Consider the following 42,475-nt stretch of genomic DNA (forward strand, 5'->3'; position numbering starts at 1 on the left):
AGAGCGACATCGTCGTCGGCGTCGACGGCTCTGCGGGCAGTGCGGCGGCCCTGCGCTGGGCGCTGTCCGAAGCACACACCAGCGGCCGCCGGGTCGTCGCGCTGAGAGCCTGGACCTTTGACCCGACCTCCGACCTGGAGTCCGCGGCGACGCAGTCACCGCAGGACATCGAAGCTCGATACCGCCGGCAGCTGGAGCAGTCCGTGGCCGATGCGCTCGCCGGCGCCGAGCCCGTGCCCGTGCACGCGGAAACCGTCGACGGCGCCCCCGGCCCGGCCCTCGTGCGGACGTCTCAGAACGCCGCGATGCTCGTCGTCGGCAGCCACGGCCACGGCCGGTTGCTGCGGCTGCTCGTCGGCTCCGTTTCCGCGTATTGCCTGAAGGAGTCGCACTGTCCGGTCGTCGTCGTGCCGGTCCGCACGGCAGAGGAGTGCGGCCCGGTACCCGAGGCGGACGGGGTCGGGACGTACCAGCCCGGCCCGCTGTTGTGAGGAGCGGATGATGACCGGACGGCACGAAGTGGGCGCTGTGATGACGACGGACGTGGTGAGCGTTCCGCTCGGCGCGCCCTTCAAAGCGGTGGCAGCGCTGCTCGAGCAACGTGGAGTCGGAGGTGCTCCCGTCGTGGACGAGCGCGGACACGTGGCTGGTGTCGTCTCCCGCGGTGACCTGCTCGAGCGCGAAGTCGAGCACCGGGGTTTCGGTCCGCGGGCGCGGCGGGCCCGGCGCAAGGCCGAAGGGGTGTTCGCCGCCGACCTGATGACCAGCCCGGCCATCACGATCGGTCCGGACGAAGACGTGGTACGGGCGGCGCGACTGATGGAATCCTGTGGCGTTCACCGGATCCCGGTGGTGGACGCCGGCGGTGCGCTCGTCGGGATCGTGTCACGAGCCGATCTGGTGCGGGTCTTCCTTCGGCCGGACAAGGATATCCGTGACGAGGTTCGCGACGAAGTGCTCACGAAGGAGATGTGCGTCGACCCGCGGTCTTTGAGCATCGCGGTGCACGACGGGATCGTCTCGATCCGCGGCACGGTCGAGCGCTACGGCATGATCGGGCTCATCGAATCGCTGGTCCGCCGCGTCGACGGGGTCGTCGAGGTGCGCGCCCAGCTGACGGCCCAATTCGACGACCGACGCATCCGCCCGGAAGAGCCGGCCTCCGGTGGTCGGTTCGGCCGGCGGTCGCTGCGCCGGCCCTGACTGTGTGACAGCGAATCGGCCACCGTCCTTTCCGGATGCTGGCCGATTCGCTGTGCAGCACGGGTCACTGACGGAACAGCGCCACCTTCAGCGCCTCGCTGTCTTGAGGGTGCGCGAACACGTCGTAGGCTTCGTCCATCTCCGGCAGGCCGAACCGGTGGGTGACGAACCGGCTGGTGTCCAGCCTGCCGGCGGCCAGCATGCGCAGCAGCATCGGGGTGCTCCAGGTGTCGACGAGCCCGGTGGTGATGGTGACGTCGCGAATCCACAGCTGTTCGAGGTGGAGCGTGGCGGGTTTGCCGTGCACGCCGATGTTCGCCACGTGCCCGCCCGGACGGACGAGTTCGGTGCACAGTTCGAACGCCTCCGGGACACCGACCGCTTCGACGACCACGTCGGCGCCGCGCCCGCGGCTCGCCTCCTGCACCGCCTCGGCGGCCTCCTCGGGCCCCACCGCCAGGTCGGCGCCGAAATCCTTCGCGGCGCCGAGCCGGGTGGGTTCCTTGTCCACCACGACGGTCGCGGAAGGGCTGTAGAGCCGCGCAGTGGTGATGGCGGCCAGCCCGATGGGCCCGGCTCCGACGATGACCACGACGTCGCCGGGGCTCATCTGCCCATTGCGGACACCCACCTCGTAGGACGTGGGCAGGATGTCAGCGAGCATCAGCGCGGGCTCGTCGCTGACCGACGGTGGTAGCCGGTAGGTGGACGTGTCGGCGAACGGGATTCGCGCGAGTTCCGCCTGGAGGCCGTCGACGAGGTGCCCGAGGATCCAGCCGCCCCCGCCGAGGCACTGGCCGTAGGCGCCGCGCCGGCAGTATTCGCAGCGGCCGCAGGCGCTGATGCACGAAACGAGCACGCGGTCGCCGGGCCGCACCGTGCTGACGGAGCCACCGGTGCGCAGGACGGTGCCCACGGCCTCGTGGCCGAGGACGCGCCCGCGCTCCACCTCCGGCACGTCGCCGTTGAGGATGTGCAGGTCGGTGCCGCAGATCGTGACCGCGTCGATCCGCACCACGGCGTCGGTGGGGTCGGTGATCTCCGGATCGGGGTGGTCGGTCCAGGATCGGCGGCCCGGACCGTCGTAAACGAGTGCTTTCACGGTTTCCTCCTGCTCGGTCGCTTGCGGACGTTCAACGCAGCCATGCCCGGTCGCCGGTGAACGCGGCCCAGCGGCGGGCCAAGCCCCAGGTGTCGCCGGCGAGCGTGGCGGCGAGCACGACGAGGACGAGCGCGTAGATGACGTGGTAATCGATGAGCGGGTGGGTCGAGTGTGTCGCCTCGCCGGCGCTGGTGAACCGTGCGGGTGGCCATTCGCTGGCCCACATGAGCAGCAGTAGGACCGCGCCGGAGATCGCAGTGATCCGCAGGGCCACACCGGTCACGAGGGCGAGGCCGATGCCGAGCAGTCCGGCCATGAACAGTCAGTCGGCCCACCAAGTGCCGGCCCAAGCGTGGAACGTCGAGGCGAGCGGCCCCAGTTCGACGTTGCTCAAGAAGTCCTGAGTCGGCGAGCCTCCGCGGATCCAGGCGCCCGCGGCGGTCGTGGCGTAGCCCAGGCCGAGCAGCTTGTCGGCGAATGCCCACAGGAACACCAGTCCCATGGCGATCCGCAGCAAGGCGAGAGCGCGGCCGCCGACGGCCCGGCGCGGGTGGCGTGGCGCGGGCCGCTCAAGCTCGCGCCGTGCGGGAACCTGTGCGTCGGGAAGCTTTTCGTGCTCGGGATTGAAAGACATGATCCCTCCGTTCGTGGTCGGCCCCGAGTGCCGGGACGCGGCGGTGGATCACTCTGGAGCCGAAGGTCCTCGCTCCACAGGCCCTTGGCAGCCGGGTCGCAACCGGCCCCACCGGAAGTACGCGAGCGGCCCGGCGAAGTTGACGGCGATCACCGCCGCCCACACGGCTTTAGGGCCGCGGACCTGCCCCGCCGGCCGGTGCGTGAGGTCCCACCACGCCGTCGCGGCCAGAGACACCTGGACCGCGGCGGCGCCGGCCACGACCCGCCGCTCGGCGGGGGACAGGTCTGCCCAACTGCGGCGGGTGGCGCGGTCAGCGCCGGGCGAGTTCACGGCCCACCAGCTCGACGAGTTCCACGGTCCGGCACGCGTAGCCCCATTCGTTGTCGTACCAGCCGAACACCTTCGCGGTGTGGCCGTCGGTCTTGGTGAGGCTCGCGTCGAAGACGCACGAGGCCGCGTCGCCGATGATGTCGCGGGAGACCAGCGGTGCTTCGGTGTAGCGGACGATGCCCTTGAGATGCCCCTCCGCGGCCTGTTTGTAAGCGTGGTTGACTGCGTCGGGCGTGACGTCCTGGTCGAGCTCGACGGTGAGGTCGGTCAGGGACCCGTCCTCGACGGGTACACGGATGGCCACACCGTCGAGGCGCCCGGCGAGCGCGGGGATGACGTCGCCGATCGCCCGAGCGGCACCGGTGCTCGTCGGGATCAGGTTGACGGCGGCCGATCGCGCCCGCCGCAGGTCCTTGTGCGGGCGGTCGAGCAGCGCCTGGTCGCCGGTGTAGCTGTGGATCGTCGTCAAGAACCCGCGCCGGACACCGAATGCTTCGTGCAGCACCCGGATCATGGGCGCGAGGCAATTGGTCGTGCACGAGGCGTTGGAGATCACGTGGTGCGCGTTCGGCTCGTAGGTGCCTTCGTTGACGCCGAGCACGATTGTCGCGTCGACGCCCTTGCCCGGCGCGGAGACGATCACCTTCCGAGCGCCCGCAGTGAGGTGTCCGGCAGCCGCTTCGCGGGTGCGGAAACGGCCGGTTGCTTCGAGGACGACGTCCACGCCGAACTCTCTCCACGGCAGGTTCGCCGGTTCGGGTTCGGAGGTCACTTGCAGTACTTGGTCGCCTGCTTCGATCGCCGAATCGATCACCTGCACCGGAGCGTGCAGCGGACCGTAGGTGGAATCGTGGGCGAGCAGGTGCGCGAGGGTGTCCGCGGTGGTGATGTCGTTGACCGCCACCACCTCTACCGCGCTGTCCGGCTGTTCGAGGAGGCGACGCACAACGTCGCGCCCGATCCGGCCGAACCCGTTGATGCCGACTCGCACGGTCATGGGGACTCCTTCACTGCGATGGCGTGTCCGTTTACCGTGCGCCGCCGACGGGCAGCCGGACGAGGGACGTTGGCGGGTGCCTGCGAGGACCTTCGTCCCGGGCGCGGTCGACCTCGACCGGCACCTCCTCGTCGGTCTGCTCGAATCCTTGTCGCCTGAAGCGGTGGCTGGTGGACCCGTTTTGGCACCGGGCTCGTGCGGAAGGCGGACTTGGAACGATGGGGTGGCGAGGGGTCTGCAGGTGCCGAGCACGAACGGGTGGACGGCCGCAGCGATCGTGCGGCGCTTGGTGCCCGTCCTCGTTCCCGGGTCAGCGCCCGAGCGTCTCGCGTCGGCGTTCGTATTCGTCCTGGCCGATCTCCCCGCGGGCGAAACGCTCGCGCAGGATGCCCAGGGCGCGGTCGCTGTCCGAGGTCGGCTTCGGCGTCCTCCGGAGCAGGACGGCTGTGACAACTCCGGCGGCGGTCAGCACGGCGAGGAGCACGAGGACCGCGACCAAGGGGCCGACCCAGCCTCCGGCTGTCCCGTAGTGCCAGTAGGCATGGTGTTCACCTTGATCCGGTCAGTGCCACTGGTCCTTGGTTTCGTCCCGCAGGTCGGCAGTGTCGAGTGCCGCCAGCACCTCTTCGAGGTCGCGACGCGGTGTCGCCGGCAGTGGGTCCGCGTTGGCGGGGGCCCAGCCGAGGCGCAGGACCATCTGTGGGAAGGTGCCCGACGCGACCTTCGCTTCCACCGTGCGCCGGACGTCCGGCAGCTCGAGGGGTTCGGTCAACGGGCAGGTGGCGAGGCCGAAGCGGGTCGCCGTCAGCAACGCCGCGCTGGTGGCTTCGCCTGCCCGCAGCCGCGACATCCGGTCGTCGGACGCGGTGCTCAGCACCAGCAGCACGGTGTCGTCCTTGTCGCTGGTGGCGCCGGGCGCCTCAGGCAGCTCAGGGTCGGAGAACATCCGAGCCGGGAGCGTTCCGGGGCTCGTGTCCACAGCTGGAGCGTTCCGCGAGGGGACACCGTCCGGTGCCGCGCGGCGGCCGCTCCAGGCAGCCAGCTCGACGCGGTAGGCGGGATCGTCGCGGTGCCGCCGGGATGCTTCCTCGATGGCGGTGGCGAGGTAGTACCGCTCCGCCGCTTCGGCCACGAGCAGAACCACGCCCTCGTCGGCCACCGCGTCGGCGATCGATTCGAGGTAACCACGGGGGACCTCCCACGAGCTGTATCGGCGGCGGTCGGTCCGGCGGCGCGGGATGGCCGCGGCGAGTGCGACCTCATCGGCTGTGGGTTCGCGCCGGTGGAACTCGATCGCGGCGAGGTGGCCGGGCTGCGAAGGGTCGGGCAGGCGGTGCACGTCGGTGTGCCAGCCGAGCGCTGCGAAAGCGATGCGCGCGTGGTGCAACGACGCGCCGCAACCGATGAGGAGATCACGCCCATCCGGGTCGGTCTCGGGCAGTTGCCGGGACGGGTCGGCGTAGAGGTGGAGCGTGCGGTCGCCGACGGCCCAGCGCCACGGCTGGGAGTTGTGGACCGAGGGCGCGCGGATCGCCATGGCCACTGCGATGTGGACGGTGAAGTCATCAGGGAGTCCGTGTTCCATGGCCGCCTGCCTGCTCGTGTCGTGAGGTCGTCAGCTCGACCGTGTCAGCCGCCCGCTGTGCCGTGGAGAGTCGGAGTTCCCCGGGCCGAGGGACCTTCGCCGTGCCCGGCGAGCACGGCAAGCGCGAGGGCGACGGATTCCTCCTGGCTGCCGGCCGTGTCGACGGCGAAAGACCCGGGCCACGCGTCACAATCGGTCGCCATCGCCACGGCGATTTCCGGGCCGGCGTCGGAATACGACCCCATGCGGGTGGCGAGGCGATGTTCACGGAGCGCATCCGGCGCAGTGCACCTCAACGCGACCAGACGGCTACTCGTGCTCGCGGCTACAGCGGCGACCTTCGCTCGTTGGTCCGCTGAGGTCCACGAGGCGTCGACGACCACGGTCTCGCCGAGGCCGAGGAGTTCGGCGGACCGCCGGACGAGTTCGTCGTAAGTTCGGTCCGTCCACTCCGGCGTGTAGATCCCGTGCAGGTATCCCGAGGGAACGTGCTCGCCTGGGCCGATGCCGGCGAGCTCCTTGCGCACGCGGTCGCTCTGCAACAAGCTCGCCCCGAGCGCATCGGCAAGCCCACCGGCCACAGTGGACTTGCCCACGCCGGGCAGGCCACCAACGAGAATGACCCGCACTTCGCCCGCCTGGAGATGGCGCCGTGTCTGCTCCGCATACTCGCGGGCGAGCTCGGCGGCGGTCGGGTCGCCCTGCGCGTGGCGGAGACAGGCGACCTTGGCGCGGACGAATGCGCGGTAGGCCAGGTAGTGGTGGCGCAGAGCCGCAGGAGCGGGGTCCCCGGAGAACTCCGCATACCTCCTCAGCAGTTCGGCCGCGAGCTCCGGCGCATCGAGTCGGTCGAGATCCATCGCGAGGAACGCGACGTCGTCAAGCCCGTCCACGTGCCGAAGATGGTCGTCGAACTCGAGGCAGTCGAGCACGCGCGGGCCATCGTCCAGGCAGAAGACGTCGTCGGCGATGAGGTCGCCGTGTCCGTCGACTATGCGGCCTTCAGCGATTCGCTGCACGAACAGCTGTTCTCGCCCGGCCATGAACTCCTCCACGAGGAGTTCGATCTCGGTGGCGACGGCGGTGTTCAGCACGACTCCGTGGAACGGCCGCACCTGGGCGAAACTTTCCCGCCAGCGCGCCAGGACGGCGTCTCGGGTGCCATCCGCTTGGATCAGCAGGCTCCGCTCCGCCGCGGCGTGGAAGACGGCGAGCTCCCGGGCCAGCGCGCGGACCACCGGCACGAGCGGCTCACCTCGGCGGACGAGCGTGGAGAGCCGGCGCTCGTCGGGCATGCGACGCATCACGACGAGGTGGTCGTGGCCATCCGGTCCGCTGAGCTCCGCGACACCGAGGTAGACGTCGGGCGAGAGCCGCCGGTTCAGTTCGACCTCCCGACGGCACACGCGTTCGCGCGCCGCCGGAGTAGTGAAGTCGAGGAACCCGAGATCGACGGGCTTCTTGAGCTTGTACGCGCGGTCACCCACCAGGAAGACCACGCCGCTGTGCGTTTCCCGCACCGCTGCCCACGGTTTCGTCTCGGCCATGCGGTCCAGCTTCGCGACGGCGAGGGCGGCGACGGCAGGGCGTTAGGTCACCGTCGACGTGCCTTTGGTCCCCATGGCCGGAAGTCCCGGAGCACCGATGACTTCCGGCCGCATCCCACTGTGCGTCGTATCGGGCACGCTGGGTCGGATGAAGCTTGCGGCGGTGTTGCCGGGGGTTACGCAGCTGCGCCGCTATCGGCGAACCTGGCTGCGCGGCGACGTCGTCGCGGGAGTCACAGTGGCGGCTTACCTCGTGCCGCAGGTGATGGCCTACGCCGAGGTGGCCGGTCTGCCGCCGGTGGCCGGCCTGTGGGCTTCGATCGGCCCGCTCGCCGTGTACGCCTTGCTGGGTTCGTCGAGCCGGCTGTCGGTCGGGCCGGAGTCGACGACGGCGCTGATGACGGCGGCCGTCCTGGCGCCGTTCGCAACCGGCGACCCCGGCCACTACGCGACGTTGGCGGCGGTGCTCGCGGTACTCGTCGGCGGGTTGTGCCTCGTGGCCGCGCTCGCGCGGCTCGGGGTGCTCGCCGAACTGCTGTCGAAGCCGGTTCTCACCGGCTACATGGTGGGCATCGCGGTGCTCATGGTCGTCGGCCAGCTCAGCAACGTCACCGGGGTTCCCGTGGATCGCGATGGTTTCGCAGGCGAGCTCTCGTCGTTCTTCAGCGAGCTCGGGCAGGTGCACTGGCCGACCGTCGGACTCGCGGCGGCGGTGTTGTTCGTGCTGCTCGTCCTCCGACGGGTCGCGCCGTGGCTGCCGGGGCCGTTGGTGGCGATCGCCGGAGCCACGGCGGTCGTCGCGTTTGCGGGGTTGCCGGGCATCGAGGTGGTGGGGGCGTTGCCCGCCGGCCTGCCGCCCGCGTTGTCAGGGTTCTCACTGGCGGAGGTCGGGCAGCTGGTCCTCCCGGCTCTCGGCATCACCATCGTCGCGTTCTCGGACAACGTGCTCACCGCGCGCGCCTTCGCGGCCGGCCGAGGCGAAGAGATCGACTCGAACCAGGAACTGCGCGCTCTCGCCGCCGTCAACGTGTCCTCCGGATTGCTGCACGGCTTCCCGGTCAGCAGCAGCGGCAGCCGCACTGCCCTCGGCTCGGCCGCAGGCAGCAGGACACAGCTGTACTCCTTGGTCGCCCTGGGCACGGTGGTGCTCATCGTGCTCTTCGCGCGACCATTGCTGGCCCAGTTCCCGACAGCGGCGTTGGGTGCGCTGGTGATCTTCGCGGCCACCTACCTCGTCGACATCGGGGAGCTGCGCAGGTTCGCGCGATTCCGCCGCAGCGAGCTGCTGCTGGCCCTGCTGACCACGGCGGGGGTGCTCGCGCTCGGTGTGATCTACGGTGTGCTGGCCGCGGTGGGATTGTCCGTCCTGGACCTGCTGCGGCGGATAGCCCGGCCGCACGACGGGATTCTCGGCATGGTGCCCGGGTTGGCCGGGATGCACGATGTCGACGACTATCCGGAGGCCGCGATGGAGCCCGGTCTCGTCGTCTACCGCTATGACGCGCCGTTGTGCTTCGCCAACGCGGAGGACTTCCGCCGACGGGCGCTCGCCGCGGCGTCGGGCGAGATGTCAGGTCCGGTGAGGTGGTTCGTGCTGAACGCCGAGGCGAACGTCGAACTCGACGTCACCGCGGCTGATGCACTCGACCAGCTGCGCGAGGAGCTCACCCGCCGTGGTGTCGTGTTCGCCCTCGCAAGGGTCAAACAGGACCTGCGTGACGATCTCGAAGCCGCCGGACTTGTCGAGAGGGTGGGCGAGGAGCGGATTTTCCCGACCCTGCCGACCGCGGTGGGCGGCTACCGCGACTGGCTAACCGCGCAGGGCTGACGATAGTCCCGGTGTCCCGGGACGAACGGCTGCATCGGCGGGGGACAGGTCAGATCTATGGTCGTGCTCCGCCTCCCGGACTTGGAGGAAACACCATGACCGCACCCGCAAACGCGCCCATCGTCGTCGCCATCGACGGCTCGGAGACCACGACCGCCGCGGCCGTGTGGGCGGTCGGGGAAGCCCTGCGGCGCCACGCTCCGCTGCTCGTGTTCACCGCGTATGGGCTGGAAGACGCGTCATTCGGTGGCAAGGCCTACCCGCCGTCGGACTGGCTGGCAGTCAAGCAGGCCGAAGCGGAAGGATGGCTGCGCCGGACACGCGAGACACTCGACGCCGCCGTGCCTGGGCTTCGGATTTCGACCGAAGCGACCGACAGGGGCCCCGTGCCCGCCCTGCTCGACGCGTCCGAGCGCGCGCGGATCCTCGTCGTCGGTGAACCGACCGGCCCGCTGCTCGGCCTTGTCAGCGGTTCTCCTGCCGTCGATCTGGCTGCGAAAGCGCACTGTCCGGTTGCCGTCGTGCGCGGCCATGAAACCATCGACGGCCCAGTGGTCGTCGGCGTCGACGGCAGCGCGCTCAGCGACGCGGCGATCGGCTGGGCCTTCGAGGAAGCCTCGCTGCGCAACACCCGCCTCGTCGCTCTCCACACCTGGTATGACAGTGACCTCTCCCAGACCCGCTTCGGCAGCGTCATGTTGCCGGACGAGAACCACCAGGAGACCGGCCGGCGCCTGCTCGTTCAGCGCCTCACCGGCTGGCAGGAGAAGTACCCGGACGTCCCCGTCGAACGCCTTGTCGAGCAGGACAAGCCGCGCCACCGGTTACTCGCGTTGAGCAGCGACGCGCAACTCGTCGTGGTGGGCAGCCGCGGCCGGGGTGGCTTCACCGGCTTGGTGCTCGGGTCGACCAGCCAGGCCTTGCTGCATCACGCGCAGTGCCCGGTGATGGTTGTCCGTTCAGAACGCTGACCGTTCACGCGGCAGGTACGACTGGCGGGCGCCGGTTCCGGGCCGGCGCCCCGATCACGGCGAGCAGGGCCAGAACCACCCGGGCGACGAGGACACCGAATGGCTGCACTCGCGCCTGGTGCACATCAGCCGACCCTTCGGCACCCGAGGCCGTCACGTGTCACGTCCTGCTCGGCGGCCGGTGGAACGCCCCGGCGGGACGAGACGTCGTGATGGACGGTCGCGGCGGCGCTTGTCCCGGCGCGTCGCGGTGATAGTGAAAACGACCCAGCCGGCGGCCGTCAGCCCCAGCCAGGTGATGCTCCGGTAGAGGACAACCGCGACCGCGGCCGCGGGAGCCGTGATCCCACCGGCGGCCAACGCCGCGAGCAAGCCGGTCTCCGCGGGGCCGGCGCCCGCCGGTGTGAGCTGAACGCCGATGCTCGCCTGAACGGCAAGGTAGCCGACGCCGACCGCGGACCAAGGCACCACCGCGTCCGCGCTCGCCGCGACGCACGCCGTGAGTGCCAGGTAATCCAGCACCCAGCTGGCCAGCGTCCATGCGATCAAACCGGGCCATGCACGCCCCGCAGGACGGAACCGGGCGACGCGGCCCAACACTGAGTCGAGCGGGCTCGGCTCATCCCGGACCCAGTGCTGATTCCGGATCACAGGCAGGTGCCGTCCCAGCACTACGAGTCGGTGCGCGATCCAGTGCAGCGCGGCAGGCTGGCGTAGCAGCTTCCAGGTCACCAGGCTGATCGCCGCGAGCAACACCGAGACGGCGAGCGCAGCCGGCCAGACGAGAAGGCCCACGCCGAACAGCAAGGCAGGGGCGAGCACGACGAGCACCATCGCAGACAGCAGCGCGGCGACCGCGGTGGACCACAACGACACCGCCGTGTCGACGCCCCGCCCCCGCAGCGCGGCCACCATGTATGCGACGCCGGCGGTCGCTCCCGCCGAGGGCAGCGTCTGAGCCATCGCATTGCCGACGAAGTTCACTGCCTGCACCGTGCTTCCACGCACATGCACACCGGCGCAGCGAAGGAGCCGACGATGCAGCTCACCGTATGTGACCAGCGACGCCACGGCCAGGACGATCGCGACCGCCACCCACGACCAACGCAGCGCGGTGAACCGAGCGCCGAGATTGTCGACGCTCGCCAAGGTCGGTGCCAGCCGCCAGACCGCGACGCCGACACCCGCGACGGCCAAGAGCACGTCGAGGGCGATCCGTCCGTTGACGCGGCCACGACCACGACGCCCGTGCGCCTTTCCCCGATCGCCGGTCACGATGGCCACACCCGCTATCAGCGCAGACCGGCGGTGAGGAACCCGGCCGGGCCGGCGGCCCCCTGGCCCGACGGAGTGGCGCCACTCGACATTGGCCCCGTGCGTGCCTCGGCAATCCGCCGATCGGTCGTTGTCTCGCAGGATTCACCCAGGTCGGTCTTGCCGGCCGGTTGCTCCGGTGCGGGCCTGCCGACGTTCCGTCTGTCCCGGCCGAACCCGTCGAACCTCAACTGCGTTGCCACGTCGACTCCTTCTCCGCAAGACTCCGAACGTTTCACTCGGCGAGGTCCTCGACCTAGGGACCAAGTTCTCCCATGAGCGAGAAGTACTGCCTTCTCTTCGGCCAAGGCACGTTCTCAGCGACGCCCGGTCGCGCCGCGGCACCCGAAGATGGTCGAATTCGCCGGTGCACGGCTGTTTCGCTCAATTCCGCACCGATCCCGTGGCGCGGCGTCTTTGCCATCTGGACATCGCTCCGGACCCACGTTCCATACTCGGCCGGAGGCGTCATGGGAGGAAGTCGCCTCGACCGGGCACCAGAGCAGGCTTGCCGCGGAGACTGCCCGCAGTCTCTTGGCTGATTCCCTGTCGGTCAGGTTTCCGTGCTGCTGCCGCGAGCCACCAGGATGTGGGCTTCTTCGTACCGGTGGGTGCGGTGTGGAGGGTGAAGTTGTAGGAGGGGTCTGCCAGCTCTGCTCGCAACACGGCGAGCACTGCCCGCAGGCAGTACGCCAGCGCATCGACGACCGCGCGCGGTGCTCTCGAGAAGTCCGCTTGCTGCCCCCGGGGCGCGAACTACACCTCGAAGTCCGCCGCGGATGCGAACGGGCTGAAGGCGACCACCTGCTCGTCGGCGAAGACGATCCGGCTGCCTGCGTTGAGCTCGACGGTCAGGACGTCCTCCGCCAGTCTGCGGCGTCGCATGGTGTGGTGTGGGCAGGCGATGTCGAGCTCGCGGCGGGTGGCGGCCGACAATACCGGAAGCCCGGCAACCTGGGAGCGGCCTTCGCCGTCGGCCAGCCGCCATGTCTCCGCCGGGGTGTCCTCACCCGCGCCGGGGCAGAACGGGCACACCTCTCGGCCGCGCCGCCGTGCTGGCGAGACAGCCGTTCGTGCGCCAGCACCGACCACGCCTGCGGCTCCGAGTTCCAGCGCAGTTCGCGCCGTGCCGGCGTCGGATCGTCATGTCCGTCCTTTCCGGACCGACGCGAGAAACTCGTCCGGCAGGCCTGGGAGCAGAACCGGTGGAGGAGGTCCCCCTGGCGCACCGTCCGGGACTCGTCGCCGGGCATGGTGGACAGAGGGACTGCCCAGTGGCCGCGCAGCGGCGCGGCGGGCCGGTACACCAGGGTCAGCTGGCGGGTGGCGCGCGTCGCGTGGTCTCGCCGCACCGCGGCACGTGAGCCGCACGGCGGCGCCGAGCTCTTCGACCACGACGTCCAGTGGACAGTCGCATGATCGGGTCGATGGTCACGGCGTCCTCGCGTTCGTCGCATCTCTGCTTTCGCTTACACAGCGGGTGTGACGAAGGCACCACGTACTCGGCCGGCGGTACCACCCGGCCGGCCGATGGGCCGATTTCCCACTCCATGGGGGACTTCGGGCCTCAGCCGGTGGCCGGGTGCGGGCGCACGATCAGCACCGGGCAGGCTGCGTAGTGCAGTAGCGCCTGGCCGGTCGAGCCGAGCAGCAGGCCGGGGAAGCCGCCACGGCCACGGCTTCCGACCACGACGAGCTGGGCGTCCTGGCTCCGGGTCAGAAGCTCGTGTCGGGGACGGCCGGACGCCAGGACCTGGTCTACGTGGACGTTGGGGTACCGGCGGGACGAAGCCGCCAGGTACTCGTCGAGCGGTGGCGCTTCGCCCGCCTCGCTCCCGGTCAGATCTCCGTCATGGGTCGCATGGAACACGACGAGGGGTGCCTTGAGGGTACTGGCCTCGGCGAAAGCGGCCTCGGCCACTGCGGCGGACGCGGGACCGCCGTCGATCCCAGTGAGCACAGGGCGGGCGGCGTCGGGCTCGTCCCAGCTCTCGCCCTGGACGACCGCGACGGGGCAGGGAGCGTGGGAAGCTAATGCGCTGGAGACGGATCCGGTGAGCAGAGCTGCGAAGCGGCCGTGGAAGGACCCGCCGACAGCCACACAGGACGCCGATCCGGCCAGGTCGAGCAGAGCCGGCGCCGCGCGGTCGGGGTCGAGCCGCTCGCGAATGTCGAGCGCACCGGCGGCGTTCGCCAGCTCCTGCGCCGCCCGCAGGTGGTGGCGGCCGCGCCGGCGGAGCGTCTCCTTCATCTCGTCCGGCAGCGGGACGATCCCGCCTGCCGTCACATCGGGAAACGCTGTGGCGTGGACCAGTTCGAGGGGAAGCTGATGGCGGACCGCAGCACGGGCGGCCCAGCGCACGGCGTGGAAGGCCTCCGCCGAGCCGTCCACTCCGACCACGATCGGCGCAAGGCTGGAAGCAGGCTGATTCATCTCGCTCACGCTACGAAACGGCCGTGGTGGGCGCCGTGGCCGGAAGTCCCAGTGATGCGGGACTTCCGGCCGTTCCTGGTGGCGTCCTGGGCTCGGCGTTCAGCGCCGCCAGGACCGCGGACCCGTCAACCGTCTCCTCGTCCTGCAGCCGCGCGGCCAGGCGCTCGAGCGCTCCACGATGCGCTGTGAGGAGTGCGACGGCCCGAGCTTCGGCTTCGCGCACCAGCCGCGCGATCTCTTGGCCCAACACCCGCTGTGTCTCCTCGGAGTACGGCCTCCCGAGCAGCTCGGCTCGGCCGTCGGAACCCATCGCGGCGCCGCCGCGGCCGTAGCCGATCGGGACGAGCGCCGGCGACAGCCCGAATTCGGTGACCATCTTGGCGGCCACGACGGTCGCACCGGAGAGGTCGTTCGCGGCGCCGGTCGAGGCCTGGCCGAGCACTACGAGCTCGGTGGCGCGGCCGCCCAGTCGGACGGCGAGCAGATCGGCCACGTAGTCCTCGGAGTAAAGGTGCCGCCGCTTCCGGCAGTTGCTCGGTTGCGCCGAGTGCCATTCCCGCCGGCAGGATCGTCACCTTCGCAAGTGGGTCGGCATGCTCGCACAGCGCCGCGACAAGTGCGTGCCCGGACTCGTGCACGGCCACGGAGCGGCGTTCTTCGGGCAGCAGGGCGTTCGAGGTGTCGCGCCGGCCGAGCAGGACCCGGCCCCGCGCGGCCGACAGGGTCGGCCGCGGTGAGTACAGTCCGGCCGTCGCGGACGGCGTTGATAGCCGCCTCGTTGACCAAATTGGCGAGGTCGGCCCCGGAGAAGCCCGGTGTGCCCCGGGCGACCACGCCCAGTTCGACGTCCGGGCCGAGGTGCTTGCCGCCGATGTGCACCGCGAGGATCGCGGCGCGTTCGGACTGGTTGGGCAGCGGCACAGTGACCTGCCGGTCGAACCGTCCCGGGCGCAGCAGCGCCGGGTCGAGCGTCTCCGGCCGATTCGTCGTCGCGAGCAGGACGATGCCTCTGTTCTCGCCGAATCCGTCCATCTCCGACAGCAGCTGGTTGAGGGTCTGTTCGCGTTCCTCGTGGCCGTCCAGCACCCCGCCGGCACCACGCTTGCTGCCCACCGCGTCGATCTCGTCGATGAAGATGATCGACGGGGGCGCGAGTGCGGGCTTCCTCGAAGAGGTCACGCACCCGGGAAGCACCGACACCGACGAACATCTCCACGAACGCAGAGCCGTAATGGACAGGAACGGCACGCTCGCCTCGCCCGCGACCGCCCGGGCGATCAGCGTCTTGCCGGTGCCGGGCGGGCCCAACATGATCACCCCGCGTGGGTCCTTGGCGCCGGCCGCTGCGTAGCGGGACGGATCGCGCAGGAAATCGACGACTTCGCTGATCTCCTGCTTCACGCCTTCGTAGCCGGCGACGTCAGCGAACCGGGTGGTCGGCCGCTGTGCCTCGATGATCTTGGCCTTCGAGCGCCCGAGCCCGCCGATACCGCCGAGCCCGCCCGTGCCGCCGCCCAGCGAGCGCTGAGCCCGACGGCCGGCCCACAAAGAAACCCGAAGAAGAGCAGGAACGGCAGGAAACCCTGCAGGGTGCTGAAGAACGCGGTACCGCCGCTCTTCACACCGGTGATGGCGACATTCTTGTCGCGCAGCTTGACCTCCAGGCGCGTATCGCCGAGCGCGGTGGGCAGCTGGCTGCTGAAGCCGGTGCCGGTGCGCAAGGTGCCGGTGACCGCGCCGTCGCCCTCGATCTTGATCTCGCGGACCTGATCGGCATCCACCTTTGACAGCAGCTCGGTGTAGGCGAGTGCCGGTGGAGGCGGCGACCACAGTCCGATTCCCGCGATCAACACCAGGGTGGCCACGGCGGCGATCACCAGGAGCCAGCCGAGCGGCCCGGCCCGGCCGTTGCCGGGGTCGGGTGCCGGAGCAGGGGTCGGTGGCGGGCCGGAGCGCGCGGTCCGGGACCTCGCTCAGTCCGCCTTTCGGCCACGTCGCTGCTGCGTGTACGACGGCCCTCGGATCACCGAGGCGACCAACAAGATGCCGAAGACAAAGCCGAAGTCGTAGAGGCGCCGCTTTTGTACACCTCGGACAGGTTGTCCAACCGCGACATCACGAAGGCGTTCGGGCAGACGAGCCCGAACCAGAAGCCGGGACTGAGTGCGCCCTCGGACATCGGGTTCGCCGCCGCCGCGCACGACGTCAGCAGCAGCGCGAGGAGCAGCAGGCAGCCTGTGGCCGTGGTCCCGCGGCGCACCGGGCTTGGATGCGTGGTCCCCCGGCCACTGTCCCGAGCGGGTGCGCCGGGGCAGAAGAGCCGAACGTCCCGGGTCCGCGGGACGTGCGGAAGTCGTGGCGTGTGCGCAGTCCCGGTCATCCTGGGGCCGGCAACACGTGCCGTGGGAGAGGAGGACCGGCGATGAAGGCGAAGATGTGGGGTTGGCGGGTGACCTCGCCCGGTCCGATCGCGAGCGGGCCGATGGCGTGGGCACGGTTGCCCATGCCCGTCCCGGATGCCGACGAGCTACTGGTCCGGGTTCGCGTGTGCGGGGTCTGCCGCACCGACCTCCACGTGGCCGAAGGCGACCTGCCGGTGCACCGTGCGGGTGTGACGCCGGGTCACGAGGTCGTCGGCGAAGTCGTGGCGTCCGGCCCCGGCGAGGTAGGCGGGTTCTGGCCCGGTGACCGGGTGGGGGTCGCGTGGCTGCGGGGCACCTGTGGCACCTGCCGCTTCTGCCGATCGGGCAGGGAGAACCTCTGCGCCTCGTCGATCTACACCGGCTGGGACTCCGATGGTGGGTACGCCAAGTACACCCTGGTGCCCGCAGCTTTCGCGCACCACCTGCCGGCGGGGTACGCCGACGCGGAGCTCGCGCCGCTGCTGTGCGCTGGGGTGATCGGTTACCGGGCGCTGCTGCGCGCAGAGGTGCCCGCGGGAGGCCGGCTGGGCATCTACGGCTTCGGCGGGAGCGCGCACCTGGCGGCGCAGGTCGCCATGGTCCGCGGGGCGACGGTGCATGTGCTGACTCGCAGTCCGAACGCCCGGACGCTGGCGCTGGAACTGGGTGCCGCGTCGGCGGGCGACGCCGCCGAGGCACCGCCGGAGCCGCTGGACTCGGCGATCCTGTTCGCGCCTGCCGGTGAGCTGGTGCCGGTTGCGCTCGCGGCACTCGACCGGGGCGGCACGCTCGCGATCGCCGGAATCCACCTGTCGGACATCCCGGTGCTGGACTACCAGCGGCACCTGTTCCAGGAACGGCAGCTGCGGAGTGTCACCGCGAACACGCGCGCCGACGCGCGTGAGTTCCTGGTTTTCGCCGCCGAGCACCGGCTGCGGGTCAGCACCACGTCCACGCGCTGTCCGACGCCGAGCAGGCGTTGGCGGATCTCGCGGCGGACCGAGTCACCGGTGCCGCGGTCCTGCACGCGGGCTGACCGAGTCAGCGCCCGCACCCCTGCTCGCACGTGGCCCGCGGCGGCCCCCGGAGGGCGGCCGTCAGGGCGAAGAAGGCGCCCAGCACACCCGATTCCCTCGACAGCCGCGGTGAGCCGGAGGCCCAGCGCCACGCTTCCGAACGCGCAGCCGGCCGGGAGCGGGTTCTGGCTCGCCGGTATCCGGCCGCCGATTATGCACGCGGTCAGGCCTAGCACGAGGACTGCCGGCATCCGTCGCTGCTGATGCCCGACGTCGTCCGATCGGCGAGGTGGCCGGCGAGAGCCCGACCACGGCCGACACCGACAGTGTGGCGAGCGTGTCTCTTTCGCCGTACCTCCGGTCACTCCGGCGTAGGAGTGGCGGGACAGGCAAGGGTGGTAAATCACGAGCGCAGCACCGGGAACCCGCTGATCGTCGCTGCGGTTGACGGTACGGCGACGGCCGTCGCCGCGTGGTGGGCGCCGAGGCGGCGCACCTGGATACGTCACTGCATGTGCTCACGGTCTACGGCATCGACTAGACCTTCCTGGAAGGCAAGGTCTACCCGCCCACCGACTGGCTGGCCGTCAAGGAGGCCGCGGCCGGTGAACTGCCGCGGCGCGAATCAGCCGGCGTGAGGCGGGTGCGGTCGGCCGGTCCGCGCCTTCCCCTGGGCGCGGAGTCGGCTCAGTGAGGGCGCAGCTGCGCCGGAACGGCAGTCCTGCGCCGTAGACCTCACCGAACGGACGGGCCACCTCGCTGAACGGGCGTGGTGGTGTGGCGGGCAGCGGCGCCGCCGGGGCGCGGCCGATCCGGATGCCCAGCTGCGGCACCCGGTCGGCGAGGATGCTTTCCCGGACCCGCCGTGCGCGCGGAACCGAGCTCGCAGAATTCGGTGAACACACAGGTAGCCCGGCCGAGCCGGGTGGCCGCGAGCAGGACGGCACTCGCCGCTTCGCCAGCGCGAAGGTGCGCCGTGTGGTCGTCGGCATCGGTGGTGAGCACGGTCAGTGCCGCGTTGTCGGCGCGGTCCCGGGAGCGAGTCCGGGGGCGGCGAAGCGGCGGTTGCCGATGGCCGTCGCGTCCGGGGCGGTGTTGCGGGAAAGAACACCGTCCGTCCGGTAGCGGTGGCCGCTCCAGGCGGCCAGCTCTGAGAGATATGTCGGGGCCGACGGGAGCAATTCGTGCGCCCGCGCCGCGGCCACGACGAGAGCACTGCGGGCGTCGGTCTCGAGCACCGCGCCGGAACCGGCCACGACGTTGGCGAGCCGGGCGAGCTCGTCACCGGTCGGTGGCGTGGTGAATGGGCGCCGGTCGGAGCGGCGGCTCGCGATCGCCGAGGCGAGCGCGATGTCCTCGTCGGACGGTTCGCGTCGGCGCAGCTCGACGAAGGCGAGCAAGTCCGGGTCGGTGCCCGGTGGCAGCCGGGTCACCTCCGCCTTCCAGCCGAGCGCCGCCGCGGCGACGCGCAGGTGGTGGAGGGCACAGCCGCAGCTCACGAGGAGGTCGCGCCCGGTCGGGTCCGCTCGCGTCAGCCGGCGGCTGGGATCTGCGCGCAGTTCGATCGTGTGACCGCTGAACCGCCACGCCCACGACTGGGTGTTGTGCACCGACGGCGCACGCACCGAGAGGGCGATCGCCGCCTTCAGTGTGCTCAGGTCGGGCTCGTCATCGTTCATGACTGGCCTCCTTGGCCCGGGCTCGTACGGGTCATGCTGCCGACCGGCCGGGGTAGCTGCCCAGAGGCGAAGTTCCGCGCCCGCGAGGCATTCCGCCTCCAGCAGCTCCTGGGTGAGGTCTGACAGTGCCCGGCCCACTGCGAGGTAGCCGGCGATGTGGGCGAGCCCGAGGCCCTCGAGCGTGCGGTGGGCCAGGCCGACCCCGGCGAACTCGTGGCCGTCGGCCGTTCGCAGGACGGCTTCGGCGCGGGTGCGGCAGGTGCTCGAGTTCGACCTCGAGGGCCCACCGCTCAGGCTTGTCGGTCATGTCGACTCCGTTCCAGCCCGACCCTCCCAGACCGCCTCCGGAGCGGACAGAGCCCCAAGTCCTCGTCGCGCGATGGTGACCTTCGTCCTTCGCACTCGGGCAATCCGACAGCGTCGCGAAGAGGGCCGCCCGGGGTTCGCTGAGGGGGCGACACCAGTTCGCGACGTAAGGAGTGAGCATGACTGCACTACCCGGGTCCCGTCTGGCCCTGCCGAACATCGCCGCCTGGCTGGACAACCCCTGGCCGTTCGCCGAGCACAACCCCGTGCGGATCGAGGACTCCACTGAGAACGGTCGATACACCGTGCGCGCAGAGCTGCCGGGTTTCGACCCGGAGAAGCACATCTCGGTGACAGCGCACGAGGGGCTGCTCACGATCACCGCGGAGCGCGAGGCCAGGGAGACCGCCGAAGGCCGGAGCGAGTTCTATTACGGCAAGTTCAGCCGCACGATGACCCTGCCGCCCGGCGCTGAAGCCACGAAGGTGAACGCGAAGTACACCAACGGGATCCTCGAGATCACGATGCCGGTGACCGAGCAGCCTCACGAGAAGCAGATCAAGATCCACGTCGACAAGGCCTGAGCGCCGCTCGCGGTGAGCGCGGCCGTCGGCTGTGCCCACCCCAGCGGGGTGGAGGAGTGTCATGAGAACGGACCTGCCTGTGCGGGCTCTGCTGGCTGACGGGGAAGTCGGTCTCGTGCGCGCTCTGCGCCCTGCGGACACCGCGGCTGTGCTTGACTTGCACAACCGGCTCGGCGAGAGAGACCGTTATTTTCGGTTCTTCGGTCCGTTGCCATCCACAATGGACCGGCTGGCCGCACGGATCGCGGAAGAGCCCGCCGCCGGCCACGCCGCGGTGGGCTGTTTCTTGCGGGAAGCTCTCGTGGGCGTCGCCAATTACGAGAAGCTCGGCGACACCAGGGATGCCGAGGTCGCCCTGGTGGTCGATGGCACCCGGCAAACCCACGGAGTTGCCACACTGCTGCTCGAGCACCTTGCGGTGGCTGCCCGCGCGGCCGGTCTGACCCGGTTCGTCGCCGAGGTACTGGCGGAGAACTCCCAGGTGATCCAGGTTTTCTCGGACCTCGGATTTCCGTACAAGGTGACTCGCGACGGTCCCGAATGGGCGGTGACGCTCTGGCTCGACGCCGAGGACCACTATCCGGAGGCGATCGCGCACCGCGACGAGGTCGCGGAGGCAGCGAGCCTCGCGCACCTGTTCCGCCCCGCTTCCATCGCGGTCATCGGCGTGGGCCGGCGGGCAGACTCGGTCGGGCGCGCGGTGCTGGCGAACCTGCTTGGCCGCGGCTACCCCGGCTTGGTCGAGGTGGTCCACCCTCACGCGACGGAGATCCTCGGGGCGCCGTGTACTCCCACGGTCGCGGCACTGAGGCAAACCCCTGAGCTGGTCGTGATCTGCCTGCCCGCCGAGGCCGCCGCGGTCGCGCTTGAGCAATGCGGAGAACGCGGTGTATCTGCTGCGGTGATGATCTCGGCCGGGCTGACCGGCACCTCCGCCGGCACCCGGGTACGCGAGGCGCTTCGGCGGTACGGCATGCGCCTGGTTGGCCCGAACTGCCTCGGAGTGTTGTCCACTGATCCGTCGTTCCCGGTGGACACCACGTTCCTCGCCCGGTCGCCGTTGCCAGGCGACGTCGGGGTCGTGACGCAGTCGGGCGGCGTCGGTATCGCGCTGGCTGAAGCACTGACCGGGCTGGGCCTGGGGCTGTCGAGCCTGGTGTCCACCGGAGACAAATACGACGTCAGCAGCAACGACTTGCTGCTGTGGTGGGCCACCGACCGGCGCACGAAAGTCGTCGTGCTGTACGTGGAGTCCTTCGGAAACCCGCGCAAGTTCGCTCGACTCGCTGCCCGGCTGGCGAGGACCCGCCCGGTGCTGGCGGTCCGCGCTGGTAGCGGCGGGACCGCGCAGCGCGCCGCCGCGTCGCACACGGCGGCCGCGGCGACTCCCGCGGTGACCCGCGACGCACTTTACGAACAGGCCGGGATCATCGCGGTCGACACGGTCGCCGAACTGACCGACGTGATTGCGGCGGTGTCCTGGCAGCCGCCGCCGGCCGGGCGCCGAGTGGCCGTGCTGAGCAACGCCGGTGGCGGCGGTGTCCTCGCCGCCGACGCGTGCGAGCGGAAGGGTCTTACGATGGCGGCCCTGTCCGCGGAGACCGGACAGCGGCTGCGCGCACTGCTGCCCGCCGAGGCGGCGGTCCGCAACCCCGTGGACACCACCGCTGCCGTGCCCGCCGGGCTTTTCGCGGAGGCGTTGAAGATCGTGCTCGACGACGACGGCGTTGACGCCGCCATCGTGGTCACCGTGCGGACCGCGGTCAGTGACCCGGCGACGTCACTGGCCGGCGTGGTCGGCCGCGGGGCCAAGACGGTGTTCGCCGTCCGGCCCGGCCAGCGGGCCAGGGTCGCGCCGCTCGTTGCCGGCGGACCGGGTGTGACTGCTTCCTACGACGATCCGGCCACCGCGGCCTCTGTTCTCGCGAAGCTGGCGGGCTACGAACAATGGCTGCGCCGGCCGGACAACGACGTTCCAGACTTGCCGGAGGTAGATGTCGCGGCGGTGCGGGCTTTCGCCGTAGCGCGTGTCGCGCAGGGGGAACGGTGGCTCGGCCCGGCCGCGGCCGTGGAGCTGCTGCGCCTCGCGGGCATACCACTGGTGACCACCCGCTACGCCCGGGACGAGACCGAGGCCGTGCGGATCGCAGGCCAACTTGCCGGCCCGCTGGCGGTCAAGGCCGACGCCGAAGCGCTGCTGCACAAGTCCGCCGGCGGCGGAGTCCTGCTCGACGTGTACGGGCCCGAAGGCGCCCGCGACGCCTACCGGCTGCTCTTTGCCAGGTTCGGCGACTCGCTCAAGGGCGTCGCGATCCAGCCGATGGTCGACCGGGGACGCGAGCTGCTCGTCGGTGTGCAGTCCGATTCGGTGTTCGGGCCACTGGTGGTGTTCGGCCTTGGCGGTGTCGACGCCGACCTGGTGGCGGATCGCGCTGCGCGGCTAGCCCCGCTTACCGGGGCAGACGCCGATCTGCTGCTCGACGCGCTGCGGTCCTCGGAGGCCCTGTGGGCGTCAGGGATCGACCGCACCGCGGTCCGCGAGTTGCTGCTGAAGGTCGGCCGACTGGCGACGGTCGTGCCCGAGCTCGCCGAACTGGACCTGAATCCGGTGGGGGTGCACAAAAGCGGCTGCGTGGCGATCGACGCCCGGGTGCGCCTGGAACTCCGGAACCCCGCCGACCCCTACCTGCGCCGCTTGCCCGGCTGACCGAGTTCGAGGAGACGATCGTGCGAGTCCTGACCGTGAACCCCGGTTCGTCGAGCCTGAAGGCTGCGATGGTCCACGAAGGCGTGACGGTCGGCTGGGCGGCGTGGCAGATCGCCGACCCCGGGGCCGTACCGGACGCCATCCACCGCTGGCCCGTGCCGGACGCGGTCGCCGTGCGGTTCGTCCACGGCGGAGCACAGAAGACACCCGCGGTGATCACGGAATCGCTACTGGCCAACCTCGAACGGCTGGTGCCGCTGGCGCCGGCCCACCAGGAGCTGTCGCTGGCGGTCACGCGCCAAGTGCGGGACCTGTTGCCGAGCGTGCCTGTCGTCGCGTGTTTCGACACCGCGTTCCACGCCGTGCTGCCGGACGCCGCGGCGCACTATCCGCTGCCACGGGAGTGGACCCGGCAGAACCGGCTGCGCCGCTACGGATTCCACGGCCTGTCGTGTCGGTACGTAGTGCGCCGGACCGCGGAGCTGCTCGGCCGTCCGGAATCCGAGCTCCGGCTGGTGTGCGCCCACGTCGGCGCCGGTGTCTCCGTCACGGCGATCCGTGGCGGGTCCAGTGTGGACACTTCGATGGGATTCACCCCGCTCGAAGGAGCCGCGATGGCGACACGCTCGGGTTCGATCGACCCGGGCCTGCTCCTGCACGTGATGAAGACCGCGCCGATGAGCCCGGACGAGATGGAGGACGCGCTCTACCACCGGTCCGGGCTCGCGGGTATGAGCGGAACCACCGGCGATCTGGGCGCGGTGCTCACGGCCGCAGCGGACGGCGATGCCGATGCCCTGCTGGCGGTATCCGTCTACACGCATCGGCTTCGCCGGGAGATCGGTGCCGCCGCGACGAGCCTGGACCGGCTGGACGCCCTCGCTTTCACCGGCGGAGTGGCCGAATACCAGCCCGAGATCATCAGCGCCGTGGCCGAAGGCCTCGGCGTGCTGGGGCTGCGCCTCGCCCCTCACGAACGCACCGACGCGGACCGCGTGATCAGCGCGCCGGACTCGGCGGCGGCGGTCCTCGTCGTCCGCACCCGCGAGGAACTCGAACTGGCCCGCGGCGCAGAGGCCGTGCTGGCGCAACCGGCAGTGAGGTGAACGTGCACGTACTGCTGAGGGAAGCGAAGTTCGGCGACGGCGATCCGCTCTACCAGCCGTTGCGTGACTCGTCGTGCCCACTCGACGACGTGACCGACCCACCGGTCTTGACAGTGGGCGTCCGCGACGGCGGTGACGGGGTCACAGCCCGGGAATTCGGCGTGGTGTGCGCAGTGCGGGCGCGGGTGCCGGTGGTGCTCGTGGCACCCGCGCCCGGAGCGCCCGCGTCAACACCGGCGGGGTTGGCGAACCGGGTGACGATCGCCGACGTCCGGACCCTGCTCGGCGCATGCCGGGCGGCGGTGTTCCACGCGTGCCCCACGGGCGGTCGTGTGTCGGCATGAATGGCACGATCTTCACTTGGGATCACTCCGCCCGCGCGATCCTCGTGGATGCCCTCTCCTGGCTGGAGGGTGGCGGATTCGTCGTCGAAACGCGGCCGCACGACCTCGTGATCGCCCTGCCGGGCCCGGTCCGGGACAGCCATCATCGGGCCGAGACCTTCGCCCAGTGCGGTGCTGCGCTGTGTACGGCCTGGATCGTGCTGCGGGTTCTGGGCATCGAGCCGATGGTGTCGTTCCCGCATGACGCGGATCGCCCCGACATCGTCGCGGTACTGGGAACGGCGGGTGGCGCGCTGTCCACGACTCGGGACTGGACTCGCTACCTTGCGCTGTGCAGGGTCCGGACTTGTCCGCCGGGCACCACTACGACACCGGTGTCTCCTCGAGCGCTCGCTGAGCTCGCGGCACGGATCTGCTGGCCGCGCGCGACCGTTCTTCCCGCACGGCCGGAGTGGGGGTTGGCGCTGCGGCAGCTCGGCTTCGGGACCTTCGGACTGTCCGCACTGCTTGTGCTCACCGAAGAGGACACCTGGGACGACCAGGTACTGGCTGGTGCTGCCGTCCACGACCTGCGGATCGAGGCGAGCACGTCGGGGATCGCCTCGGACGTGGTCACTCCGGTCACGCTTCGGCCGGGGATGCGGGCTCGGCTCCCGGCCGCACTGGATCTGCCCGGTGTCCCGCAGGCAGTCGTGCGCGTCGGCTCCGCCACCCCCGCCGAAGGAGCACCATGACCAGTCATCTGCGGGTGGCGACGACCGTGCCCGACGACGACATCGACCCGCGCGAACCACTCGGGCTCCTGCTGCGCGACCTCCGGTCCTTCCCGGGTGGGATCACCTCACGCGAGGCGGCGCGCCGGCTCGAGGTGAACGGGCCGAACGCATTGCCGCACCGAGGGGGCAGGCGCTGGCCACTCGCCTTACTGCGGCAGCTCGTTCACCCGCTCGCCCTGCTGCTCTGGGTGGCCGCGGCCCTCGCGTGGTTCGCGGGCACTACGAACCTGGCCGTTGCCATCGTGGGTGTGATCCTCTTGAACGGCCTGCTCGCGTTCTTCCAGGAGCAGCACGCGGAACGCGCCGTCGAGGCGCTGGGGGAGTACCTGCCGGAACGCGCGGAGGTGCTCAGGGACGGAGTTGCCGGGCGCGTCCCGTCCGTCGAACTGGTGCGCGGCGACGTGGTCCTGCTCGCCGAGGGCGATCGAGTGCCCGCTGATGCGCGGCTCGTCGACGGGTCTATCGACGTGGACGCGTCGATGCTCACGGGCGAGTCGGTTCCGGTCACCCGGACAGCCGACGCGTTCGACGACGCCACGCGGTCTCTCGACTCGCCGGTGCTCGTTTTCAGTGGCACGGTATGCGTGGCCGGAGCCGCGCGGGTGGTCGTGCACGCGACCGGTCGGCACACCGAGATCGGCCGGATCGCGTCGTTGTCCGCGCGGGTGGGGCACGAGGAGAGTCCGCTGGAGCGGCAGGTGCGGCGGGTCGCGTGGCTGATCGCCGGTGTGGCCGTCGTCGTGGGTGTCGGGTTCTTGCCCCTCGGCGTGATGGCGGGGCTTTCGTGGTCGGCCGCGTTCGTGTTCGCCATCGGCCTCCTGGTGGCCAACGTGCCGGAGGGCCTGCTGCCGACGATCACGCTCGCGCTGGCGGTGGGGGTCCGGTCGATGGCCAGGGCGGGAGCGCTCGTGAAACGCCTGTCAGCGGTCGAGACACTCGGTTCGACCACCGTGATCTGCACCGACAAGACCGGGACTCTGACGCAGAACATGATGCACGTGGAGGACGTGCGCGGGCCGGGTGGATCCGGGTGCAAGTCTCCTGAAGTGCCTGCCCGGGTGCTCGCGCGGTGCAGCACGGCCGACGTCGCCACGGGGTCGGGCGACCCGACTGAGCTCGCGCTGCTCCGGTTCGCCGCGGAGCAGGAGGTCGATGTGGCGGCGCCTGCCCGGGATTCCGCCCGGCGAGCGTTGTACGCGTTCGACCCCCGACTGAAGCGAATGTCCACAGTGGATGCGATCGACGACGTTCTTGTAGTGGGCACGAAGGGCGCGCCCGAGCAGGTCATGCCGCTGTGCACGACGGAATTGAGCGAGTCCGGCACCGAGGTGGTGTTGACGGAGGAGCGAAGGAGCGAGGTCGCCGAACTCGTGGAGAGTCTGGCACGGCGGGCGCTTCGGGTACTCGCGGTGGCGCGCCGAGAGGTGCCGGCACTGCCCGCCACCCGCGCCGAAGCCGAGAGCGGTCTGTGCTTGCTCGCGCTGGTCGGCCTGGCCGATCCGCCGCGCCCGGAGGTCGCCGCCGCGGTGGCGGACTGCCACTCGGCGGGTATCACGGTGCACGTCGTGACCGGGGACAACGGGGTGACCGCCGCCGAGATCGCCCGGCGCGTCGGCATCGACGCCCGACGGGTGATCGACGGCAGCGAACTGGCGGGGATGCCGGAGCCGCAACTCGACGAAGCGCTCGTGGGCCACGGCGCGGTCGTGTTCTCCCGCGCGACCCCGGAGGACAAGCTGCGCATCGCCGACGCCCTGCGCGACTGCGGCGAGGTGGTCGCCATGACAGGAGATGGAGTCAACGACGCCCCTGCCCTGAGACGGGCCGATATCGGGGTCGCGATGGGCCTGAGCGGTACTGACGTGGCCAAAGAGGCCGCGACCGTGGTGCTGACCGACGACAACTTCGCAACCATCGTCGCCGGCGTGCGCGAGGGCCGGCGGGTGTTCGACAATGTCCGGAAGTTCGTGCTGTACATCTTCGCGCATGCGGTGCCGGAGGTACTGCCGTTCCTGCTCTTCGCGATCTCGGGCGGCGCCATCCCGCTGCCCTTGACCGTGCTGCAGATCCTGGCGATCGACCTGGGCACGGAGACGTTGCCCGCCTTGGCCCTGGGTCGTGAACCCGCCGAGCCGGGACTGATGGCCCGGCCACCCCGCCGCCGCCGCGAAGGCGTCGTCACCGGGCGAATGCTCTTGCGCGCGTGGGGGATCATGGGCCTGCTGTCGGGCGTCCTGGTGCTCGCGGCGTACTTCGCGGTGCTACTGGCCGCGGACTGGCACCCGGGCGCCGACGTGACGGCGGGCTCTGCCCTGCACCATGCCTACCTGCAGGCCACGACGGCGAGCTTCGCGGCGATCGTCTTCTGCCAGATCGGGACGGCGTTCGCGTCGCGCACCGAGCACGCATCGTTGCGCGCCGTCGGCCTGACCACGAACCGTCTGCTGTTGGGCGGCATCGTGTTCGAGGTGCTGTTCGCCGCAGCGCTGATCTACGTGCCCTGGCTGCAGGACGTCTTCGGCACGGCAGCGCTGCCCGCTTGGGTGTACCTGGTTCTCCTCCCGATGCCGATCCTGGTGTGGGGAGCTGACGAGCTGTTCCGCTGGGCCACTCGTAATCGTCCGAGGCCGACGAGGGCGCGGGAATCGATTCGGTAATGATCGTCACATGCCGATCTTCGCCGGCGACTTCCCGGTATCCGGCGAATGCTTCAGGAGAGACGATGTGGTTGGTTTTCGCGGACGACTCAGAGCAACTGAATCCGACCCGCGCCGAACTCGGACACCTGATCGGAATCGGGGCGGTCTTGTTTCCCGAAGCGACGGTCGCGACCTATGCCGAACGAGTGAAGGCGGCGCGGGAAGACCTCGGCGTTCGCCGCGAGCGGAGGTCGAATGGCGCCCGAAAAACGGAAGCTGGTTCAAGACCGAAGCGGGCAAACAAGCTCGCCCGGAGCTACGGAAGCGAATGATCGCCGCCGCGAGCGAAGCGGAAGTCATGACCAGCATCGTTGTGTGGGCTCGTGGCCGCGTCGGGTCGGATACGAACGACGTGCGTGGAACAATCCTCGGATTCCCCTACGACAATCTTTCCAACTTCTTGAAGGCTCAAGAACCGGCGGCTCGTCGGTACCCGCTCACGATGACGCCCAGCTCGCTTTCGGCAACTTGTTCGGCAGAGTGGGCTTGGGATTACTGCGAGCCAGCCGTCTCTGCCGTAATGCCAGTAAGGCATGGTGTCCTCCGCTCCGGGCCGGGTCAGCACCACGGGTAGCCGGCGCGGTCCGGCAAGTCGGTGGCGTCGAGCGGTGTCAGCACGTCGTCGAGGTCGCGGCGCGGGGTCGCGGGCAGCGGGTCGGCGTTGACCGGCGCCCAGCCGATGCGCAGCACCATCTGGGGAAAGGTGCCACCGGAGACTTTTTCCTCGACGATGCGCCGGACGTCGCGGATCTCCAGTGGTTCGGTCAGCGGGCAGCTGGCGAGGCCGAAGCTTGTCGCGGCCAGCAGCACGGCGCTCGTCGCCTCGCCGGCACGCAGCCGCGACATGCGGTCGTCGGACGCGGTGCTCAGGACGAGCAGCACCGTCTCGGCGTCCTCGCCGCTGGCCGGTGCCTCGGCGAGTTCGGGATCGGCGAAGAGGCGCGACGGGAGTGTGCCTGGGGTTTCGTCGGGCGGTGGTGTGCTGCGCGAGGGGACACCGTTGGGCGCGGCGTGGCGTCCGCTCCACGCCGCGAGCTCCGTCCGGTAGGCAGGGTCGTTGAGATGCTGCCTCGAGGCCTTCTGGATTGCGACGGCCAGGTAGTAACGCTCGGCGTCTTCGGCGGTGCGCAGGACGACGCCTTCCTCGGCCGCTGCGGCGGAGAGTGTTTCGAGGTGCCCGCGGGGGACCGACCATGAGCTGTGTCGGCGGCGGTCGGTGCGCCGCCGCGGGATCGCGGCGGCGAGGGCGATCTCGTCCGGAGACGGTTCGTGTCGGTGTAGCTCGATTGCTGCGAGGTGGTTCGGCTCGGCCGGATTGGGGAGGCGGTGCGCTTCGGCGCGCCAGCCTAGAGCTGCGAAGCCGACGCGTGCGTGGTGCAACGCGGCTCCGCAGCTGATGAGGAGGTCGCGGCCGTCGGGGTCGGTCTGGGCCAGGTGCCGGGACGGGTCAGCGTAGAGGTGGAGCGAGCGGTCGCCGACTGCCCAGCGCCAGGGCTGAGAATTGTGCACCGACGGTGCGCGGACGGCCATGGCTGCCGCGGTCTTGACGGTGAAGTCGTCCGGGAGTCCACGGTCCATGGTGAGCCTGCCTGGTCGTTTCGTGCGGTGGTCGCCTCGACCCTGTCACCCGGACGGCGTGGGAATGCAGGGTCGGAATCCCTCGGTGGGAGGGACTTTCGCCGGTCTTGCCTCAGGAAGGCGAGCGCGTGTGTGCCAGGGGACTGCTCCGGAGTGCCGGCGGTCACGACCGGGAACGCGTCGGGCCGTGAGGCTGGCTTCCGGCACGAACGGTGCGGCGCACGTTTGCCTACCTGGCCCGGGGGCGTCGGCGTGGCGGCAGCGGCCGCATTCGGCCCCGCCGCACTGCGCGGCGGATGAGGATGTCAACGCTCGAGAAATGATGGCCCAAAGGACGTTCTGCCGCATCTCGCGCAGGGTGTCCGCCCGACCGGACTGCGGTATTCGCTGGGGTGCCGACGAGATCAAGACTCACCGGATGTGGAGTGGTGGACCTGACGCAGCGTCGCGAGGTCACACCGGTAGGCCTGCTCGTCGATCTCGCCGCGAGCAAACCGTTCGGCCAGTAGCTGTTCCGAGTTCGACCGTTCACGGTCTCCGGGGCCGGGCCAGCAGCTGAGGACGCGGGCCAGGGCGATGATCGCGACGATCACCAGCGCCCAGAACAGCACGATGCCGGCGGTCATGAGCACGACGCCCGAGCCGCTATTCCGTAGCTGCCCCAGTGCATCATTGTTGGGTCCCATCAGTTCTTGACCTGGAAACGTCGTTCAGGGCCCGGCCTGGCCACTACGGCTCGGGCCGTGCGTGATCGGTGGTATGCACGAGTCGCGCCGGCAGAGTCCTCGAGGGGTCGACGCAGCTGCATCAGGGTCTTGCTCTGACGATGAGCTGCACGCGCTGGTCGCCCTTGGCCGCGCCACCTGGGTCGACGAACAGTTGTGGCTCGGCCGGCTCGGGCGGGCCAGCATCGCGCCCGCATTGAGGCGGGCAACGCTGCTTGCCGTCGCGCGCTGGGCTGGGCTGACTCATGAACAGCTTCACTGCGTCGTGGCGTGGAACGCCACCAGGGTGGCCTCTATCGATAGCTTGCCGGGCGGTCAGCAGCTGAGGTGACTGGAAAACGCCAGTGAGCGCCAGACGCTGGTGACGGGTACCGCCCACAGGTGACAGACGGCGATCACAGTCGCAACGGTGCTGCCAAACGTCGCAGCCGCAGACTGTTGCTGACCACGAACATCGACGAGACCGCCTGGCCCCACGATTGGGTCGCCGCCTGTATCGCGACCGGCACGGCCTCGCGGGTCGGCATCGAGGCGTCCACCGCCGAGTTGGACCCACCAAGACGTGATCGTCCTGCGAGCTCCGGATGATGGGATTGTCTCCCACCAGCTTTCAGCTGCGGGTGTGACGCGCCTGATTCCGGCACATCGCGACAGCGAGTTGATCGGACCTGGTCACTGGGCGACCCGACTGGCACGTACTGATCAGCTGCTCGAGAGGACTACGAAGCTGCCTCGAGCGTCACGACAGAGTTGATTCGGAGGCGAAAATCCGACCTGACCTTGGCCAGATGAGTGCGATGGTCATGCTCGGCGCACCCCTTCGTACCGGACGGCTTCGACCTCGTCGAGGCGCACGGTGCCGTCGGTGATGAGCTCGTCGAGCTCGGCCAGGAACGCGCGGACCTTGTCTTCGGCGTCGACGATGATCACGACGACGGGAAGGTCCTCGGTCAGGCTCGAGATCTCGTCGGTGTGGATCAGTGCCGTCGTGCCGAAGCCTTCGCAGCCGTGCAGCACCGTCGCGCCGGGCAGGCCGGCTTCGCGGGCGCGTTTCACGATTTCGTGGTGCAGTGGTTTGTGATGCCAGGTGTCGTCCTCGCCGAGGAAGATCAAGATGCGCAACGCGTTTCCGGTGAGATGCATCGGTCGCGCCTCCTGCCGGGAGTCCTCGTTTCGGGGTACCGCCTGCTTCTCACGACCAGTCCGCGTGCTACTCACAGTGATGCCACCAGTGGGTGTGCGGGCGCGGTGTAGCGGATGCCCTCGACCTCGTCGAGGGTCACCAGTCCGCTCATGTCGAGGTCGTCCAGTTGCAGCAGGAAGGCCCTGATCCGCTCTTCGGTGTCGGCGATCGTGATCAGCATGGGAGGTCGTTGCCGAGCCGGAACGCGTGTTGGGAGTGGATGCGGGAGGTGGCGCCGTAGCCCTCGATGCCGCGGATGACGGTCGCGCCGGCGAGGCCGGCGTCGTGGGCGCGGTCGACGATCTCTGCGGAGAGTGGTTTGTGGTGCCAGAGGTCGCCGTCGCCGACGAAGATCGACAATCGCAAGGCCCGCCCGGAGCTCTTGGTGTTCATTTTTCGTCCTCCTGGCACGAGTGGTCAGTCACACGTGTGCACGGGAAGCCATCAGCCCCATGTGAGGCGGTTCGGCCAGCGGGTCCGGCGGGATCCATCTCCAGGTCAAGGACATCCCCGGGGACCCGATCGAGTCAAGCATGAGGAGGCTGCCGTCCAGGTCCGCGTGGCCCAGCTAGGGCAACGGGCGTGACGGCATGTCCTTGCCGGGCAGAGCGGCGCCTGAGCGCGGAGCCCAGTGGGTACGCGCTAGAACACCTCACCGTCCCGGTCGGGCCGGTTGTCCATAAACCGTAAGAGTCGCCTAAGCTCAGTAGCGGTGTGCCGGGAAGTCTGGTCGGCGAGGTGACATGCACTCGACCGACTGGAGCAGCGATGACCTCGACCTCACCCCGCCAGCGGACGGTGTTCACCCGCGGATCCTGGCCCGAAGCACGCCGTATCGGTGACATTCTCCGTAAAGAGACCATCGGGGGCGCGCTCCTGCTCGCGGGTGCAGTTGTGGCTCTGGTGTGGGCGAACTCGCCCTGGGCGCCCGTCTATCAGATGATGCGCTCGTTCACGATCGGTCCGGCCGCCCTGCACCTCGACCTGTCGCTGGGCACCTGGGCCGCCGACGGGCTGCTCGCGATCTTCTTCTTCGTCGCCGGCCTCGAGCTCAAACGCGAATTCGTCGCCGGGGACCTGCGCGACTCCCGCCGCGCTGCCGTTCCCGTAGCCGCCGCCTTCGGCGGTGTCGCCATCCCCGCCCTGATCTACCTGCTTGTCAACCGCAGCGGAGCCACGCAGGGCTGGGCGATCCCCACCGCCACCGACATCGCGTTCGCCCTCGCGGTGCTGGCGGTGGTCGGCCGGTGCCTCCCCGCGGCAATGCGCACCTTCCTGCTCACCCTGGCCGTCGTCGACGACCTCATCGCGATCGTCATCATCGCCGGCTTCTACACCGACCACCTGCAACTCTGGCCGTTGCTGGGTGCGCTGGCACCGCTGGCCGGCTTCACCGTCCTGGTGCAACGCCGGGTCCGGTCCTGGTGGCTGCTGCTGCCGTTAGCGATCGCGACCTGGGCCCTGGTGCACGCCTCCGGGGTCCACGCCACCATCGCCGGCGTCCTGCTCGGCTTCGCCGTCCCCGTGATCCGCAGTCAGGCCGCCGGTGGCCCCGACGCCGGCCCCGGTCTGGCCGAGCACTTCGAGCACCGGTTCCGGCCGCTGTCGGCCGGGGTCGCCGTGCCGGTGTTCGCCCTGATGGCCGCCGGGGTCCCGATCGGCGGCTGGACCGGGCTCACCAGCGCCCTGTCGGACCCCATCGCGGTCGGCATCGTCGCCGCACTGGTCTTCGGCAAGACCTTCGGCATCATGGGCGCCACCTGGCTCACCGCCCGCCTCACCCGGGCCCGCATGTCCGAAGGACTGCACTGGATCGACTGCGCCGGGCTCGCCCTGCTCGGCGGCGTCGGGTTCACCGTGTCCCTGCTCATCGGCGAACTCGCCTTCGGAACCGGCACTCCTGCCGACGACCACGCGCGCGTCGCCATCCTCACCGGCTCCCTCATCGCGGCGCTGCTCGCCACGATCGTGCTGCGCGCCCGCAACCGCGTGTACCGCCGCATCCACGACGCCGAAACCCGCGACCAGGACCGCGACGGCATCCCCGACATCTACACCGAACCCGCGGCAACGATCGATCCTGTGACGGGAGTTGACAAGTCCAGTTGACGCAATCTTGTGCGTGCGCTGGGGGGACGTGCCGCTGCGACCTCCCGCGGTCTGCCGGATCCCGCTGGGCCCGGGAGTGTCCGAAGATCGGTGTTCCCGTCCGACGCACCGGGCTGAGGTACGGGCACTGTGAGTGATGACAGTGGACTTTGCGATCGACGCAAGCGGGACGAGAAGCCGGCGCAGCTGTCGCCGGGGCAGGCGGCTGCGGCGGCGATGGTAGCCGCGGCCAAGGCGCGGCGGCTGGCGTTGACCGGCCCGGACGATCTGCTGAAGCTGTTCACCAAGAACGTCCCGGAAACGGCGTTGAACGAGGAAATGACCAAGCTCTTCGGTCACGAGACAAACCCGGCCGAGGCGCGCGGACTCAGCCAACGTGCGCAACGGCACTCGGCCGAAGACCGTGATCTCGGACGCTGCCGGCGAGGCGTGGATCGAGGTGTGGCGGAATCGGGAAAGTACGCTCGAGCCCCAGATCGTGAGTGAAAGCAGCAGCGCCGGCTTACGGATGTGGACGAGGTCGTGCTGTCGTTGTATGCGAAAGGGATGACCACAGGGGAAATCTCCGCGCATTTCGGTGAGATCTACGGAGCGTCGGTGAGCAGGAGACGCTCTCGCGGATCACGGCTCTTCGAATTGCGGCAGGAGCTGACAGTCCGGTACCGGAGTCGCTGCTTGCTTCCTCCGGACACTGTCACGCTCGAGCCCAACGCCGTTCACGCCGGCAGGGAGACCGGCCTACAGGAAAGATCGGTGGGCGTGGCCGCCAGGCCTGCATGGGTCGTGCACGCCCTCACGGGTATTAGTGGGATCGCCGAAACGGTGCTCGATGGTTACCACGTGCCCATGGAACCGGTCGCCGGGTGGACGGTCGGCATGCAGCGATTCACCGATTTCCTCCGGGACAACCCGAGCGGGAGGGGAACTCAAGCGCCGCCGGACACACGCGAAGTTCATAGCGGACATCGGTGGTGAACTCGCGCGGGCAGTCTTCCGCGCCAGGCGTCACGCCTGATCAGATGTCCGACTGCTGCCTCAACCGCAGCGAGGAGGACGTGTCGCGCATCCTACGCTCGGCCTGTTCCGTGAAGTCCTCACGAAACGCTGGTAACTGCCACTGTGCAGTGAGACAACAACGATCTCCTCGACATGATGTTCCTCACGGCCGCAGCTGGATACTGCGACCACGTCGTCGGTGAACGATCGCACTGCTCTGGACGAGCGCCTCGTGGAACGGGCTCGCCGCGCGCACCTCGACCACTGGCGACGCTTCCGACTGCCAATCTCTGCGGAGACACTCCGGAAGCAGCTTGGGTTGGTGCGGCAACGTCCGCGCCTTTAGTGGTGTGGACCGTTTCGGATGTTCGCCGCTGTCTTCGAACCGGCGGCGACAGATGGCCCCGGCATCCTGTTCGGGATGGTCGACGCTGAAGCGCAGTTCGAGCTGGCACAGATGTTCGTCATTCGACGATCCCGACGCTGATGGCGGTTCGTGAGAGGACGTCGTGTTCTCGCAGCCGGGCGCACTGCCCGCGATCACGGTTGTGAGCAGGTACCCTGGGGGGTACCAGAGGAGGTTGGTGTGGAGCTGAACGGAGACGTGGTCGCGGACGTGCGCAAGCGGCTGCGGCGGGCGCAGGGGCAGGTCGGGGGCGTGATCCAGATGATGGAGGACGGCCGGGACTGCAGGGACGTCATCATCCAGCTCGCCGCGGTCTCCCGGGCGCTGGACCGGGCTGGGTTCCGGCTGATCGCCAGTGGGCTGGAGCAGTGCCTGTCTGATGATTCGGAGCAGGGTGCCGCCGATCGTGAGCAGCTGGAAAAGTTGTTCCTGACCCTGGCGTAAGGGCGTAGGCAGCCGGGCGGGAGCAGGAAGCACCGCATGGCCTTGAAATCGTCGGGCAGCCCGCTCGGGCTGTTCGAGGTGCTCGGCGAGGACGTCCTCGCCGAGTCGGCGGGTGGACTCCTCCAGTGTGTGCGTTGACCTCGCCGCAGGTCTGTAACCTGCGGCGTGAACTCGCCCGGGCGGGCGTGCCGCCAGCAGCCGTGCTCGTCGAGCAGAGTGACGACGTCGACCAGGCGGTCGCGGAGGGTATCAGGATGAAGTAGCAATTGAAGGTCAGCCGCGCGTAGCCCGGCTTGAACCCGTCGTAGCCGCGGGCGGGTTCGTACGTCGAGACGTGACCTGGCGGGGTCGATGGCGAGCAGCCGGTTTCCGTAGGGGTCGGCGCAGAGCAGCCACTGCGGGCCTGGATGCCGAACAGGTTGTCAAGGGCGGCGACCGCGAAGTTGTGGTGCAGCAAGAGCTGACCGGGCTGGATCCGCAACGACACGGTGGCCGTGCCAATCGATGGTCGCCGAGCATCTGGATTCGCGGACGCGCGACCGGCGTGCACGGCTGCCGCCACAGTCGTTCTTGCTGGGCTTGGATGGGACCGCGTCGACCGAGTCCTTGAGGACGAAGACGATGCCCGCGCGGATCGACTCCACGGTCGCAGGAGTGTCGCCTTCCTCGCGGGCGACCGGATCGTCGAGGTAGCAGTTGTCCGCGCGGGCCGGCGAAGGTCACGCTGCCGCCGCCCGGATCGGTCGGGACACGGTGGGTGTAGACGTCGCGCCGCACGACGAGAGCCCCGGGGGTCTGCGCGCCGCCGACAAACTTGTGCGGGGACCGGATGGGCGCGTCCTCGTAGTGCCCGCGGCCGGGCGCGCTTTCGGCCGCCCCGGATCGGCCGTAGGAGATGTGCCGACCGCCGCATAGGCCCATAAGGACAGTGCGCCGTGCTGGTGCAGCAGTGCTGTGATCCCGGTCGGCGTCGGTGAGAATGCCGGTGACATTGGACGTCGCGGAGAAGCTGCCGATCCGCAGCGATCCCCACCGAAGTGCTCAGCGGCGGCCGAACAGCCGCCACGGTTTCCGCCCCGCCTGCTCGGCTGCGCAGGAGCAGCGCTCGGAGGCGGGTACGTCGACCAGCACCTGCTCGACGTGGTTGCCACAGCCGCGGTAGGACGGCTTCCCGCATTTCGAACAGGCGATCCTCTGGCACATCCGGTGTTCCTCCGTGGGTCTCGAGACCGTGCCCCTAATATCACTATACCCCCTGGGGTACTTGGAAAGGGCGATCGAGGGACCAAAGCCTCTGGAAGTTCGCGCGGGAATGCTGTGACGCTGCGGTTGTGAGAAGAAGTCGTCACGTGTCCGACTATGCCCCCCGGGAGTATCTGGAGAAGTGGTGGAGAATGAGCTATCCTGGATTCAGATACCCCTGGGGGTATAAGGAGAAGACCCTATGATCGAGATCATCGCCATCGACACACCGAGCCTCGGTGACCGCAGCTACCTCGTCGGCGACGGCACCACGGCGTTCGTGGTCGATCCGCAGCGCGACATCGACCGGGTCCTGGACCTGGCCGGAGTGCGTGGGTGGCGGATCACGAACGTGTTCGAGACCCACATCCACAACGACTACGTGACCGGCGGGCTCGCCCTCGCCTGCGCCACCGGCGCGGCCTACCACGTGAACGGCGCGGACCCAGTCTCGTTCGAGCGCACGCCCGTCGAGGACGGCGACGTGATCGACGTCGGAGCAGGCATGCGCGTGCGGGCTATGGCCACCCCGGGACACACCTTCACCCACCTCTCGTACGTGCTGGAGGCGCCGGGCCGGAGCCCGGCGGTGTTCACCGGTGGTTCGCTGCTGTACGGCTCCACGGGCCGCCCCGACCTGCTCGGCCCGGCTCACACCAGTGAGCTGGTGAAGCGGCAGTACGCGTCGGCGCACCGGCTGGCCGAGGTGCTGCCGGACGAGGTCGAGATTTATCCCACGCACGGCTTCGGCAGCTTCTGCTCCGCCTCGCAGTCCGAAGCCGATCGGTCGACGATCGGCCGGGAGAAGCAAGTCAACCCGGTGCTCACCCAGGACGAGCGAGCCTATGTCGACGAACTGCTGGCGGGGCTGGACGCCTATCCGGCGTATTACGCGCACATGGCTCCGGCGAACTTGGCCGGCCCCGCTGCGCCCGACCTGACCGATCCGGCGACTGCGGATCCGGCGGAACTCCGTTCGCGCATCGAGGTGGGGGAGTGGGTGGTGGACCTGCGGTCGCGGACCGCGTTCGCCGCAGGGCACGTGGTGGGCACCCTGAACTTCGGCGCCGACGGCAGTTTCGCGACCTACTTGGGCTGGCTCATTCCCTGGGGCACCGCGCTGAGCCTGCTCGGCGACACGGCGGACCAGGTCGCCGACGCGCAGCGCGAGCTGGCCCGGATCGGCATCGACCGCATCGAGGCGGCAGCTTCCGGCACCCCGGAAATGTGGTCGGGTGACGCGCCGCTGGGGTCGTTCCCCCGGGCGGAATTCGGCGAGCTGGCCTTGGTGCGTCACCACCGGCCGGTGACGGTCCTCGATGTCCGGCGCGACCTGGAATGGGCGCAGGACCACATCGACGGTGCCCTGCACATCCCGCTGCACGACCTGATGGACCGCCTCGGCGAAGTGCCGGCCGGAGAAGTGTGGGTGCACTGCCAGGCCGGCTATCGCGCGTCGATCGCGGCCTCGGTCCTCGCCGCGGCCGGACACCTGGTTGTCGCGGTGGACGACGAGTTCGACCGGGCGGCATCGGCCGGGCTGCGCATGGCGGCCGGCTGAGGCGGACTCCATGACGGTCCTGCTGTCCGCGGTGTTCGGCCTGGTTGTCGGCGGCCCTGGGTGTGCTCGGCGCGGGCGGCTCCATCCTGGCGATCCCGGCCTTGGTCTATGGGGTCGGGTTGCCGCTCAGCTCGGCGATCCCGACGTCGCTGGTGGTCGTGGCGATGTCCGCGGCGGGTGGCCTGGTGTCCCGCTGGCGGTCGAAGGTGATCCGCTGGCCCGTCGCGCTCGTCTTCGCCGTGGCGAGCGTCCCCGCCGCGTTCGCCGGCACGGCGCTGGGGAAGCTGATTCCGGACCGATGGCTGCTGGTCGCCTTCGCTGGTCTGATGACGATGGTTGGCGTGCGGATGCTCACCGCAGCCCCGGCGCCGGACGGCGCCTGCCGGACCAGTGAGGGCGGGGTGAACTGGCGCAGCTGTGCGCCCAAGGCTCTGGCCGTCGGCGCGGTCGTCGGGGTGCTCACCGGCCTGTTCGGAGTCGGCGGCGGGTTCGTCATCATCCCCGCACTGACGATGCTGCTGGGGCTCACCGCGCCGGAGGCCGTCGCGACCTTGCTGGTCGTCATCGTGCTCACTTCGCTGAGTGGGCTGGTGGCCCACGCGACCACCCTGCCCGACCTCGACTACCGCGTCGCCTCGGTGTTCGCCACAGTCGCCCTGCTGGCGTCCGTGGCAGCCGGGCGCTTCGGCAACCGGCTTCCGGGACGAACGGTGCGGCGCATGTTTGCCTACCTGGTTCTGGCGGTGGCCGTCGGAGTGGTGGCAGCGGCCGTGTTCACCCCCGCCGCACTGCGCGGCGGGTGAGATGTCAACTGTCGAAAAAATGATGGCCCAGCGGAGGTTCTGCCGTATCTTGCGCAGGGCGCGTGCCCGATCGGACAGCGCAATCGCCGCCGGTGCCGACGAGATCAGGAGCCGCCGGATGTGGAGTGGCGGAGCTGACGCAGCGTCTCGAGGTCGCGCCGGTAGGTCTGCTCGTCGATCTCGCCGCGCGCGAACCGCTCGGCCAGCACCTGTTCCGGGGTCGACCGTTCACCGTCACCGGGGCCGGATCTGCGGCTGAGGACGCGGACCAGGGCGATGATCGCGACGATCACCAGTGCCCACAACACCAGGTTGCCGATGGTCATGAGCGCGAGGCCCCAGCCGCTCATTCCGTATCCGTCCCAGTACATCGTTGTTCTGTCCCATCACTACTCGGTTTGGGAACGTCGCTCAGCTTTGGGTCTGTCCTCGATGGCTCGGGCCATCATCAGCGCGCCCACCGGTGGGGAAATGCTGCGATGATTGCCTGCGGCGGGCGTTTCGGTTGGTGGTTATTCACCAGCTCCCCGTCTCCGGAGACTTCCAGCGTGCGCGGATCGTGGTCGGGATGCGATGGGCCAACGTCTCACCTCGCAGGGCACAAGGTCCTCTTCGCGCTGGAGCGGCTCATGTTGTGACGCTGTGCAGCCGCTCCGAACTGGTCGGCCCGGGTTCCGTGGTCGATTGTGTGTGGTAACGCTTCGAGCGCAACTGCGTTGACCGCGACGATGACGCTGGAGCCGGACATGGCCAGCGCGGCGATTTCGGGGCGTAGTACGAGGCCGAAGGAGGGCTTGAACACGCCGGCGGCGATGGGTAGGGCGATGGTGTTGTAGCCGACGGCCCAGCCGAGGTTCTGTCGCATCTTGTGCAGGGTGCCGCCGATCGCGATGCCGACGTCGGCTTGCGCGAGGGCGGGTGCGTCTTTGACGCCGTCGCCGGCCATGGCGACCTTGCGGCCGCCCGCTTGGAGTTCGGCCCCGGTCGTCGGGGGACAGGTGGCCCCGAAGTCGTCGGTGAAACACACGGGGTGCCGTGCGGGTACACAGAATGGACACTGGGGGCAGGACATGTGTGGAGAGTCAGTCGCTGGCGCGCACCCTGATCAACGAAGAGGGGTCGCAGAGGATGGATGGCTATCGCTGGATGACGTGCTGGTGGTGGGTTTGGCCGGTGTTGATCGTGGTTGGTCTGTCGGTTTTGGTCTATCTGGGGGTCCTGCTGGCGCGGGCCAGGCTCAGCGGGTCCCGAGGGGGAGGGGCTGACGGAGGTGCCGGCCACTCGGCGCGACGGGTTCTTGACGAGCGCTACGCCCGGGGGGAGATCGACGAGGAGGAGTACCGGCGCCGGAAGGCCGAGCTGCAGTGAGCAGGGAGCCGATCAGTCGTCGCCGCGCCCTCGGTTTGCTCGGGCTGGGGGCGGCGAGCGTCGCGGCCGGTGCTACCGGGTGGGCGATGGGGCTGGGGGCTGACGGCGGGGGCGGGGGCCTGTCACTCGGGGCGAGCGGGCAGCCTCTGGCTGAACCCGTGGAGTTGAGCAGCCGGGCCGGCGTGTTGCCGGTGCAGCTGACGGCAGCACCGGGAGTGCGTCTTGCTGGCCGTGACACCGCGGCGTGGGGGTTCAACGGCACGTCACCTGGCCCGACGCTGCGGGTGCGGCCGGGTGATGTGCTGCGCATCCGGCTGGTCAATGAGCTGGGTCAAGCGACCAATCTGCACACCCACGGCCTGTATGTCTCCCCGCAGGGCAACAGCGACAACCCGTTCCTGAGGATCGAAACGGGGACGAGTTTCGACTACGAGATTCGTGTTCCGGACGATCACCCGGCCGGGACGTTCTGGTACCACCCGCACCACCACGGCACGGTGGCTGATCAGATCTTCTCCGGTCTCGCCGGGGCACTGCTCGTCGACGGTGGCCCCGCGCTCGCCGCACAGGAGCGGCTCCTGCTGATCACCGACACCACGTTGGACGCCGCGGGCAGCGTGGCGTCGGTGCCCGCCATGAGCAGGATGATGGGCCGCGAGGGCACGTTGGTGCTGGTCAACGGCCAGCACCAACCCGTCGTCGCGGCCGCACCCGGAGCCGCGCAGCGGTGGCGGGTCATCAACGCCTGCACCTCCCGCGTTCTGGCCCTGCGGCTGCAGGGCCACCAGCTCACCCAGGTGGCCCTCGACGGCCGATTCCTGCCCGCCCCCACGGCGCGGGATCTCGTCGTGCTGGCACCGGGTAACCGCGCCGACCTCCTCATCCAGCCCACTGCACCCGGCCAATACTCCCTGGTCAGCGACGATTATGACCGCGGCAGCATCATGGGCGGAGGCTCGGTCACCAGCAGCCAGGTTGTCCTGGGCACCCTGGACGTGACTGGGCCCGAGGCGGCGGCACCGACGCTACCCGCCACACTGCCCGCGCCACCCATGCCGGCAGGCCCGATCGTGCGACAGCGTCAACTCACCTTCGGCATGGGTACGGGTATGGGTGGCATGGGCACGGGAGGAGAGATGATGAGCTTCACCATCGACGGACGCAGATACGATCCCACCCGCGATGATCAAACCGTCCAACTCGGCACCACCGAAGACTGGACGGTCATCAACACCAGCCCCATGGTCCACCCGTTTCACCTGCACGTCTGGCCCATGCACGTCGTAGGCGACAGCACCGGCACGACTCCGATCGGGAGACAACAAGACGTCGTCATCGTTCCCGCCCGTGGCTGGGTGCGCCTGCGCATCGCATTCGCCGACTACCCCGGCCGCAGCGTCTACCACTGCCACATCCTCGACCACGAAGATGTCGGCATGATGGCCACCGCCCACGTCCAGAGCTAGCAACAAGGCGTGACCGGTGATCGCGACTACCCCGACCCGGCCGCATGCACCCGCGTGGAGGTTCTGGCTGGACATGGGCAAACGACTTTACCTGGACGCATGGGCGGCGTGAACACGATGGCCGGCGTGCGTGTGGTGGGGCGTCGGTTGCCAGCGCACTGCTCGCTGCGCACGTTCGCTACGACGATCACGCAAACCCGCTCTGCGCCGCTTCCGAAGTGGACGGTCACTTATCTCGGTTCTCGACATGGCCGTGCGCTGCAGGTCACATCCGACGACGGTGTTCTGATCTCGTCGACTTCGGCCTGCAGGCGTGCCCGATGTGCTCGCTGCGGCGGCGATGTCGTCGGCTTCCGTGTGGACGGTCTCCGACGTGCTCGTTTCACTTCGATCGTCAGATGTTGCCGCGTTCGGTGCGCGTAGGTGTATTTGGCCATCAGGTTGGTGGCAGTCGGCTGGTGGGTGGGTGGCCGCCGAGTGCGCTGTGGCGGCGTTGAGTGTTGTAGTGCTGGAGCCAGGGTGCAAGGGCTGCGGTGCGGTCAGCGTTGCTGGCGAAGGTCTCGGGTGCGACTGGAATGCTGCCGGTGTGTCGCGGTTCCAGTTGCGGTCAGATGATCAGTGGGCTTTGATCGAGGAGCTGCTTCCGGTTCGCACTGGCAAGCAGGGTCGGCCGTTCCCCGATGCCCGGTCGATGGTCGAAGGGATCATCTACCGGTATCGGTGCGGGATTGCGTGGCGGGATGTGCCCGACGTGTTCGGTCCGTGGCAGACGATCTGGACCTGGCATCGCCGGATGGCCGGTGACGGCACCTGGGACATCGTGCTGCAGCGACTGCGCACCGCCGCAGATTCTGCAGGCTTGGTCGAGTGGTCGGTGTCGGTGGATTACACGATCGCCCGCGCGCATCAGCACGCCACCAACATCACCCGCCCTGGGGTGTGTCAAGGTTCTTGGACGGTCCTCGGTGGGTTGCCTCAGGCCGCGCTCGCGGTGAGGTGATCACGGTAGGCCTCGACCGGGGTGCGG

Annotated in this window: 37 protein-coding genes and 8 pseudogenes (1 of these 45 only partly in view); 21 read left to right on the plus strand and 24 right to left on the minus strand. The window is 69.6% G+C overall.

What is annotated here, in order from left to right:
• From AB0K15_RS39110 to AB0K15_RS39120, 3 genes and pseudogenes are all read left to right on the plus strand, one after another.
• A protein-coding gene (locus tag AB0K15_RS39110; protein ID WP_364062763.1) for a universal stress protein crosses the window boundary here: on the plus strand, positions 1 to 491 show its 3' portion. 16 nt of this gene lie to the left of the window's left edge; 491 of the gene's 507 nt are visible here — the last part of the coding sequence; its start codon lies beyond the left edge, outside the window; it ends in the stop codon at positions 489 to 491.
• Positions 492 to 531: 40 nt separating this feature from the next.
• Positions 532 to 669 (plus strand): annotated as a pseudogene (locus AB0K15_RS39115) (CBS domain-containing protein); the annotation flags it as partial.
• Positions 670 to 741: 72 nt separating this feature from the next.
• A complete protein-coding gene (locus AB0K15_RS39120; RefSeq protein WP_364062874.1) occupies positions 742 to 1,203 on the plus strand; it encodes a CBS domain-containing protein in 462 nt (153 codons plus the stop codon).
• A 64-nt stretch (positions 1,204 to 1,267) separates the two neighbouring features.
• On the opposite strand, the gene AB0K15_RS39125 is transcribed toward AB0K15_RS39120, so the two are convergent.
• The 7 genes and pseudogenes from AB0K15_RS39125 to AB0K15_RS39155 form a co-directional block, all read right to left on the minus strand.
• Positions 1,268 to 2,305, minus strand: a complete 1,038-nt coding sequence (locus AB0K15_RS39125) for an alcohol dehydrogenase catalytic domain-containing protein (RefSeq protein WP_364062766.1) — start codon at positions 2,303 to 2,305, stop codon at positions 1,268 to 1,270.
• A gap of 31 nt (positions 2,306 to 2,336) precedes the next feature.
• A pseudogene (locus AB0K15_RS39130) lies at positions 2,337 to 2,939 on the minus strand (hypothetical protein).
• Positions 2,940 to 2,987: 48 nt separating this feature from the next.
• Positions 2,988 to 3,272 (minus strand): PLDc N-terminal domain-containing protein, encoded by a 285-nt coding sequence (locus tag AB0K15_RS39135; protein WP_364062769.1) that lies wholly within the window; start codon positions 3,270 to 3,272, stop codon positions 2,988 to 2,990.
• Positions 3,253 to 4,269 carry a type I glyceraldehyde-3-phosphate dehydrogenase gene (gap, locus tag AB0K15_RS39140; protein WP_364062772.1) on the minus strand — a complete coding sequence of 339 codons (1,017 nt, stop codon included), beginning with the start codon at positions 4,267 to 4,269 and terminating at the stop codon, positions 3,253 to 3,255. The genes AB0K15_RS39135 and gap overlap by 20 nt, the downstream gene beginning before the upstream one ends.
• Positions 4,270 to 4,579: 310 nt before the next feature.
• Complete coding sequence (locus AB0K15_RS39145; protein ID WP_364062775.1) at positions 4,580 to 4,768, minus strand: SHOCT domain-containing protein; 189 nt, start codon at positions 4,766 to 4,768, stop codon at positions 4,580 to 4,582.
• A 63-nt stretch (positions 4,769 to 4,831) separates the two neighbouring features.
• The gene (locus tag AB0K15_RS39150) at positions 4,832 to 5,854 is read right to left on the minus strand and encodes an NAD(P)H nitroreductase (protein ID WP_364062778.1); all 1,023 of its coding nucleotides are present in this window, start codon (positions 5,852 to 5,854) and stop codon (positions 4,832 to 4,834) included.
• Positions 5,855 to 5,898: 44 nt separating this feature from the next.
• Positions 5,899 to 7,401 (minus strand): AAA family ATPase, encoded by a 1,503-nt coding sequence (locus AB0K15_RS39155; RefSeq protein ID WP_364062781.1) that lies wholly within the window; start codon positions 7,399 to 7,401, stop codon positions 5,899 to 5,901.
• A gap of 148 nt (positions 7,402 to 7,549) precedes the next feature.
• Here AB0K15_RS39155 and sulP point away from each other — a divergent pair, with 148 nt between their 5' ends.
• A complete protein-coding gene (gene sulP, locus AB0K15_RS39160) occupies positions 7,550 to 9,229 on the plus strand; it encodes a sulfate permease (RefSeq protein WP_364062784.1) in 1,680 nt (559 codons plus the stop codon).
• Between the two features lie 95 nt (positions 9,230 to 9,324).
• Positions 9,325 to 10,200 carry a universal stress protein gene (locus tag AB0K15_RS39165; protein ID WP_364062787.1) on the plus strand — a complete coding sequence of 292 codons (876 nt, stop codon included), beginning with the start codon at positions 9,325 to 9,327 and terminating at the stop codon, positions 10,198 to 10,200.
• A 153-nt stretch (positions 10,201 to 10,353) separates the two neighbouring features.
• On the opposite strand, the gene AB0K15_RS39170 is transcribed toward AB0K15_RS39165, so the two are convergent.
• The 7 genes and pseudogenes from AB0K15_RS39170 to AB0K15_RS39200 form a co-directional block, all read right to left on the minus strand.
• Complete coding sequence (locus AB0K15_RS39170) at positions 10,354 to 11,484, minus strand: lysylphosphatidylglycerol synthase transmembrane domain-containing protein (protein WP_364062790.1); 1,131 nt, start codon at positions 11,482 to 11,484, stop codon at positions 10,354 to 10,356.
• Positions 11,485 to 11,492: 8 nt separating this feature from the next.
• Positions 11,493 to 11,717: a hypothetical protein gene (locus AB0K15_RS39175; RefSeq protein ID WP_364062793.1), complete on the minus strand. Its 225-nt coding sequence runs from the start codon at positions 11,715 to 11,717 to the stop codon at positions 11,493 to 11,495.
• Positions 11,718 to 12,270: 553 nt separating this feature from the next.
• Positions 12,271 to 12,399 carry a hypothetical protein gene (locus tag AB0K15_RS39180; RefSeq protein WP_364062796.1) on the minus strand — a complete coding sequence of 43 codons (129 nt, stop codon included), beginning with the start codon at positions 12,397 to 12,399 and terminating at the stop codon, positions 12,271 to 12,273.
• 682 nt (positions 12,400 to 13,081) lie between these two features.
• The gene (locus tag AB0K15_RS39185; RefSeq protein ID WP_364062799.1) at positions 13,082 to 13,948 is read right to left on the minus strand and encodes a universal stress protein; all 867 of its coding nucleotides are present in this window, start codon (positions 13,946 to 13,948) and stop codon (positions 13,082 to 13,084) included.
• A 10-nt stretch (positions 13,949 to 13,958) separates the two neighbouring features.
• A pseudogene (locus AB0K15_RS39190) lies at positions 13,959 to 14,592 on the minus strand (hypothetical protein).
• A gap of 139 nt (positions 14,593 to 14,731) precedes the next feature.
• Positions 14,732 to 15,259: pseudogene (locus AB0K15_RS39195) on the minus strand (AAA family ATPase); the annotation flags it as partial.
• Between the two features lie 86 nt (positions 15,260 to 15,345).
• Positions 15,346 to 15,825 (minus strand): ATP-dependent metallopeptidase FtsH/Yme1/Tma family protein, encoded by a 480-nt coding sequence (locus AB0K15_RS39200; RefSeq protein ID WP_364062802.1) that lies wholly within the window; start codon positions 15,823 to 15,825, stop codon positions 15,346 to 15,348.
• Between the two features lie 545 nt (positions 15,826 to 16,370).
• On the opposite strand from AB0K15_RS39200, the gene AB0K15_RS39205 reads away from it, so the two are divergent.
• A complete protein-coding gene (locus AB0K15_RS39205; RefSeq protein WP_364062805.1) occupies positions 16,371 to 17,630 on the plus strand; it encodes a zinc-binding alcohol dehydrogenase family protein in 1,260 nt (419 codons plus the stop codon).
• A 743-nt stretch (positions 17,631 to 18,373) separates the two neighbouring features.
• On the opposite strand, the gene AB0K15_RS39210 is transcribed toward AB0K15_RS39205, so the two are convergent.
• Both AB0K15_RS39210 and AB0K15_RS39215 read right to left on the minus strand, forming a co-directional pair.
• Positions 18,374 to 19,045 carry a hypothetical protein gene (locus AB0K15_RS39210; RefSeq protein WP_364062808.1) on the minus strand — a complete coding sequence of 224 codons (672 nt, stop codon included), beginning with the start codon at positions 19,043 to 19,045 and terminating at the stop codon, positions 18,374 to 18,376.
• 105 nt (positions 19,046 to 19,150) lie between these two features.
• Positions 19,151 to 19,339 (minus strand): annotated as a pseudogene (locus tag AB0K15_RS39215) (dsRBD fold-containing protein); the annotation flags it as partial.
• A gap of 191 nt (positions 19,340 to 19,530) precedes the next feature.
• On the opposite strand from AB0K15_RS39215, the gene AB0K15_RS39220 reads away from it, so the two are divergent.
• The 6 genes from AB0K15_RS39220 to AB0K15_RS39245 all read left to right on the plus strand — a co-directional run bounded on the left by AB0K15_RS39220 (position 19,531) and on the right by AB0K15_RS39245 (position 27,839).
• Positions 19,531 to 19,935 carry an Hsp20/alpha crystallin family protein gene (locus tag AB0K15_RS39220; RefSeq protein ID WP_364062811.1) on the plus strand — a complete coding sequence of 135 codons (405 nt, stop codon included), beginning with the start codon at positions 19,531 to 19,533 and terminating at the stop codon, positions 19,933 to 19,935.
• A 61-nt stretch (positions 19,936 to 19,996) separates the two neighbouring features.
• Positions 19,997 to 22,642, plus strand: coding sequence for a GNAT family N-acetyltransferase (locus AB0K15_RS39225; protein ID WP_364062814.1), 2,646 nt, complete (start codon positions 19,997 to 19,999; stop codon positions 22,640 to 22,642).
• Between the two features lie 20 nt (positions 22,643 to 22,662).
• Positions 22,663 to 23,748, plus strand: coding sequence for an acetate/propionate family kinase (locus tag AB0K15_RS39230; protein ID WP_364062817.1), 1,086 nt, complete (start codon positions 22,663 to 22,665; stop codon positions 23,746 to 23,748).
• Positions 23,749 to 24,037: 289 nt separating this feature from the next.
• Complete coding sequence (locus tag AB0K15_RS39235; protein WP_364062820.1) at positions 24,038 to 24,826, plus strand: hypothetical protein; 789 nt, start codon at positions 24,038 to 24,040, stop codon at positions 24,824 to 24,826.
• Complete coding sequence (locus AB0K15_RS39240; protein ID WP_364062823.1) at positions 24,823 to 27,525, plus strand: cation-transporting P-type ATPase; 2,703 nt, start codon at positions 24,823 to 24,825, stop codon at positions 27,523 to 27,525. Before AB0K15_RS39235 ends, AB0K15_RS39240 begins: the two co-directional genes overlap by 4 nt.
• Positions 27,526 to 27,590: 65 nt before the next feature.
• Positions 27,591 to 27,839, plus strand: a complete 249-nt coding sequence (locus AB0K15_RS39245) for a hypothetical protein (RefSeq protein WP_364062826.1) — start codon at positions 27,591 to 27,593, stop codon at positions 27,837 to 27,839.
• 286 nt (positions 27,840 to 28,125) lie between these two features.
• On the opposite strand, the gene AB0K15_RS39250 is transcribed toward AB0K15_RS39245, so the two are convergent.
• The 4 genes and pseudogenes from AB0K15_RS39250 to AB0K15_RS39265 all read right to left on the minus strand — a co-directional run bounded on the left by AB0K15_RS39250 (position 28,126) and on the right by AB0K15_RS39265 (position 31,446).
• Positions 28,126 to 29,145: a nitroreductase family protein gene (locus tag AB0K15_RS39250; RefSeq protein ID WP_364062829.1), complete on the minus strand. Its 1,020-nt coding sequence runs from the start codon at positions 29,143 to 29,145 to the stop codon at positions 28,126 to 28,128.
• 404 nt (positions 29,146 to 29,549) lie between these two features.
• Positions 29,550 to 29,831 (minus strand): SHOCT domain-containing protein, encoded by a 282-nt coding sequence (locus AB0K15_RS39255; protein ID WP_364062832.1) that lies wholly within the window; start codon positions 29,829 to 29,831, stop codon positions 29,550 to 29,552.
• 840 nt (positions 29,832 to 30,671) lie between these two features.
• The gene (locus AB0K15_RS39260) at positions 30,672 to 31,013 is read right to left on the minus strand and encodes a DUF190 domain-containing protein (protein ID WP_364062835.1); all 342 of its coding nucleotides are present in this window, start codon (positions 31,011 to 31,013) and stop codon (positions 30,672 to 30,674) included.
• 71 nt (positions 31,014 to 31,084) lie between these two features.
• A pseudogene (locus AB0K15_RS39265) lies at positions 31,085 to 31,446 on the minus strand (DUF190 domain-containing protein).
• A 375-nt stretch (positions 31,447 to 31,821) separates the two neighbouring features.
• On the opposite strand from AB0K15_RS39265, the gene nhaA reads away from it, so the two are divergent.
• The 4 genes and pseudogenes from nhaA (at position 31,822) to AB0K15_RS39285 (ending at position 35,008) form a co-directional block, all read left to right on the plus strand.
• Positions 31,822 to 33,162: a Na+/H+ antiporter NhaA gene (nhaA, locus tag AB0K15_RS39270; RefSeq protein WP_364062838.1), complete on the plus strand. Its 1,341-nt coding sequence runs from the start codon at positions 31,822 to 31,824 to the stop codon at positions 33,160 to 33,162.
• A gap of 228 nt (positions 33,163 to 33,390) precedes the next feature.
• Positions 33,391 to 34,137: pseudogene (locus AB0K15_RS39275) on the plus strand (transposase); the annotation flags it as partial.
• 385 nt (positions 34,138 to 34,522) lie between these two features.
• On the plus strand, positions 34,523 to 34,645 hold the full coding sequence (locus AB0K15_RS39280) for a hypothetical protein (protein WP_364062841.1): 123 nt from the start codon (positions 34,523 to 34,525) through the stop codon (positions 34,643 to 34,645).
• 99 nt (positions 34,646 to 34,744) lie between these two features.
• The gene (locus tag AB0K15_RS39285) at positions 34,745 to 35,008 is read left to right on the plus strand and encodes a metal-sensitive transcriptional regulator (RefSeq protein WP_220241501.1); all 264 of its coding nucleotides are present in this window, start codon (positions 34,745 to 34,747) and stop codon (positions 35,006 to 35,008) included.
• A gap of 1,041 nt (positions 35,009 to 36,049) precedes the next feature.
• Here the strand turns inward: AB0K15_RS39285 and AB0K15_RS39290 are convergent.
• The gene (locus AB0K15_RS39290; RefSeq protein ID WP_364062844.1) at positions 36,050 to 36,211 is read right to left on the minus strand and encodes a hypothetical protein; all 162 of its coding nucleotides are present in this window, start codon (positions 36,209 to 36,211) and stop codon (positions 36,050 to 36,052) included.
• A gap of 241 nt (positions 36,212 to 36,452) precedes the next feature.
• On the opposite strand from AB0K15_RS39290, the gene AB0K15_RS39295 reads away from it, so the two are divergent.
• Positions 36,453 to 37,811 (plus strand): MBL fold metallo-hydrolase, encoded by a 1,359-nt coding sequence (locus tag AB0K15_RS39295; RefSeq protein ID WP_364062847.1) that lies wholly within the window; start codon positions 36,453 to 36,455, stop codon positions 37,809 to 37,811.
• A 44-nt stretch (positions 37,812 to 37,855) separates the two neighbouring features.
• The gene (locus AB0K15_RS39300; protein WP_364062850.1) at positions 37,856 to 38,614 is read left to right on the plus strand and encodes a sulfite exporter TauE/SafE family protein; all 759 of its coding nucleotides are present in this window, start codon (positions 37,856 to 37,858) and stop codon (positions 38,612 to 38,614) included.
• 104 nt (positions 38,615 to 38,718) lie between these two features.
• Here AB0K15_RS39300 and AB0K15_RS39305 read toward each other — a convergent pair whose 3' ends face one another.
• Both AB0K15_RS39305 and AB0K15_RS39310 read right to left on the minus strand, forming a co-directional pair.
• The gene (locus AB0K15_RS39305) at positions 38,719 to 38,985 is read right to left on the minus strand and encodes an SHOCT domain-containing protein (RefSeq protein ID WP_364062853.1); all 267 of its coding nucleotides are present in this window, start codon (positions 38,983 to 38,985) and stop codon (positions 38,719 to 38,721) included.
• 215 nt (positions 38,986 to 39,200) lie between these two features.
• Entirely contained in the window at positions 39,201 to 39,560 is a 360-nt protein-coding gene (locus AB0K15_RS39310; protein ID WP_364062856.1) for a hypothetical protein, read from the minus strand.
• Between the two features lie 128 nt (positions 39,561 to 39,688).
• Between AB0K15_RS39310 and AB0K15_RS39315 the strand changes: the two genes are divergently transcribed.
• Positions 39,689 to 39,982, plus strand: coding sequence for an SHOCT domain-containing protein (locus tag AB0K15_RS39315; protein WP_364062859.1), 294 nt, complete (start codon positions 39,689 to 39,691; stop codon positions 39,980 to 39,982).
• Positions 39,983 to 40,140: 158 nt separating this feature from the next.
• Complete coding sequence (locus tag AB0K15_RS39320; RefSeq protein ID WP_364062862.1) at positions 40,141 to 41,448, plus strand: multicopper oxidase family protein; 1,308 nt, start codon at positions 40,141 to 40,143, stop codon at positions 41,446 to 41,448.
• Between the two features lie 436 nt (positions 41,449 to 41,884).
• On the opposite strand, the pseudogene AB0K15_RS39325 reads toward AB0K15_RS39320, so the two are convergent.
• A pseudogene (locus tag AB0K15_RS39325) lies at positions 41,885 to 42,010 on the minus strand (integrase core domain-containing protein); the annotation flags it as partial.
• A gap of 24 nt (positions 42,011 to 42,034) precedes the next feature.
• Between AB0K15_RS39325 and AB0K15_RS39330 the strand changes: the two are divergent.
• The gene (locus tag AB0K15_RS39330) at positions 42,035 to 42,448 is read left to right on the plus strand and encodes a transposase (protein ID WP_364062877.1); all 414 of its coding nucleotides are present in this window, start codon (positions 42,035 to 42,037) and stop codon (positions 42,446 to 42,448) included.
• Positions 42,449 to 42,475: the final 27 nt, after the last annotated feature.

This window comes from Amycolatopsis sp. NPDC049253, from assembly GCF_040678995.1.
In the GTDB taxonomy this organism is placed as follows: Bacteria; Actinomycetota; Actinomycetes; order Mycobacteriales; family Pseudonocardiaceae; genus Amycolatopsis.

Bases quoted from the DNA above. Each gene is read 5' to 3' on its own strand.
- gap (WP_364062772.1), bottom strand. From the start codon at position 4,269: ATGACCGTGCGAGTCGGCATCAACGGGTTCGGCCGGATCGGGCGCGAC.
- AB0K15_RS39150 (WP_364062778.1), bottom strand. From the start codon at position 5,854: ATGGAACACGGACTCCCTGATGACTTCACCGTCCACATCGCAGTGGCC.
- AB0K15_RS39155 (WP_364062781.1), bottom strand. From the start codon at position 7,401: ATGGCCGAGACGAAACCGTGGGCAGCGGTGCGGGAAACGCACAGCGGC.
- sulP (WP_364062784.1), top strand. From the start codon at position 7,550: ATGAAGCTTGCGGCGGTGTTGCCGGGGGTTACGCAGCTGCGCCGCTAT.
- AB0K15_RS39165 (WP_364062787.1), top strand. From the start codon at position 9,325: ATGACCGCACCCGCAAACGCGCCCATCGTCGTCGCCATCGACGGCTCG.
- AB0K15_RS39180 (WP_364062796.1), bottom strand. From the start codon at position 12,399: ATGCGACGCCGCAGACTGGCGGAGGACGTCCTGACCGTCGAGCTCAAC.
- AB0K15_RS39185 (WP_364062799.1), bottom strand. From the start codon at position 13,948: ATGAATCAGCCTGCTTCCAGCCTTGCGCCGATCGTGGTCGGAGTGGAC.
- AB0K15_RS39205 (WP_364062805.1), top strand. From the start codon at position 16,371: ATGAAGGCGAAGATGTGGGGTTGGCGGGTGACCTCGCCCGGTCCGATC.
- AB0K15_RS39210 (WP_364062808.1), bottom strand. From the start codon at position 19,045: ATGAACGATGACGAGCCCGACCTGAGCACACTGAAGGCGGCGATCGCC.
- AB0K15_RS39220 (WP_364062811.1), top strand. From the start codon at position 19,531: ATGACTGCACTACCCGGGTCCCGTCTGGCCCTGCCGAACATCGCCGCC.
- AB0K15_RS39225 (WP_364062814.1), top strand. From the start codon at position 19,997: ATGAGAACGGACCTGCCTGTGCGGGCTCTGCTGGCTGACGGGGAAGTC.
- AB0K15_RS39235 (WP_364062820.1), top strand. From the start codon at position 24,038: ATGCCGGGCGGCGGTGTTCCACGCGTGCCCCACGGGCGGTCGTGTGTC.
- AB0K15_RS39240 (WP_364062823.1), top strand. From the start codon at position 24,823: ATGACCAGTCATCTGCGGGTGGCGACGACCGTGCCCGACGACGACATC.
- AB0K15_RS39245 (WP_364062826.1), top strand. From the start codon at position 27,591: ATGTGGTTGGTTTTCGCGGACGACTCAGAGCAACTGAATCCGACCCGC.
- AB0K15_RS39250 (WP_364062829.1), bottom strand. From the start codon at position 29,145: ATGGACCGTGGACTCCCGGACGACTTCACCGTCAAGACCGCGGCAGCC.
- AB0K15_RS39255 (WP_364062832.1), bottom strand. From the start codon at position 29,831: ATGGGACCCAACAATGATGCACTGGGGCAGCTACGGAATAGCGGCTCG.
- AB0K15_RS39260 (WP_364062835.1), bottom strand. From the start codon at position 31,013: ATGCATCTCACCGGAAACGCGTTGCGCATCTTGATCTTCCTCGGCGAG.
- nhaA (WP_364062838.1), top strand. From the start codon at position 31,822: ATGACCTCGACCTCACCCCGCCAGCGGACGGTGTTCACCCGCGGATCC.
- AB0K15_RS39280 (WP_364062841.1), top strand. From the start codon at position 34,523: ATGTTCGCCGCTGTCTTCGAACCGGCGGCGACAGATGGCCCCGGCATC.
- AB0K15_RS39290 (WP_364062844.1), bottom strand. From the start codon at position 36,211: ATGTGCCAGAGGATCGCCTGTTCGAAATGCGGGAAGCCGTCCTACCGC.
- AB0K15_RS39295 (WP_364062847.1), top strand. From the start codon at position 36,453: ATGATCGAGATCATCGCCATCGACACACCGAGCCTCGGTGACCGCAGC.
- AB0K15_RS39305 (WP_364062853.1), bottom strand. From the start codon at position 38,985: ATGTACTGGGACGGATACGGAATGAGCGGCTGGGGCCTCGCGCTCATG.
- AB0K15_RS39310 (WP_364062856.1), bottom strand. From the start codon at position 39,560: ATGGCCGGCGACGGCGTCAAAGACGCACCCGCCCTCGCGCAAGCCGAC.